General features: G+C 35.4%; 37 protein-coding genes and 6 pseudogenes. 22 read left to right on the plus strand and 21 right to left on the minus strand.

Going from position 1 to position 49,061, the window contains the following annotated elements; all coding sequences use genetic code 11:
* Positions 1-357: 357 nt before the first annotated feature.
* The 7 genes and pseudogenes from DMC01_RS04980 to petA all read right to left on the minus strand — a co-directional run bounded on the left by DMC01_RS04980 (position 358) and on the right by petA (position 6,840).
* A pseudogene (locus DMC01_RS04980) lies at positions 358-1,131 on the minus strand (IS1595 family transposase).
* A 117-nt stretch (positions 1,132-1,248) separates the two neighbouring features.
* The gene (locus DMC01_RS04985; RefSeq protein ID WP_142693184.1) at positions 1,249-1,890 is read right to left on the minus strand and encodes an ABC transporter ATP-binding protein; all 642 of its coding nucleotides are present in this window, start codon (positions 1,888-1,890) and stop codon (positions 1,249-1,251) included.
* Positions 1,887-2,963, minus strand: coding sequence for a translation elongation factor Ts (gene tsf, locus DMC01_RS04990; protein ID WP_142693185.1), 1,077 nt, complete (start codon positions 2,961-2,963; stop codon positions 1,887-1,889). The genes DMC01_RS04985 and tsf overlap by 4 nt, the downstream gene beginning before the upstream one ends.
* Positions 2,956-3,765 carry a 30S ribosomal protein S2 gene (gene rpsB / locus DMC01_RS04995; protein ID WP_142693186.1) on the minus strand — a complete coding sequence of 270 codons (810 nt, stop codon included), beginning with the start codon at positions 3,763-3,765 and terminating at the stop codon, positions 2,956-2,958. Before rpsB ends, tsf begins: the two co-directional genes overlap by 8 nt.
* Positions 3,766-3,912: 147 nt before the next feature.
* Positions 3,913-5,088 (minus strand): c-type cytochrome, encoded by a 1,176-nt coding sequence (locus DMC01_RS05000; protein ID WP_142693187.1) that lies wholly within the window; start codon positions 5,086-5,088, stop codon positions 3,913-3,915.
* Complete coding sequence (locus tag DMC01_RS05005; protein WP_142693188.1) at positions 5,085-6,335, minus strand: cytochrome b; 1,251 nt, start codon at positions 6,333-6,335, stop codon at positions 5,085-5,087. The genes DMC01_RS05000 and DMC01_RS05005 overlap by 4 nt, the downstream gene beginning before the upstream one ends.
* Before the next feature lies 1 nt (position 6,336).
* On the minus strand, positions 6,337-6,840 hold the full coding sequence (gene petA / locus DMC01_RS05010) for a ubiquinol-cytochrome c reductase iron-sulfur subunit (RefSeq protein WP_142693189.1): 504 nt from the start codon (positions 6,838-6,840) through the stop codon (positions 6,337-6,339).
* A gap of 553 nt (positions 6,841-7,393) precedes the next feature.
* Here petA and DMC01_RS05015 point away from each other — a divergent pair.
* The gene (locus DMC01_RS05015; protein ID WP_142693190.1) at positions 7,394-7,726 is read left to right on the plus strand and encodes a hypothetical protein; all 333 of its coding nucleotides are present in this window, start codon (positions 7,394-7,396) and stop codon (positions 7,724-7,726) included.
* Positions 7,727-7,821: 95 nt separating this feature from the next.
* Positions 7,822-7,947, plus strand: coding sequence for a hypothetical protein (locus DMC01_RS15845; RefSeq protein WP_282432254.1), 126 nt, complete (start codon positions 7,822-7,824; stop codon positions 7,945-7,947).
* 215 nt (positions 7,948-8,162) lie between these two features.
* Here DMC01_RS15845 and rnhA read toward each other — a convergent pair whose 3' ends face one another.
* The 3 genes from rnhA to DMC01_RS05030 form a co-directional block, all read right to left on the minus strand.
* Positions 8,163-8,597 carry a ribonuclease HI gene (gene rnhA / locus DMC01_RS05020; protein ID WP_142693191.1) on the minus strand — a complete coding sequence of 145 codons (435 nt, stop codon included), beginning with the start codon at positions 8,595-8,597 and terminating at the stop codon, positions 8,163-8,165.
* A gap of 8 nt (positions 8,598-8,605) precedes the next feature.
* Positions 8,606-9,580 (minus strand): tetratricopeptide repeat protein, encoded by a 975-nt coding sequence (locus DMC01_RS05025; protein ID WP_142693192.1) that lies wholly within the window; start codon positions 9,578-9,580, stop codon positions 8,606-8,608.
* A 136-nt stretch (positions 9,581-9,716) separates the two neighbouring features.
* A complete protein-coding gene (locus DMC01_RS05030; RefSeq protein WP_142693193.1) occupies positions 9,717-14,804 on the minus strand; it encodes a S6 family peptidase in 5,088 nt (1,695 codons plus the stop codon).
* 141 nt (positions 14,805-14,945) lie between these two features.
* Between DMC01_RS05030 and DMC01_RS05035 the strand changes: the two genes are divergently transcribed.
* From DMC01_RS05035 to DMC01_RS05060, 6 genes are all read left to right on the plus strand, one after another.
* On the plus strand, positions 14,946-16,031 hold the full coding sequence (locus DMC01_RS05035) for an NAD(P)-dependent alcohol dehydrogenase (RefSeq protein WP_142693194.1): 1,086 nt from the start codon (positions 14,946-14,948) through the stop codon (positions 16,029-16,031).
* 421 nt (positions 16,032-16,452) lie between these two features.
* A complete protein-coding gene (locus DMC01_RS05040) occupies positions 16,453-17,301 on the plus strand; it encodes a hypothetical protein (protein WP_142693195.1) in 849 nt (282 codons plus the stop codon).
* Entirely contained in the window at positions 17,294-17,593 is a 300-nt protein-coding gene (locus DMC01_RS05045; protein WP_142693196.1) for a hypothetical protein, read from the plus strand. Before DMC01_RS05040 ends, DMC01_RS05045 begins: the two co-directional genes overlap by 8 nt.
* A 343-nt stretch (positions 17,594-17,936) precedes the next feature.
* Positions 17,937-18,743, plus strand: coding sequence for a hypothetical protein (locus DMC01_RS05050; protein ID WP_142693197.1), 807 nt, complete (start codon positions 17,937-17,939; stop codon positions 18,741-18,743).
* A gap of 8 nt (positions 18,744-18,751) precedes the next feature.
* A complete protein-coding gene (locus DMC01_RS05055) occupies positions 18,752-21,727 on the plus strand; it encodes a hypothetical protein (RefSeq protein WP_142693198.1) in 2,976 nt (991 codons plus the stop codon).
* Positions 21,728-21,744: 17 nt separating this feature from the next.
* Entirely contained in the window at positions 21,745-22,998 is a 1,254-nt protein-coding gene (locus DMC01_RS05060) for a hypothetical protein (protein ID WP_142693199.1), read from the plus strand.
* 576 nt (positions 22,999-23,574) lie between these two features.
* Here the strand turns inward: DMC01_RS05060 and DMC01_RS13280 are convergent.
* The 3 genes from DMC01_RS13280 to DMC01_RS05070 form a co-directional block, all read right to left on the minus strand.
* Positions 23,575-23,712, minus strand: a complete 138-nt coding sequence (locus DMC01_RS13280) for a hypothetical protein (RefSeq protein WP_185908718.1) — start codon at positions 23,710-23,712, stop codon at positions 23,575-23,577.
* A gap of 95 nt (positions 23,713-23,807) precedes the next feature.
* Entirely contained in the window at positions 23,808-24,023 is a 216-nt protein-coding gene (locus tag DMC01_RS05065; protein WP_142693200.1) for a hypothetical protein, read from the minus strand.
* The gene (locus tag DMC01_RS05070; protein ID WP_142693201.1) at positions 23,987-24,181 is read right to left on the minus strand and encodes a hypothetical protein; all 195 of its coding nucleotides are present in this window, start codon (positions 24,179-24,181) and stop codon (positions 23,987-23,989) included. Before DMC01_RS05070 ends, DMC01_RS05065 begins: the two co-directional genes overlap by 37 nt.
* Positions 24,182-24,770: 589 nt before the next feature.
* On the opposite strand from DMC01_RS05070, the gene DMC01_RS14905 reads away from it, so the two are divergent.
* The 9 genes and pseudogenes from DMC01_RS14905 to DMC01_RS05110 all read left to right on the plus strand — a co-directional run bounded on the left by DMC01_RS14905 (position 24,771) and on the right by DMC01_RS05110 (position 34,150).
* Positions 24,771-25,910 carry a hypothetical protein gene (locus tag DMC01_RS14905; RefSeq protein WP_246059025.1) on the plus strand — a complete coding sequence of 380 codons (1,140 nt, stop codon included), beginning with the start codon at positions 24,771-24,773 and terminating at the stop codon, positions 25,908-25,910.
* Positions 25,900-27,240 carry a DNA cytosine methyltransferase gene (locus tag DMC01_RS05085; RefSeq protein ID WP_142693202.1) on the plus strand — a complete coding sequence of 447 codons (1,341 nt, stop codon included), beginning with the start codon at positions 25,900-25,902 and terminating at the stop codon, positions 27,238-27,240. The genes DMC01_RS14905 and DMC01_RS05085 overlap by 11 nt, the downstream gene beginning before the upstream one ends.
* A gap of 213 nt (positions 27,241-27,453) precedes the next feature.
* Positions 27,454-29,106 (plus strand): annotated as a pseudogene (locus tag DMC01_RS05090) (menaquinone biosynthesis decarboxylase); the annotation flags it as partial.
* A 255-nt stretch (positions 29,107-29,361) separates the two neighbouring features.
* Positions 29,362-29,517: pseudogene (locus DMC01_RS16485) on the plus strand (hypothetical protein); the annotation flags it as partial.
* A 165-nt stretch (positions 29,518-29,682) separates the two neighbouring features.
* Positions 29,683-30,281: pseudogene (locus DMC01_RS16490) on the plus strand (transposase); the annotation flags it as partial.
* A 515-nt stretch (positions 30,282-30,796) separates the two neighbouring features.
* Positions 30,797-31,195, plus strand: coding sequence for a flagellar protein FlaG (locus DMC01_RS05095; RefSeq protein ID WP_142693204.1), 399 nt, complete (start codon positions 30,797-30,799; stop codon positions 31,193-31,195).
* Positions 31,196-33,514: a flagellar filament capping protein FliD gene (fliD, locus tag DMC01_RS05100; protein ID WP_142693205.1), complete on the plus strand. Its 2,319-nt coding sequence runs from the start codon at positions 31,196-31,198 to the stop codon at positions 33,512-33,514.
* Between the two features lie 8 nt (positions 33,515-33,522).
* Complete coding sequence (gene fliS / locus DMC01_RS05105) at positions 33,523-33,942, plus strand: flagellar export chaperone FliS (RefSeq protein WP_142693206.1); 420 nt, start codon at positions 33,523-33,525, stop codon at positions 33,940-33,942.
* Entirely contained in the window at positions 33,926-34,150 is a 225-nt protein-coding gene (locus tag DMC01_RS05110; RefSeq protein ID WP_142693207.1) for a hypothetical protein, read from the plus strand. Before fliS ends, DMC01_RS05110 begins: the two co-directional genes overlap by 17 nt.
* A 729-nt stretch (positions 34,151-34,879) precedes the next feature.
* Here the strand turns inward: DMC01_RS05110 and DMC01_RS16495 are convergent.
* Positions 34,880-35,586 (minus strand): annotated as a pseudogene (locus tag DMC01_RS16495) (IS1595 family transposase).
* A gap of 501 nt (positions 35,587-36,087) precedes the next feature.
* Between DMC01_RS16495 and DMC01_RS15855 the strand changes: the two are divergent.
* From DMC01_RS15855 to DMC01_RS05120, 3 genes are all read left to right on the plus strand, one after another.
* Entirely contained in the window at positions 36,088-36,210 is a 123-nt protein-coding gene (locus DMC01_RS15855; RefSeq protein ID WP_282432256.1) for a hypothetical protein, read from the plus strand.
* A 2,250-nt stretch (positions 36,211-38,460) separates the two neighbouring features.
* Positions 38,461-38,628 (plus strand): hypothetical protein, encoded by a 168-nt coding sequence (locus tag DMC01_RS13290; RefSeq protein ID WP_185908722.1) that lies wholly within the window; start codon positions 38,461-38,463, stop codon positions 38,626-38,628.
* On the plus strand, positions 38,589-38,774 hold the full coding sequence (locus DMC01_RS05120) for a hypothetical protein (RefSeq protein WP_142693208.1): 186 nt from the start codon (positions 38,589-38,591) through the stop codon (positions 38,772-38,774). The genes DMC01_RS13290 and DMC01_RS05120 overlap by 40 nt, the downstream gene beginning before the upstream one ends.
* 50 nt (positions 38,775-38,824) lie before the next feature.
* Here DMC01_RS05120 and hemC read toward each other — a convergent pair whose 3' ends face one another.
* From hemC to DMC01_RS05155, 7 genes are all read right to left on the minus strand, one after another.
* Positions 38,825-39,754 carry a hydroxymethylbilane synthase gene (hemC, locus tag DMC01_RS05125; protein WP_142693209.1) on the minus strand — a complete coding sequence of 310 codons (930 nt, stop codon included), beginning with the start codon at positions 39,752-39,754 and terminating at the stop codon, positions 38,825-38,827.
* A 1-nt stretch (position 39,755) separates the two neighbouring features.
* Complete coding sequence (locus tag DMC01_RS05130) at positions 39,756-40,205, minus strand: FxsA family protein (protein WP_142693210.1); 450 nt, start codon at positions 40,203-40,205, stop codon at positions 39,756-39,758.
* A gap of 284 nt (positions 40,206-40,489) precedes the next feature.
* Complete coding sequence (locus tag DMC01_RS05135) at positions 40,490-42,196, minus strand: proline--tRNA ligase (protein WP_142693211.1); 1,707 nt, start codon at positions 42,194-42,196, stop codon at positions 40,490-40,492.
* Positions 42,186-43,457 carry a glutamyl-tRNA reductase gene (gene hemA, locus DMC01_RS05140; protein ID WP_142693212.1) on the minus strand — a complete coding sequence of 424 codons (1,272 nt, stop codon included), beginning with the start codon at positions 43,455-43,457 and terminating at the stop codon, positions 42,186-42,188. The genes DMC01_RS05135 and hemA overlap by 11 nt, the downstream gene beginning before the upstream one ends.
* The gene (locus DMC01_RS05145; protein WP_427846096.1) at positions 43,457-44,389 is read right to left on the minus strand and encodes a polyprenyl synthetase family protein; all 933 of its coding nucleotides are present in this window, start codon (positions 44,387-44,389) and stop codon (positions 43,457-43,459) included. Before DMC01_RS05145 ends, hemA begins: the two co-directional genes overlap by 1 nt.
* Positions 44,390-44,534: 145 nt before the next feature.
* Entirely contained in the window at positions 44,535-45,083 is a 549-nt protein-coding gene (locus tag DMC01_RS05150) for an exporting protein (RefSeq protein WP_246059028.1), read from the minus strand.
* A complete protein-coding gene (locus DMC01_RS05155; RefSeq protein WP_142693213.1) occupies positions 45,084-45,347 on the minus strand; it encodes a DUF2018 family protein in 264 nt (87 codons plus the stop codon).
* Between the two features lie 210 nt (positions 45,348-45,557).
* On the opposite strand from DMC01_RS05155, the gene DMC01_RS05160 reads away from it, so the two are divergent.
* Together DMC01_RS05160 and DMC01_RS16500 are read left to right on the plus strand one after the other, a co-directional pair.
* A complete protein-coding gene (locus tag DMC01_RS05160) occupies positions 45,558-48,350 on the plus strand; it encodes a DNA translocase FtsK (RefSeq protein ID WP_427846095.1) in 2,793 nt (930 codons plus the stop codon).
* A gap of 286 nt (positions 48,351-48,636) precedes the next feature.
* Positions 48,637-48,870 (plus strand): annotated as a pseudogene (locus DMC01_RS16500) (IS1595 family transposase); the annotation flags it as partial.
* Between the last annotated feature and the right edge of the window lie 191 nt (positions 48,871-49,061).

A 49,061-nucleotide genomic window follows, 5' to 3' on the forward strand; every position in this document is an offset into this window, starting at 1 on the left:
ACAAATATTTTAAAATTTCCCTTACATTTAGCTAAATTCGGAAACGGATTTTTTGTTTTTCATAGGCGTCAACTTAAAAATCCTTTGGTTTAAGTTTAATTTAACCCAAAAATTCAAAGCTTTAAATTTTCAAGCAAGTTAAATAAGCACATTAAAGCCTCTGTTCTAAGTTTCTAAAAGTCTAAGTATATAAAATTTAAGGAAATTATAAAAATTCAAGCATTCCCACTAGACAAATCAAAAAGTCCAAGTTGAAGACTAAGTAATTTAAATTCAATAAACAAAGAAATTCAAGCTAACTCAAACATTGCAAAAGCCTCAATCTGAGCTTGAAATTTTGGCGATTGATACTTTTAGCTAAAATGAGCTAGGATTTTTCCTAAGCCATTTTAACAAAATTTTATACAAAGTTTCGTTTTTAACCTTGACATTAGATCTAAATTCAGTTTCCTTCAAATGAAGGTAGAAAAATTCCTTTGCCGTGAAACTGACCTAAACTAACCTTCGCAAAACCCAAGAAATTCACAATTTTGTTTATGTGGCTTCGTCCCTTTGCAAACTCGAATTTGGCGTGTTTGACCCTATAATGTGCATTTGCTCCTTCTACTACGCAGTTGCAAGACGAAACGAAGCAAAAAATCTATCAAAGCACCGTAGGATTTTAATCCATCGCTGTAAATTTCACTTTCTTTAAGCTCCGCAAAGTCCTTTATAATCGGCAGTAGCTCTTTGGCATAGCAAGTGTTTGAATATATAAACTCGTGCGATTGCGTTTTAGCATTACTTCTCGCAAAGGGACAAGAGGCTTAACGAAGTAAAAATATAGGTGTCTTTTTCTAGCCCCACGCCCACGCTTGCCACGCACCCTTTTTGCACCGAAATAACTTTCATCAATTTCAATCTCACCGCTCATTTTCTAAAGAAACTTCGTTTTGCTGATTTTTTCGCATTCTTTTGCGATTAAAAGCCTTATTTGTTGCACTATCCTATTCACGCAAGGGCGAAAAACCTTGCATAAATCAGCGATTTTGCTTACGCAAATGTCAGCACAAAAGCACTCTAAAATTGCTAAAATTTCCACTCAGAAATGTAGGGCAAAAATATATACTTGTTTAACATCGATTTTACCAAGCTTTCAGCCGTAATTATATCAGCTAAAAGTATCAATCGCCTAAAATTTTAATAAAAGCTTGTTATTTGCGTGATTTTATTTAAAATTCACATCCCAAAAGGCTAAATTTAAAGGCTTTAAACCTTGATTAAGCCATTTTTATCTATTTTATAAATTGTATCGCACATTGAAGCTAGGGTGTTGTCGTGGGTTACAAAGAGCAAGGCAGCAGAGTTTTCTTTGACATAGCTTTTAAGGATGTTGATGACATTTTTTGCATTATCAGAGTCTAAATTTCCTGTTGCCTCATCTGCAAAGATGATCTTTGGCTTCTTGCAAAGCACACGGGCTATGCTAACCCTTTGCTGCTGCCCTCCGCTTAATTTTCCAATCTTTGTACCCAAAAGTTCATAGATTCCAAGCCTTTCAAGCAAGGAATTATCAAGCTCAGCCTTGCTTAAAACAGTGGCTAGTTCGATATTTTCAAGTGCCGAAAAGCCTTTAAAAAGATAGTGCATTTGAAAGATAATGCCAAAGAAATACCTTCTTATGTGAAGTCTTTCGTTTTCGTTTAATTCATATAAATCATAATTTTGAAAAAAGATCTTACCAAATTTGGGTCTTAAAAGGCTTGATAAGATGTGCAAGAGTGTAGATTTACCGCAACCGCTACTGCCTTGGATGGCTATGCAGTCTTTTTCAAACAGCTCTAAATTTAAGTTTTGAAAAAGCACATAATCAAAGCTGTGGCTTAAATTCTGTGCTTTTAAAAGAGTCATTTCATTTGTGCAGCCACTTCTGCTGCAAAGTCCTCGCTCTTTTTTTCAAGTCCTTCTCCAACCTCAAAGCGAACAAATTCTATGATCTCAAAGCTAGCTCCAAATTCTTTTTGCTTTTCAGCAATGACTTGCTCGACAGTTTTTTTATCATCCATAACAAAAAACTGCCCTAAAAGAGTAAGCTTACTGTCAAGTTGTGAATTTTCAGCTATGAAGCTATTTAATTTGCCTACAATTATCTTATCCCAAATTTGCTCTGGCTTTTTTTGAGTCTTTAACTCAGCCTTTATCTCATCCTCTGCTTGTTTTAAAATGTCCTCTGTTAGTTCTTTGCGACTAGCAAATTTTGGAATTTTATGCTCTGGCTTGTTTGGATCTTTAAGCCTTCTTCTTTCTTCATTCTCCTTTTCAAGCTCAGCTACAAGGGCTTTGTATTCACTTTTTATAAACTCATCATCTAAATTCTTATAAGATAAATAGCTAGGCTTCATAGCAGCTATATGCATACAAACTTGCTTTAAAAAGGGCAGAATTTTTTGAGCTACTTGCTCGTTAGAAGCCGTAGCAGCTATGATTACACCAACTCTTCCATTTGTGTGTATGTAGCCATTTACCACTCCATTTAAGCCAGCTTTAAGAGTAACAAATCTTCTTACTACTAAATTCTCGCCTATGGTTGCAATTTGTGAATTTAAATACTCCTCAAAGCTTACTCCGTTGATTACGCTAGTTTTAAGCTCCTCTGTTGTTGTGAATTTCTTGCTTTGAATGTGAGCTGTGGTGTCTTTTGCTAGGGTAATAAACTGTTCGTTTTTGGCTACAAAGTCTGTTTCTGAATTTATCTCAGTCAGTGTGGCTAATTTATAATCCTCATCCACCTTAACGCTAACTAGCCCCTCAGCTGCAAGCCTATCTGCCTTTTTTGCAGCCTTTCCAAGCCCCTTTTCTCTTAGATGCTGCACAGCCTTTTGAAAATCTCCTTCGCATTCTATCAAAGCATTTTTGCAATCAAGCATACCAGCTCCTGTGCTTTCTCTAAGCTCCTTTACCATTTGTGCACTTATCTCAGCCATTGTCTTTTTCCTCTTTAAAGTATTCCTCGTTAAACTCCTCGCTTAAAGCCTCTTCTAAGAGCTCTTGCTTTTCCTCCTCGCTTGCTGGGGCTTCTTCGCTTGGTGCTAGGTCTGCATCTTGTTCTCTTAAATTCTTGCCCTCATTTATGGCATTTGCCATTTCTTGACAAAATAACTGCACAGAACGAATAGCATCATCATTGCCAGGAATTGGATAAGTAATGAGATCAGGATCGCAGTTTGTATCAAGGGGAGCAACGACAGGAATTTTCAAGCGATTTGCTTCTTGTACTGCTATTTTTTCTTTCACTGTGTCTATGACAAAAAGCAGATCTGGTTGGGTTTTAAGATAGCGAACCCCTCCTAGATAATCAAGCAGTTTTTCCTTTTTTCTAGTAAGCATCAAGGCTTCTTTTTTTGTTAAGAGATTAACAGAGCCATCCTCTTCCATCTTTTCTATGATTTCAAGCTTACGAATAGACTGTTTTATGGTGCCAAAATTTGTCATCATACCACCAAGCCAACGGTGATTAACATAGGGCATACCACATTTTTCAGCATATTCTTTTATGGCTAGGCTTGCTTGTTTTTTAGTACCTACAAAGAGTACTGTTTTGCCCTCTGCTGCTAAATCTCGGACTATATTATAAGTATAGCGGAAGTAGCGAAGTGTTTTTTGAAGGTCTATGACATAAATGCCCTTTCTTTCGCCAAAGATGAATTTTTTCATCTTGGGATTCCACCTTCTTGTTTGATGCCCAAAATGCACTCCGCATTCGAGCAAATCTCTCATTGTTACCATTTTTTCTCCTTATAGTTTAGCTTTTTCCTCCACGTCCCTTGTTTTACTAAGCTAAGAAGGATTGACGTGTGTGAATTTTAAAAAATGAATTATAGCAAAGTTAAGATTATTTTATTCTTAGATCTAAAAAGATCTAAGAATAAATTTTTAGTGAAGCTCAGACCAAACCTTTCTTTTCCACAAAATCGCAAAGACGCTTAAGATAACAAAGAAGATCATAATATAAACTCCAAGGCTTTGTCTTTCTTCTTTCTTGCTATCTCCAACTTGTTCCATATAAGCAATTACGCTTGTTTGAGCTTCTTGGGTTAAACCAACCCTTGGCATAGCGGTTCCTGGAAGCACTTTTTGAGTGTTGTTGATGAAGTTATTAAGGTATTCTGTGCTTCTTGATCGGATCATTATAGAAAGATCAGGTGGCACAGAGCCTAAATAGCCCTTAAGATCATTCATATCAGACAAAGCTTTAAAATCATCATATCTCATATTATGACAGCGACCACAAGCTTCTACGAAATTATGCTTATTTTTAGCAAAGACAAAATCCTTTTCTATGAATTTTTCCCTTTGAGCCTCGCTTAGATCTTCCATCTTGGCATATTTATCATTAAGCTCAGCTCTAATGCCCTCATCAACTCCCTTTTCATAGTCCTTTCCAACTTCTTTGAGATAGGCTATGACATCGGCTACATTTTGACTAACAACCTCTCTTTCCTCTCCGCTCATTTCTTCATTATAAGCTGTCATTATAAAGGCATCTCCAAATTTATGATCTACCTTTAAAGCCAAAGAAGGATACATAATCAAAGCCGCAAAGAACTTCTCATCATAAAGCAGACCAGAAGCACTGAGATCAGGCGGCATAACCCCATAAGCTGAGGAATCAGGAATGGCACTTTCAAGCCCTGCTATTTTAAGGCTATGACAAGCAGAACAGTTTGTTTGGAAAAACTCAGAGCCTCTATTGGCATCGCCCTTGGCTAGGTCTATATTATCCACCCTTTCCCAAAGCCATTCATTTGTGCCTAGGTATTTTTGAGCCTTTTCAAGTGCCTCAGATGCACCTTGTAGCTTAGCCTCTGCTGATTTTATGGCTTCTTCGTTATTTGATTTTTTAATCTTATCAAGTTCTATTTGAGCTTGATTAAGCTCATTTTGCCTTTGATCTACCAGACTTTTAGCAAAGCTTATATCCTCTTTTGCAAAGTCAAAATTTGCAGGTGCAACATGAGGGTGCATAACAGAATGTGCATAAGGCTCAACACCCCAATAAACAAGTGCTGTAAATATCAGCACCACAAAAAAGATCTTAAACTCTCTCATTTGCTCTCCTTTTTTCTTTCCATATTAGTAATTACAGGTAGTGCAACAAGCAAGAGCAATAAAAACACTATGGATGAATAAAAGCCCACCCAGGCATTAATGCCAGTTGGAGGCAACTTGCCATAAACTGTTAAAACTATAAGATCTACAAGTAGAATCCAAAACCACCAAAAAAAGAGCGGTCTATGATGTGCTGGCTTTACCACATCGCTTCTATCAAGCCAGGGAAGCAAGAAAAATATCACCTGAGCTATACCAAAGGCAGCTAAGCCTATATCAAATGCCTTAATGCTACCCACATCAAAGAAGAATCCACGCAAAACCTCATAACTCCACAAGAAATACCACTCAGGATAAATATGCGCCGGTGTTTTTAAGGCATCTGCTGGATCAAAATTAATAGGATCCATAGCAAAATTAAATTTAAAACACACTAAATAGAAAAAGAAGATCATAAAAAGACAGATATACATAAAGTCTTTTGCTAAAAACGCAGGCCAAAATGGAATAACCTTTGAGCCTTTTACATCTCCGCTTTTATACTTTTGTGCTTCTATCTCAAAGTCAAGCTCCTCTGCTATTTCGTTATTTACATGGGGGATGCGAAGTGCATAAAAGTGAAAAGCTATAATCATAATGATAACTATGGGAAGCAAACAAACATGAAGCATAAAAAAGCGAGTGAGCGTGGGATCGCTTACCGCATAATCACCCCTAATCCAAACCACCAAGGCCTCACCTATGAAAGGTATGCCTCCAAAAAGATTTGTAATAACCTGAGCAGCCCAGTAACTCATCTGTCCCCAAGGAAGCATATATCCACTAAATGCCTCTGCTGAAAAGACCACAAACAAAAGCATACCGCTAAGCCAGATCATCTCTCGCCCTCTTTTATAAGAGCCATAGTAAATGCCTGTTAGCATATGAATATATATGATTAAAAAGATAATAGAAGCAGCCACTCCGTGCAAATGCCTCCACAGCCACCCATACTCAACCTCTTGCATAATGGTTTTATTCACACTATCAAAGGCCAAGGCTGTATCTGGTTTATAATACATAACCAAAAGCAAACCTGTTACAAACAGTATGGTAAATAGAACTGTTAAAATAACGCCCATAGCCCAAAGAAAGTTAATTTGCTTTGGTATCCAATACTCAACCATAAGCACATTAATGAGCTTTTTTACGGCTAGTCTTTGATCTAGCCAATCAATAATCCCTGTTGCCTTTCTAACCTGTGCCATCTTATGCCTCCGCTATCATTTGTTGATACTCAGGTCCCTCCTCGCCAAGGACGAGTTTGTTTCCCTCTATCTTAAAAGGTGGTATTGCAAGCGGGGCTGGTGGAGGACCGAAGACATTCTTGCCATTCAGATCAAACTCCCCTCCATGACAGGCGCATTTAAAAAGCCCCTCGCTTGCTATATAAGAAGGTATACAGCCTAAATGTGTGCAAAGTCCTATCATCACAGCATATGAGGCATTTTCTATAAGCACCTCTCTTTTTGGATCCTTAGCCATAGCCTCGCTCTTTTTTAGTATGAAGATGGGCTTTTTACGCCATTCTATGGTCCTAAGCTCTCCTTCTTGCATACTAGATAAATCCACTGTGGTAAAGCCTGCTGCTCTAACACTAGGAAGAGGATCCCAGGTCTTTTTCATAGCAAGTAGAGAAAATGCCCCACCCACAGCAGCCACAGTCCCAAACGCAAAGCCTATAAAGCTTCGTCTGCCCTCGTTTGTAGCCATTGTTTTCCTTTCAAAAAGTTTTTATAAAATTATAGTGTAACAAAAATTAAATAAATTTTTTCTTTATTTATAAAAAATTATTTCAACAAAACCTCATTTTCGATAAAATGTTTAAATTTAGAAAAAATTCTTCCTCATTTTAAGATAAAAACTATCTTTGATTAGATCTTCTTGTGGCTTTATTTTTGTAAAAATAAGCCTTAATTGTTGCAAAATTCCTTAAATTCACAGTTTAAATTCAAGGCTTTAAGCATACTTGTAAATAAATTCTAACTGTAAATAAACAGTATAAAAGTCTTAAGATTTTATTGCAAAATACTGTTTAAAGAGTGTAAATTTAAATCTAAAATCTCATATTTTGGAAGTTTAAAAAAGCTTTAAAATAAGTTGAAAGCGTATTTAAGGTAAAGTGCTTTTAAGATAAGACTCAATTAAACTTAAACCAAAGGGCTTTTAAATTAACTCCTATAAAAAACAAAGCTTCGTTTCCGAATTTCGCCAAATGTAAGGGAAATTTTAAAGTTTTTTTACCTCGCCTCTCATGCCTCTTGCTTTGCAAGAAATCCTTGATTTAGAGGCTAAAAACGCTGGGCTTTGTCAAATTCGTCATCAAAGTTTGTGTAAAATCTTCAAAGAAATTTGCATTTTAACCCTTGAAGAATGTGAAAAGTTTTCTAAAATGAGTGGTGAAATCGAAGAGGGTGAAAGTTATTTTAAAACAAAAGGAGTGTGTGGAAAAGGGGGCGTAGTGCTAACAATAAAACATCTGTGTTTTTATTTCGTTAAGCCTCTTGTAGTTCTGGGAGAAGGAATGCTAAACGCTAGGTTGGCGTTTATACACAGGTCATCGAATACTGCTTTGCCAAAGAGCTATTACAGATTATAAAGGACTTTGCAAAGCTTAACGAATGTGAAATTTAAAAGAAAACTTCAAAGCCTACGGCACCTTGATGGATTTTTTACTTCGCTTTGCTCGTCCCTTTGCAAGAAGGAGCGAATACACATTATAGAGTAAAACATTCTAAAAACGAGTTTGCAAAGGTACGAAGCCACATAAACGAAATTGTGAATTTTTTTGCTTCGTGCTATGCACTCGCAACTGCGTAGTAGAAGTTTGCGAAATTTAAACTTCCTAAATTTAAAGGCTAAAAGAGAAAATTTTGTCCTTCATTTAAAAAAACTTAATTAAGACGAAAATTTTAGAACAAAATTCCCATCAAAATTTATTAAAATTGATAATAAAAAATTCTGTTAAGTTTAATTGATTCTTAAAACAAAGCGTCTTTAAAATGCTTTTAAAATAAGCAAATTGTAAATATCTTTTAAGTTCTAGTAGAGTTTTTAAGCTCCAAGGCAGCCTTTTTTGCTAAGTGATCGCATCTTTCGTTAAATTCATGTCCTTTGTGGGCTTTGATCCAAAAGGCTGTGATCTTATGGGGCTTTGCTACAAGCACATATTCTCTCCACAAGGATACATTTTTTCTGCCCTTAAAATCCTTTTTTATCCAGTTTTCAAGCCACTCATTTATGCTTTGGACCATTAAATTTGAATCTGTGTAAAGTGCGACCTCGCAAGGTTCTTTCAAGGCTTTTAGTGCCTCTATGATGGCTTTTAGCTCCATTTGATTGTTGGTGGTATTTGCCCAAGCACCGCTTCCTATTTTTTCGTGTTCTTTGTAGCGAAGTATGAAGGCCCAGCCTCCAAAGCCAGGATTATCAAGGCAAGCACCGTCTGTATAAATTTCAATCTTTTTCATATAAGTTCCTAATCAAGTATCTGAATTTCATATGAGATCTTAGAGCTTCCAAACTCATAACAAAGAGGACAGTGGTAAAAAAACATAGGCATTTGCACCTTGCAGTTGCTACAAGAATAAGAAAATTCAAGCCCCACTCTAAGATCACTCTCATTTAAAATGTCAAGCATTTTTAGTTTCTTGTTTTTAAAATTATAATTTTCCCTCTTAGAAACAAGCTTCATAGCACAAAAAAGCTCAAAATACTCCTCATCATCCAAAAAAATAAGTTCTTTGTTCTTATAAAGCAGATCTATAATTTGACTAAATTCACAGTGCAAAAAGATTTTTTCATTCTCAAACAAAAATCTCTTTGCAAGGCTATTTTTAGCACTTATTTGAGCTTCTTTGAAAAGCTTGGTTTTTTCATCTAAGCTTAAATTTGAATTTTTATATCCCAAAAGCCTAATAAATTCTTTTTCAAAGCCCACCTCAACACCAAGTTCAAAAAGACAGTCTAAAACCTCAAGCACACCGTCATAGTCTTTAAGCCTTAAATATACTATTTTAAGCAGCTTCAAAGCCTTTTCATTGCGGGGTCTAATTTTTAGGCTATTTAAAAGCACCTCCTTGCTTTTTGCCAAAAAGCCAGCCTTAAAATAAAGCTGGGCTAAATCATAAAAAATTAATTCGTGCTCGTTTTTATCCTTGCTCTTTTCAAGGGCTATTAGACAAATTTGTATAGCCCTTTCAAATTCACCACCTTTTGTAAAAACACTAACTAAAAAATGCAAATTTGAAAGGCTGAGAGCACTTTGGCGGAGTAGTTCTTTGTGCTCATTTGAGATCTCAAATTTTTGCACAAAACTTTGTATGTTTTTATCTTGTTTATTGATAGAAAACATTTTCCACACATAATGCCCTAAAGCCACCATAAAAACAAGGCTAACAAGTATGACAATGGAAAAAATAGGATCCCTATACTCAACGAAAAAAAAGTCCATATTCTCACTTTGTAAAAGATCTTGCTATTATAGCTGAATTTTTTAGGCACTAAGGGCATTTTAAAGAGGCTTTAAAAGCATCTTTTAATAAATATTAAAATTTTTTGAAAAAACCTTGCTATTCTTTACTTAAAAACTAGTATTTATACCCAAGATACAAATTCGCCCTTACCCCCTTATAAGAACTAGGCTTTAAAAAGCCGCTTAGATCTGCTTTGAAAAAGAGCTTTTTGCTAAGATTATGCATAGCATTTATGTGCATTTGATAGCTAAAACCTCGCTCTTGTATCTTGTAGGCTATAAAATTATTTGCCCCCTTTAAGCTTAATTTCACCTCATCCTCGCTATGATAAAGATCATTTACAGCCAAAAAAGAAGTAGAATAATACCCCTCTTCTAGCTCAAAGCTAAGATCTGCTCCAAGCCCAAGATCGAAGCTTAGATCCTTATAAGCCTTTTGTATATAGCTTGTTGAATTTATGGCATCTTGGGCATTGTAATTTACATTTACAAGCGCTATGCCCTTTAAATTCTCAGACAAAATGCCTAGCTCAAATTTATACAAGCTTTTTAAAAACGAGCCGTATCCCTTAGCCTTAAACTGTGCCTCTTCTATTTGCTTTTTATCATTAAAGATAGAAAAGCCAAGCTCATTTTGAAGCTCACTATCTTCAAAAAAGGCATTAGAATACGCACTAAGATTATAAATTTTAGGATTTTGCTGAAGATTTTTTGTGCCTCTTAACTCACTTGTTCCCATTGAAATTCCAAGCAAAAAATTATCAAAGATCCTCTTATCATAGCCTAGGCTTAAATTTTTAACATTTAAATTCCCATCCTTTGTGGTAAATAAACCAGCCCCAACGCTACTGTATACCCTATTTGCTTGTTCTATCTTATCAAAGATAGCCACAGTTGAGATTATATCGCTTCTTTGCAAGGGATTTTTAAGGTTTTCATTTAGCACATATCTTGCAGGGCTAAGACGAAGCTCTTGCATCCTAGAACTTAATTCTTGTCTTTGAAGAAGGGGTGCCATATTTAGCATTGTTTGGCTGCTTGTTGCTAGATCCTTAAAATTATTATCTAGCCTTTTAAGATCTTCTTGTAATGAAACATAAGAGCTAGTGATAAGTGCTGTGTTTATGCTAGTAGCAAAGGGATTGTTTGCAAAAAAGATCTCAAGCAAGGCCTTATAAGCAGGATCTATGTGGCTACTTAACTGGGTTACAGATCTAGGATTTTGACGCAAAAACTCGACAAAAAAGGCATTCTCATTCAGTCTTCCTCTTATAAAAAACTCATTTTCTTCTAAATTTTTGCCATTAAAATCTTTGAAATTTATACTAAGATCGCTATATTTTAGATTTTGGGCTGTAAAAACTGTGTAGTATTGATTAAAAATTAGCTTATCTTTTGAAAGCTTATCAGAAAAGCTAAGATCAAGCCTTGTGCCACTTGATAATTCTAAATCCTTGCTAAATTCAAGGCTTAGTAGATCCTTTTTTTGATCTTCTTGTGAATTTGTCCCTAAATTCTGCCCTATGTTTTTAAGCTCTAAATTCTCGCTTATTATGAAATTACTTTGTGGGGCTTGTGCTATGTTTTGTGCCCTTAAAAGATCATAACTTAGTTTTTTAATAACTGTGTGCGAATTTGTGTCGCTTGTGATCTTTATAAGGCTTTCGTTTAAATTCAGCTCGTTTAAATATAACTGTGAATTAGCCTTTAAATCAATGCTTTTTAAGCCCTTATCATTTAAAGATCCTAAATTCACAGCACTTTGATTTAAATTTAGCCTTTCAAATAAGACTGTATCTAGTTTTGAAAATATGCTTTGTGTGAGATTAACTGTGTTGATCTTGGCTTTGATATTTTCTATGCTTGCTACTGAGTTCTTTAAATTCAAGCTTTCTAAATTAAGGATTGAGCCTTCATCCCCTCTTATGTTTAAGTCCCCCTCAACGCTAACAGTTTGTGCCTTAAAGGAGCTTTGATTTAAAAGATTTAGATTTAAATTCTTGCTTGTCAATGCCTTTGTGAGCGTTAGAGTGGCTTTATTATTTAAATTTATTGTGCCTTCTTCACTGTAAATGGAGTTTGCGTTTAAGCTGCTTGAATTTAAAAGGCTTAGCTCTAAGCTTGAAGCCTTTAAGCTTTCTTTGAGATTAAGCGAAGCACTGTTGGCTAGGCTAAGATCTGCTTTTTTTGCAAAGCTTAAATTATTAGCATCAAGGCTTGAATGATTTAGCATAACCTTGGCATCTTGCTTTGAGTTGATAAAATCTTTTGCTTTAATCTTTGAGCCATTAAGAGCATATAAATCATAATTTTGAGGCAGTTTGAAGGCTGAATTGTAAAAACTGTCCAAATCAAAGCTTGATTTATCAAAGCTTAGACTTTTTTCTATGCTAAAATTTGAGCTACTATCAACTGTGAATTTTCCTCCTAAATTGCTATTTACAAAGCCTTGAAGGATTAAATTATCAACCCTTGCACTAGAACCGCTTTTAAAATTCAATGTATTTGCCGAATTTATACTAAGATTTTTAGCCACCAAGCTAGCCTTATTTGAAAGCTCTAAATTTGGAGCAAAATTTGCAAAATTTGAAGTGATGCTAGCCCCATTTGCCTTGATAGTGCCTATATAAAGGCTATCCTCGTAGTTTTCATTTTCTAAGTTGCCACTTTCAACGACTTGATTATAATAAAACCCACTTCCTCCCACATTATAACCATCCTTGCTGTCTATAAAATGTACTCCTCCAAAACTAATCTTTGAGTTTTGATCTGCTGTAATGTTGGCATTTAAGATAGCCTGCTTACCAACGGTTAAATTTGCATTATTTAAATGTATCCCACCAGCGATGCCAAAATAGCGCTTGTCCCAGTCAGATTGATCTAAGCTAGATGGGCGACTTAAATCCATATAGCTTGACATAGCCTTCACCGTGCCACCTTCTGCATTTTTTATCTTATCAACAATGTTAGTATCATTTATGATGGCGTGAGTAGTGGGGTGTCCTTGCAAGACTATGTTTGAATTTGAAGCACTCAAAATTCCCTTTATATCTATGTGTCCATCAAAAATAAGGCTTGCATTGTGGGCTTTGCTGTCTTTGTAAACAAGATTTAAATTTGATGAATTTGTGCTTGAATTTGCGTTAAAATTCGTCCCATTTGCAAGACTTGCGTGGATTATGGTATTTGTTTTTGTATTTGTTTTGTTATTATTTTTATCATAGCCAAAGCCCTCAATTTCCAAACTTGCAAGTGAGCCTAAATTTGTGATAAAGGCCTTGCTATCATTTGCAGCAACTGTGTTTAATCTTAGGCTATTTCCTCCTAGATTAAGCTTGCCCCCGCCTGTGCCAAAATAAAAGCCCATTGAGTTTGCTGAATTTTGAGCGAGGGTGTAGGAATTTGAATTTAAAGAAGTTGCTGATTTTAAATTCAAAGAGTTTGTTGAAGTTGTGCTTAAATTCATAGCCTTTAAATTTATAGCCTCTGAGCTTGAATTTGCAGTGCTTAGACTTGATCTTATTAAGCTTGTTTTATTTAAGCTTTTTATGGCATTTGAATTTATAGTATTTGAAACTAAGCTAGTAGAATCTATCAAGGGGCTATTTTTAAAAGCTCTTGTTGGCAATGCTGAATTTCTCACAGCCCCTATAGCCTCAGCCTTACCCTCTTTTAACTCAATCTCACCTCGCCCACTTGTGATATAAATCCCCTCATAAGCCTTTTTATCTGTGTCAAATTCTACCTTGCCCTCGCCCACCTTAAGATAGCCCAAATTTTCATTTGCGTTTGGAGTGTAGCTCGTCTTTATTATGAGTGTGCCTTTGCCAATCTTATGCAAGCTGTCGTTTTTTTCATTTCTTAAATGCCATTCAAGCTTGACATTTTCTTCTAGATCAAGCCCTGAGCCTTTGAAAATATGCGTTTGTCCTGCTTGATTTGTGAATTTATACATTGTTGGATTATTAGCACTGTTATTTGCCCTAAATACAAGACCTCCAGCATAGCCCTTGCTAGTATTTAAATAGATATTTGCTCCTACTTCTACATCGCCTCCACCGCTAAAAACTAGATCCTTGCTTTTTTCTAGGGTGTAAGTTGTTTGATTATCCTTTGATTTTAAAGAATTATTAGCCAGGGTATTTGTGCCTTGTTTAAGCTCAATTTTTTGCTCAAATTTACTCTTATACTCATCAAGTTCTTTTTTTGAAACAAAAGACACCTTCCCCTCATCCAAGCCAAGCTGCACGAAGGTTTGAGAGCTTACCCCAAGCAAAAGCCATTTTGAGTTTTTGCTATCATAGGCATAGATCCCACTTCCGCTATCTCCTTGAGTTATGATGTTTCTAAAATTCGCATTAGGCTTGTAATTAAAAGAAATGCCTCTCGTGCAATCTTCATAGCAATTTACCCCATCACCATAATTTATAGCCTCAGTTTCAAGTATGCCAAAGCCCCCACCTCGCATTTGTCCGTTATCCTTTGCGTAAATTCTACCCTGAGGCCTACTTGTGCCAAAAAAGCTAAGATCCCCTGATCCTGCTTGATACAAATAAATATTTCCATCCCTATCTTTAAGGCCTTGTAGGGACGTTTTAAAATTTGTTAAATTTTCACTTTCTTTGTCTTTACTTTCCTTTGTGGTGTTTTCAAGATCTAAAAGATCCACGCTACCTTCGATGATATACTTATCAAAACGCATAAACTTTGTATCAAAGCCATAGGGGCTTGAAATGCTTTGTATGTCCACAGTTATTTTGTTATCATAAATTAGCTCTTCTTTGGCTATCTCATAGCTACTTAGTCCAAATTTTCTCAAAGCAGCTATGCTCTCAGGACTAGTTACATGATTTGCACTTACTACAAAGCCCCTTCCTACTGAACTTAGCGAGCCGTAATTACTTGAAGTAGCGAAATTTGGCACGGTTGGGATCTTTAAAGCTAAACCGTTTTTTCCTGTGAGTGTTATACTGTTTAAATTTGACTTTGTGCTTGAATTTGAATTCACAGTTGAGTTTATATTTAAGTTAGTATTTAAAGCAATCTTTGAATTTATTTCATTTAGGCTTGAATTTTCTCCGTTAAAAGCACCCCTTCCTTGCCCAAAGTCCAAGTAGTCTCTATAATAAAACTTGCTTAGATCAATGCTTTGAGCCTCTAAGCTTAAAACAAAAGCAAAAAATATCAAACTCTTTTTAATCACTTTTCATCCCTCATATGCCCTAATTTTAGCACAGTTAAGCATAAAATTTGTATTTTTTGCAAATTTTTTAAATTAGCCCTTGACAAACAGTAGGTGTAATGCCTTATAATGTATTTACATTATTTATCAAAAGGAGCAACAATGCAAACTTACATAAACGAGGCAACAAGTGGCAAGAGGATAAGTGCTAAAGGCTACGCAGTGGCAAACAAAAACGCCAAATTCAAGCCCTTTTCATTCACAAGACACCCACTAGGAGAAAAAGACATTCTCATTGAAATGCTATTTGCTGGAATTTGCCACAGCGACATACACCAGGCAAAAAGCGAGTGGGCGGATGGGATTTATCCTATGGTGCCCGGACACGAAATAGCAGGACGCGTCATCGCCGTAGGCAAAAATGTAAAAAAATTCAAGGTAGGAGATTACGCAGGGGTGGGGTGTATGGTAAATTCCTGCGGGGCGTGCGAGGCTTGTAAGCAAAGCAAGGAGCAGTTTTGCTCAAAGGTCGTTTTCACCTACAACTGCATTGATGGCTTTCATAATGAAGAGCCTACTTATGGGGGTTACAGCGACAATCTAGTCGTAAGCGAGGACTTTGCTATAACAGTGCCTAAAAACGCTCCGCTTGATAAGGTAGCACCGTTACTTTGTGCTGGCATCACCACCTACTCACCGCTTAAATTCAGCAAGGTAAAATCAGGCTCAAGAGTGGGCGTGGCTGGCTTTGGCGGACTTGGAGTAATGGCTGTGAAATACGCACTGAAAATGGGTGCTGAGCTAAGTGTCTTTGCTCGCAACAAAAAGAAAGAACAAGACGCTTTAAGGCTCGGCGTAAAGGCACTTTACACCACTGACAAGCTAATCGAAGTAAAAGAACGCTTTGATCTAATCATCTCCACAATACCCACAGCCTACGAGCCGATGGACTATGTGCGGCTGCTTGACTTTGGCGGCGAGCTTTGCATAGTTGGGCTTCCGCCAACAAGCGTAATGCCAAGTCTTAGCCTAAGCTCGCTTGTATTTTCAGCACACCGCAAGGTATATGGCTCCATCATAGGTGGCATCAAAGAGACTCAAGAAATGCTTGATTTTAGCCTTAAACACGGCATTTACCCTGAAACTGAAATCATAACAGCCGCTCAAATCGATGAAGCCTATGAGAATTTAACAAGTGGGAGAGCAAAATTTCGCTATGTAATAGATACTAAAAAATCGGTGTTTTAGGCCTTAACGGCTTTTGGTGGTGAATTTTAATGCAAATTTTAGGCTAACTTCACAAGGCAAACTTTTTGCGAGAAATCGATTTTATAGGGCTTGATAATTTACATTTGTCTAGCAAAGGCTTAAAGAAAAGGAGGGTTGTTTTTTCATTTAAAGAAAATTAAATTTTGATATAATAGCCACATTTTAGGGCAAAATTTTATTGAAATTTATTAAGATTGATAAGCCAAAATCCTATTAAAGTATATTAAGACCAAAAAATAATATAAGCCTTCAAGCACTAAGACTATATTAGCCTAACAATTTTCACAAACAAACAAGTATAAGGATTATAAAAGGATTATAAAAGGATTATAAAAGGATTATAAAAGGATTATAAAAGGATTATAAAAGGATTATAAAAGGATTATAAAAGGATTATAAAATGACTAAAAAAATTCACAAAGCCTCCTTTGATCCTATGCTGTTTAATGGTTTGGGAAGTAAACGAGAAAGGAGCTTTAATCATGGCTTTTATGGGTTTATAATTTTATTTGGATATATATTTGGTATGATTGGCGGTTCATCTATTATTTATGGAACCGTTACGAAAAAGTATTATGAAGATTGGTTTTTAAATTATTATATTGCCGTCATATGTATAGTTTTTGTATATGTTATTGTATGGTTTTATCTTCATATTTTATTGTTTAAACATACTAAATTCAACAAAGATCTAAACAAAACTAAGCCTCTTTTAATTTGCGAGTATAAAGGAAGCCTTAAAAATTATTGTGTATGGATCTTGGGCTTTATTTTTATGTTGATTTTTTATCTTCTTTTTTTTGTTTTATCTATTGTTTCTCCACCTTTGCTTTGTCTAATTTTATTACATTTTTACAACAAACCCTTTTTGCTTAAACGCATTTTATTGTTTGAAGAATATCTTATTTTGGAGTATAGAATTTTTGGCAATATTAAGTTAAATAGAAATAACCTAGCATTGATAAGGCTTAATAGACTTGTTAGCAAATCCATTATGGACTATGGTGCTAATATTGCCCTTGCAAGAGTTATGATCATTAAAAATGCTAAAAACTCTTATTTGACTTATTATCCTTGTGCAATATTTAGCATTTATGGGATGACTAATATTAATATATTATGGCAAGACTTAGATGCTAAAATGGGATATAGCACAGAGGCTATAGCAAATGAAAATTTTGTTTATGCTGGAAAAAAAATAAATTTTAAAATTTTTACAATTTATTTAAAGGATAATTTTAATGTCTAAGATTTACGGCATAGAAAGATCTTACACTCCTAATGATAGGCTTAGCGTAAATGAAGAAAACAAAGAATTCTTTGAGTGTATAAGTGAGTATGAGTTAAAAAGAATTCAAAAAGAACAGGATAAAGATTCTTTAAAGGCTTATTTGTTTAATACCTTAGTATTAATGGATTCTACATTAAGTAGCATTATAACAAGCATAGAAAAGGCTACACCTTCTTATATTAAAATCATATTTACCACAAAAGATGCCGTAAAGGGTTCTGCTTTAAATACATCCAATTCGGTGTTTTAGGCCTTAACGGCTTTTGGTGACAAATTTTAATGCAAAATTTAGGCTAAATTCACAAGGCAAACTTTTTGCGAGAAATCGATTTTGTGGGGCTTGATAGTTTGCATTTTCTAACAAAGGCTTAAAGAAAAGGAAGGTTGTTTTTTCATTTAAAAAAATTAAATTTTGATATAATAGCCACATTTTAAGGCAAAATTTTATTGAAATTTATATAAGATTGATAAGCCAAAATTCTATTAAAGTGTATTAAGCCCAAAAAATAATATAAGCTTTCAAGCACTAAGACTATATTAGCCTAACAATTTTTAAAAACAAACAAGCATAAGGATTATAAAAGGATTATAAAATGACTAAGAAAATTCACAAAGCCTCCTTTGATCCTATGCTTTTTAACGGTTTGGGAAGTAAAAGGGAAAGGAGGTGGAATAATGCATTGTATTCCATCATATCTATTGAGGGCATATTATCTGTGCCAATTGGTCTTTTTATATTTAATGGTGTTATTAATAAATTATACTATGATGATTGGTTTCTTGTTGCTTATATGGCATTTATGTTAAATTTTCTTGTCTTTTTTATACTGTGGTGTTATGTTCATATTGTCATTTTCAAACATACATATACAAATAAACACATAAATAAAAGCGATCCTCTTTTAATTTGCGAGTATAAAGGAAGCCTTAAAAATTATTGTGTATGGGTATTGGGATTTTTATATCTTTGTATTATATATTCTTTTATCATCCTTTTGTCCATATTTGCACAGCCACTCATTGCTGTTGTGCTAATGCATATTTTTATTAGTAAGCCCTTTTTACTTAAACGCATTTTATTGTTTGAAGAATATCTTATTTTGGAGTATAGAATTTTTGGCAATATTAAGCTCAATAGAGATAACTTGGCATTGATGCCTATACCAAGACCATCAACAAATTTAGCCTTTGTGCGACCGCAACTTTTTGATCAAGACAAATTTCCACATATAATCGCTAATTTTTGCACTAGATTTAATCCTTTTGGTATGAATAATATTTCCACATTAATAAAAGAATTGGATTCTAAAATGGGATATAGTGCTTATGAAATGACTAAAAATAAGATAACTGTTGGTTTTGAGATAAAAAATTTAAATTGCTTAAAAATTTATTTGTAGGAGCACCAATGAACATTTACGGCATAGAAATATCTTACACTCCTAATGATATACTTAATGTAAATAAAGAAAACAAAGAATTCTTTGACTGTATAAGTGAGTATGAGTTAAAAAGAATTCAAAGAAAACAGGATAAAGATTCTTTAAAGGCTTATTTGTTTAATACCTTAGCATTAATGGATTCTACATTAAGTAGCATCATAACAAGCATAGAAAAGGCCACACCTTCTTATATTAAAATCATATTTACCACAAAAGATGCCATAAAGGGCTCTGCTTTAAATATGTCTAATGAAGATTTAAGCATAACGGAAATAATTATCTTAGGTGGCATTACTATTGGCATAGGTGTAGCTTCTGCTGTTATCATTCCAACACTTATTGCCGATGCTATGCTAGGTTTTATAGCCAGCATTATCATTTCTTACATAACAACATTCTTTCTTAGCGAAGCTTATCTATTTTTACGAAGTAAAAGTATAGAGCTTTGGCAAGATGCTAAAAATTTAGCTAAGGCTGCTATGCAAAACATTATGTCTCTTATACAAAGCGATACAAGGAGTTTAGAGGAAAGAAAAGAAGCACTTACAGAAAAAACGGCTAACGCAATTTTAAGCTCTACGAATAAAGCTTTAATGACACAAAAAGAATATGAAGAGCATATGATTTTTTTATGTAAACATTGTTATGATCTTAACACCACCTCCCACTCAAACCCTCACCCAAAAAGCAACAAAACAAGAAATTTCCAGCTTCTCATAAAAGATTATGCTAGCTTAAAGCCTTTAAAAAACAAGCACATAGAGCTTATAAATATAGATTCTAAAAAAAGTTTAAAAAGGCTTACAAACAATAAAGGAGAGGCTTTGTTTGTGATAAATGAAGATGAGAGAGGGGATTTTTTTAATGTCCGCTTAATAGATGATAAAGAGTATGAGCAAGAGCCTTTTTATCTAGCAAAGGAAAACTTAAAAAATTCACAGCAAAGGCAAGTTTATCTAGCAAAAGAAGCTTTAATAAATTCACAAAACAAGCAAGCTTATCTAGCAAAAGAAGCTTTAATAAATTCACAGCAAAATCAAGCTACTCAAAAGATACTTAGTCCTAATAATTATGCAAATCACCAAGCCATAATTTATTTTAAAAAAAAGGATACCAAAGTTAAAGATGACATAAATCTTGTAGAAGAGCTTAGCTTTTTAGAGTATGTAGAATGGGAGCTAGATCCTAAAACAAAAGAAATTAAAAAGGCAAAAGAGAAAATAAAAATACATTATATCTTAGATCCTAGTTTGCAAGAAACGCGAGATGTTTTTAATGCAACAAAGAATTCTTTTAATGCAAGCCAAGATTTTGCAAATATCACAAAGACTTCTTTTAATGCAAAACAAGATGATTCTCACACAACACAGGATGTTTTTAATGCCACACAAACTTATTCTAAGACCACACAAACTTCTTTTTATGTGGCAAAGAATTTTTCTCATACAAAACAAGATCTTACTCACAAAACACAAAATTCTTTTAATACAAGCCAAGCACCCTCTTACCCCTTTGCCCCAGGAACTTATATAGAATTAAGAGCAAGATTAAGGGAGGATATGAGGGCTACAAGGGCTTTGAACTGGGCTTATCTAAGCCTTAAAGACGAAAATGAGCTTTATCTTTTTAAGGATAAAAAACTAGCTAAATATGATTTAAGCCCTCTTTTTGATCTAAGTGGGTATTTTAATGAACATCAAATATATGATAAAATAGGCTTTCATCTGCCCTTACTAAACTGTGCCTATGTTATCATCTTTGCTAGCACGGCTGATATTGATATATATAAAAACACGCATTTAATAATCAACACAAAATTTAAAATAGGAGAAATTTCAAAGGGTAGCATCATAGAGGCTAAGAGAAAAGAGGATCAAAACTACAAGGCTTTTAAATTCAGCCTAGCCAAGATAGAAGCACAAAAAAGCAATGATGGGCTTTTAGCTAGTGCCACAAAGGAAGCCTTGCCTTATTTCAACAAGCTTGATTTAATATGTAATTTAGAAGAGGCTGTGAATTTTTTAAGATCAAATAAAGATAAATTCAGCGAGTTTTATCAAAAACATCAAGCAAGATATGAAAATGAAAATTCAAGCTTTGATCCTTTGTTTGATTATCTTAGAGCCTATCCAAGCCTAGCAGGAAAGCTTGCTTTTCTTTATAAGGGCTTTGATCTTGCAAATGAGGACTTTGTGGGGAGTGTGATGAGAAGTTGCTATGTATTATTTAACTGTCAAGATGAGTATAAAGCAAATAGAAAGGACTTTGTAGAAAAAATTGTGAAAATATATACAAGCACAAGATTAAATAGCTCCTTCATTGACAAGCTTTACAGAGTCAATGAAAATACAAGAACCTATAAGCAAGAATTTGAAGCTGTCTTTTTGCATAATGATAAAAACATAGACAAGTTTAGCTTAATTGAAGATTTTATCAATGAGATAGCAAAGGCATTAAAAATCAAACCAAGCCTTATACCACAGCTTACTTATGAGCTATCTTATGGAAATTCAGGAACTTATGATAGAAACACAAATACAATAAGTCTTTCCTTACCAAGATCAGGGCTTAAAGATGATTTTATAGCCCTTATGGATACTCTTATACACGAGTTTAGACATTTTTATATGCACTATGTTTTTGCATACGACTTAGAACATAGCTTGACACAAAGCAAGATAGCACAGTTTATACATCATAGTTTATATATATCTTGGGGATATAAAACACTCTTTGATGCTTATGATAAAAACTGTGCTAGCTTTGATGCAGAAATTAAGCAATGCGTTAAAAATTCAAAGTATTCCGAAGTTCGCATTCGTATTATAGATTCAAAAGGAGCACAAATAAGAATGAAACCCTCCCCCCTCTACTACATACAGCCAAGTGAAAGAGACTGCCGTGTAGTAGCTGGAGCTTTTAGAAAAGAAGCAAATTTATAAGCTTAAAAGGAGCAAAAATGAAGCTTACACCAGCACCAGATCTTAAAGCACACAATCAGTTTTTAAACAATAGAAAAGAACAAGAGCTTTATTTAGGGATTAATACAAATATAAACTGTCTTGACAATTGGTGTTCTTATACCTTTGTCTTAGAACGAGGCACTAAGATCAAACATTTTAGAGGCTTAGATGCTAGCTTTGTAATAGAGCATAAAATAGGCTTATATTTAGGCAAGATTATTTTTAAAAAAAACAAAGACAGCAATCTTATCCCACATTATATACCCTCCAACATACAAAATTTAAAAGAAGAGCTTACAAGGATAAATCCTCTGTGGCTTGATGAGCTAAATAAAGATTATAAGCTTGATGATGCACTCTTTGATAGTGGCAATTTTGGAGAAAATTATAAATTCAAAAGTAACAAACTCAAACTACTTTGTAAAAATAGCAAGCAAAACATCACCCTAAACAAGGAGCAAATTCTAAGCTATTTCACAGAACTTCACAAACTTAATACTAGCCTCATTAAAGATTACATAGATAGTATCAACAAAGAAGAAGGTATCAAAGCCTATATGCCAACTCAAAATACCTACAAAAGCTTACTGAATTTAGGCATCTTGCAAGAGGATATGTTTGAGTGGGGATTTGATGGAACCTTGCTTCCTAAATATTATGCAAGGCTTGTGGCGATTGATTATATGAAAACACAAAAGCAAGCCCTTTTGATTCCTTATTTTAACGAGCTTTTTTATGCGTATTTGGTATGGAGTTTAAAAGAATTTACCATACTTTACCATAATGGCTATATAGCTGAAAAGAAAAATATGCTTTTTAATCTTTGTGCTTATATAGATGATAGAAGGCTTATAAATAAGCACGATGAGCCTATGAAAGATCTAATTGCAAGCTATTTCTATGAAAATTACAAAGATCTTCTAACACCAGAGCTACAACAGGAGCTTTTATTTAGTAAAAATATGTATATTTCTCTTATCGATGAAATTGGTTCTTTTGCGCTAGCTCCTTCATATTATATACCAATAGATGAGACAAGCAACAAAAAAGATCAAGCCTCTTTTAAAACCCCAAATTTAGACTTCTTTGGAGATGAGCACATTAAGCCCTCCCCATTAGGAAATTATTATTTTGAGCTTAAAGATAATCAAGATAGCTTTGTAGAATATTATAAAAAAAGCTATCCAAAAAAGCCTCCTAAACATTGGAGTAAAGAAATGATGGCTAGGCTTGAGCTAGAATTAGAGTAAGGCTTAAAAAGCTTAAAGGATGAAGTTCTAAAGGTTTAAAAAAGAATAAATAATCTTTATGCTGTGTCATTTAAATTTATTTCAAGCCTTCAAGCTCATAAGTTTTTAAACTTAGAAAGTAAAATATGTATAACTGTTTATAAGTCTTTAAGTGTCTCAAAGCCAAGCTTCTTAAAAGATTTAGGCTTTAAAAACCTAACATTAAGCTTTTAGTTAAATTTAAAAGCCCACAAAAGAAATATTGTAAAAAATTTTAAAGAAAGACTATACAAGGCAAAAAACCTAAAAACAAGAAAAACAAAGTTATTTTAGTGAAGAGTTTGCAGTTGATGAGAGTTATTTTTACAACTCTAGGCTCGTAACTGTAAGCAAAAGGGGCTAAAAAATAAAGAGGAAACACTAATATCCTAAAACTCTTGCTACTATAAAAGGTGAATGTCAAAGAAGCAGTAGTAATTTATGTGATGTTCTATTTAAGGCTTCTTGTTGTGCGTAGAATCGCCTTAAAGTCCCCTTATCTTGCGTGGTAGAGTTAGCAGATAAGGCCCCTTGCAAGGTGAAGTTTGGCAAAATCTCCTATCTTGCAGAGGGGGTCTTTGCTTCGGCCACCCAATCCGCTGGGTTGGTCGTCATTGTAAGCCGGTGAAACCGGCTTAACAATCTAAAATTCACACAGTAAAAGCAAAATTCAAAGTAAAACTCTGAATTTGTCATATTGAGGCTTTGAAAAAGCCTAAATATCTTACAATCACAAAAATAGATTTTTCGCTTAAGGGCTTAAAATGACAAATAACCCTCATTGCGAGATTTTATGAAGTAAAATCGTGGCAATCCATAAATTTACGCTTTGAAAAAGCGTAAAAACTACATTGCGGAGAGGGTTTTGCTCCGGCTATCGCTTCGTAATTCGCTGGGTTGGTCGTCATTGTAAGCCGGTGAAACCGGCGTGGCGGCTGGGACGAAGCGATTTTTGCGTAGCAAAAATGTATTAGCAGACGCGTAGCACGAAGTAAAATCCAAAACACACCCTGCGTGTTGTCATTCTGAGCCTAGCGTAGCGAGTGCGAAGAATCCACGAAAAAAAATTCACGCATTTTCCACAAGTGGCGTGAATTTTTTGGCAAAACTTCGTCATTGCGAGCAGTTTTTGTAAAAAACTGCGTTGCAATCTATAAAAATTCACGGAATTTGCCTACACTTTGTCATTCTGAGCCTTTTGAAAAAGGCGAAGAATTCACAAAAAAGTGCGAATTTTGGGGCAAAGTGTCATTGCGAGATTTTACGAGCGAAGTGAGTAAATGTGTTAGCAGACGCGTAGCACGAAGTAAAATCCAAAACACACTCTGCGTGTTGTCATTCTGAGCCTTTTGAAAAAAGCGAAGAATTCACATTTTAAATCAAAGATGACTTTAAGACCGTGGATATTTCGCTACGCTCAATATGACAAAATTTAGGCTTTGCCTAAATTTTCGCCTTAATTTTAACATTTGCTGTGAATTTTTGCGTTAAAAAGCCTGAATTTTCGCCTTTGTTTTGGCGTTTCTAAAAAATTCACAGCTCAGTTTTTTTAAACTATGGATTGCCACGACTTGACAACCGTCAAGTCTCGCAATGACGAGTTATGGTATGAATTTTGTAATAACTTCTTAAAAAATTCACAGCTCAGTGAATTTTTAATGAAATTTTCCAAAAATTCACGCCCTTTTAGTAAAATTAAAACAAAAATTTGCAAAAAAGTTATAAAAAGCCAAAATGTTTAAAAAGGACAAACTATGGATTTTTCAAAAGAAGCAGATTTTCAAGCTTATATAGCAAAGGATAGGGATTTGCAAAAGGACATTTACAAACTTTTAGAGCTTGATTTTGAAAGAACTAAATTTGAAAAGGAAGTTGAGTTTATCAACGGCATTTACTGCGATTTTTCGCTTTTTGAAAGTGGTAAAATTCGTGCCATTGTCGAGTGCAAGGGAGCTAAAATCAATGTAACCGACTATGTGCGTGGCATAGGGCAGATCTTTCAATATGAGTATTTTGCTGAAAACAGCCTTTCAAACCGCTCTTATGAGTTTTGCGAGTTAAAGGACTTTTCAAGCGTTTATATCTTTCCTGATGCCGTCATTAAAAACAACGCCTTTAATGTAGGACTTTTCAAATACCCACAAAGCAAGAAAATTTTAGAGGTAAATTCAAGCTCTTTGGCTGTGAGATTGATTGACGAAAATGAGCTAAAAAAGCTAAGTGCAAATATGAATGAAAATAGAATTATGATTTCTCAATATTACATACACGACACGCGCATTTTTGAGTTTTATTTTTTATTAAGGGTTTTGGTGATTTACAAGCTAAAACGCATAAAAATTCACAGACAAGAATTAGAAAAAGAGTTGATACATAGATTAACAATGCTAAATAACAAGCTAGAAATGCCAAATATCAACGGTTTAAGAAATATGTTTATCACCCTTAATCAACTTGGCTTAATAGTAAATAATATCCCCACAGAAAGAGGCTTTATCTTGGCAAATTTGGATTATTCTGATTTTGCCTTGCAGTTTTTTGAATACTTGCGTCCATATTTTGAAGTTTTGCTTGGTATTTTAGAGAAAAATAGCGACTTAGAACAGAGCAAAATTTTTGATCTAATTAGCCAAAAATATGGCGGAAAAGAAGTTATATGGCTTGCTGAATTTCAAAAAAAAGATAGGGGCAAAAACACTAGATACATTTCAAGCTATTTAAACATTTTAAGGGACGGTTACGGCGTTTTAGACTTTGCACCACGCTCAAGCAATAGAAAAATCCTTTTTAATCCTCTACAAACAAACGAAAGAGCCTTTAAAGAACATATAGAAAAATTCTCAAAATATAATGACTATAAAGAAATTTTTGAAAGGATTTTGCGTGAAATTTAAACTAGCTGAATTTTTTGTCGGAGCTGGGGGCAGTCATTTGGGCTTTATGCAAGAGGGCTTTAAAACCCTTTATGTGAATGATTTTGATGAAAACGCTCTAAAAACCCTTGAATTTAACAATAAAAAGCATTTAAGGGGAACGGTTATAGATAACACGGACATAACCAAAATCAACCCCAAAGAGTTAAAAAACAAGCTAAAAAGCGAAGTGGATCTGGTGTTTGGGGGCATAGTTTGCAAGGGCTTTTCTTTGGCTGGGGAGAGAAGTCCAGCGGACGCGAGAAATCAATTTTACCGCTATTATTTAGACATTATCAAAGAGTTAAAGCCTAAAATTAGCATTATAGAAAATGTCAAGGGTATGCTAGGAGCAAAGATCTTATCGCCAAAGGCACCAAGTGAAATTTGGGACGAAGTAAGCACATTATGGAAAGAAATCGAGCTTTTTAGAGGTGAGAGATCAGCCCTACGAAAAAAGGCACAAATCACTCAAGAAATTTTAGACAAGGCACAAAATTTAAAGGCTCAAAAGGCAAAAATCCTAAACAAAATCAAGCCTTATCAAATTAACGTGATTGATGATATAGTGAAAATTTATGAAAAAATGGGCTATAAGGTTGATTTTAAGGTGCTAAATGCTGCTTGGTATGGGGCTAGCACAAAGAGAGAAAGGCTTATCATAGTTGCTACTAGGGGAGATTTAGCTGGGGAATTTAACTTTCCCTTGCCTGAATTTTTAGATGAGAGCATAGGCACGAGGCTTGATTTTGACAAGAAAGAACTAGCTAGGATAAACTTTAAAAAGCCTATAAATTTAAGGCAAGCCTTGGCTAAAATCAATTACTCAAACAAGGCAGATGAGGATAATAAAAAAATGCAGCACAATGAAAAAACCATAGAAAGATTTAAGCTAATTAAGCTAGGTTGCAATATCTCAGATAGCATAGATGAACTTCCCGAGCACCTAAAAATCACCAAATTTTACTCAAGAGGTGGTAATATGAGGCTTCATTTTGATACACTTGCACCCACTTTGGTGCCAGGACACAGTGCCTTTCCACTGCACCCAAAAGAACACAGAAGTATTACCATAAGAGAAGCAGCCACCATCACAGGCTTTCCGCTTGATTATAAATTTTTTGGCTCACATACAAAAAGATGCGAACAGGTAGGAAACTCCGTCCCACCCCCACTTGCAAGGGCTATAGCTAGGGCAGCAAGAGAGTTTTTAGAACTTAACGCGGCACTTAATGAAAAAACTAGCAAGAATGCTAGAAAAGGCACTGATGAGAATTTGAAAGAAAATTCACAAAAAAGCGTGAATTTTTAGGTATTTCTTGTTTAAAAAGCGTTTTTAAAAATGGCAAATTCCACAGCTTTTTGAGTGTGGATTGCCACGCGGTTTTTTTCAAAACCGCTCGCAATGACGGATTTTGCGTGAATTTTTGTGTAAATTTACTAAAAAATTTACACCAAAATTCACAAAAATCCGTGAATTTTGCAGTGAAATTCACACCCAAAAAATGTAAAAAAGGCAAAAACAATGCAAAGATTTATAAATTTACTAGAAAAAAACAAGCTATTAAAAGTCATCGAAAGTCCTGTGGATACGGAGCTTGAAATGGCTCACATTGCTTATATAGAGGCAAAAAAGGGCGAAAATAGCAAGGCTTTGCTTTTCACAAAGCCCACTCACAAGGGACAAGACTTTGAATTTTCCGTGCTTATGAATACCTTTTGTAATGAAAAAGCCTTGAATTTAGCATTTACAAGAGCTTATAACGAAGTAGCAGATGAAATTGCAAGCCTTTTAAAGTTGCATATTCCCAAAACTTTGGGTGCGAAAATCGATTTTTTTAAGAAAATTTTAAGCCTTAAAAATGTCCCGCCCAAACGCCTAAAAACAAGGGGCGAGTTTGAATTCAGTGAGCTAAAAAGCCTAAACGAGCTACCCATACTTAAAACTTGGGAAAAGGACGCTGAAAAATTCATCACTATGGGGCAAATTTACACGCAAAGCGTGGATAAAAGGCAAAACAACCTAGGAATGTATCGTTTGCAAGTAAGCGGAGACCGTGAGCTTTTAATGCACTGGCAGATTCACAAGGACGGGGCGAATTTTTTTAACGAGTATAAAAAAGCTGGACTTAAACAAATGCCTGTGAGCGTGGCGATAGGCGGCGACCCGCTTTATATCTGGTGTGCGCAAGCTCCGCTACCAAAGGGGATTTTTGAGCTTTTGCTTTACGGCTTTATCAAAAAAAGCCCCGCAAGGCTCGCACAATGCGAAAATGGGCTTTTCGTGCCATTTGACGCAGACATTGTCATAGAGGGCTTTGTGAGCCTTGATGAATGCAAGATTGAGGGTCCATTTGGGGATCACACGGGCTTTTACACGCCTGCTGAGCCCTTTCCTGTGATGAGGGTAAGTCGAATTTGTGCGAAAAAAAATGCCATTTATCAAGCCACTGTCGTTGGAAAGCCCCCACTTGAAGACAGAGTTATGGCACTTGGCACGGAAAGGGTGTTTTTGCCACTTTTTCAAACCACAACCCCCGATGTCATCGACTACAAAATGCCTGAAAATGGCGTCTTTCACAATCTCATTTTATCCAAAATTCACGCGACATATCCAGCCCACGCTACGCAGATAATGCACGCCTTTTGGGGCGTGGGGCAGATGAGCTTTGTAAAACACGCCATTTTTGTGGGACAAAATGCTCCAAGGCTTGATGATTACGAAGCTCTAATACCTTACATTTTAAATCGCTTTGATGCTAGCAAACTTTATCTAAGCGAGGGCATTTGCGACCAGCTAGATCACGCTTCACCAAATGCTTGCTTTGGGGGCAAGGCTGCCTTGGACGCTAGTAGCGAGGATGAATGTGGAGAAAAGCTTGAAATTTTAAGCGATGAGAGGCTTTTTGAGCTTTTTAGCAGTGAAATCAAGCTACTTACTTTAAAGCAATTTTACACAAAGACAAATTCTCCCATAGTTTGCATTCTGCTTGATAAAAAAGAGCCTGTGAAAAAGAGCTTTGAAAGGCTTTTAAAATTTGCTAGGCATTTTAAAATCTTAATCTTTTTAGACAAAGAAAACCGTCTTGAAAACCCATATATGCTTGTTTGGCGTGTGGTAAATAACATTGACGCGAAAAGGGATATATTTTTTGGGAAGGATTTTGTGGGTTTTGAGAGAGAATTTGGGAAAAATTTGGCTTTAAATTCAAGCGTGGGGGCGAATTTGGGCGAAAATTCAGCCCTTTTTGATGAGGGCGTGAATTTTTCAAGCAACAACAATGAAAAGTTAAGCAAGGATTATGAGGAAAATTTCAATGCTTTAAGTAAAAAAAGCTTAAAATCTAGCGAAAATTCAACAAATTCAGCTTTAAAAACTGCTAGCTTGGATGATGAAAATTCAAGGTTTGCTTGTGCGAATTTTGCTTTCAATTGCATAGGCATTGATGCTAGTGCAAAGGGTGAATTGGAGGGCTATGAGAGGGGGTGGCCCTTGCAGGTTGATTGCACAAAAAGGATCATTGAAAGACTTATTGAAAAGGGCTTGATAGAGGATGATAAAGAACTTTTTAATAAATTTGAGATCTAGTTTGCATAGACTCAATTAAACTTAAACCAAAGGGTTTTTAAGCTAAGTCCCATGAAAAACAAAGGTCAGTTCCCAAATTTCACAGATATAATTTAAGAAATTACGAAGTATTTTTTTTATGTCGTTACACTCGCAACTTTGCAAGAAGCCTTGATTTAGAGGCGAAAAAACGCTCTACTTTGCAGAATAACTCGTGCTTGTGTGAATAGAATTTTGCGTGAAATTCGCATTTTAATAGCAAAAGAGTGTGAAAAAATTAGCAAGATGAGTGGTGAAATTGAAGTATGGTGAGAGTTATTTCGGTGGTGGTCGTGGTAAGCGTGGGTGTGAAGCTGGCAATAAAACGCCTGTGCTTTTACTTTGTGCTATGCACTCGTCCATTTGCGAGAAAGAATGCTAAAACGAAATCGCACGAGTTTATACACAGGCAGTAAAACATTGCTCTGTCAAAGAATTGCAGTCCATAATAAAAGAATTTTCAGAGCTTAAAGAAAGTGAAATTTACAGCGATAAACTAAAATCCTACGGTGCCTTGGTTAATTTTTTACAACGCTATGCCCCTTCCTTTGCAAGAAGGAGCAAAGGCACATTATAGGGTAAAGCGCGCCAAATTCGAGTTTGCAAAGAAACACAAGCACATAAACGAAATTGTGAATTTTTTGCTTCGTTAAGCCTCTTGCAACTGCAAACAGAATATGCTTTGCAAAATTTAGACTTGCTAAATTTAAGGGCTAAAAAGAAAATTTGTACTTCACTTAAAAGAACAAAATTAAGACGAAAAATTTGAGACAAAATTCTCATCAAATTTTATTAAAGTTGATAAGGGAAAATCCTATTAGAGTATCTTGAGCTAATAAATTTAAAACTTTTTGAAAAATTCAGCATCTTTTTGATGAAAGATCTAAATTTTCTTCTTTTTTGAATTTTTAGAACAGTTTTTGCTTATTGTGTCTAACAAACTTAAAGGGCTTGATTTTAAATCACAAGTTTTAAGTTTTTAGATCTTTGAAAATGAGTAAGCTTTAAAGAATAAAAAGCTTGATGTTTAAGGCTTGTAAAATTAGCTTGAATTTAAAAAATGCTATCTTAAAAGCAAGGAAGTTTTATTTGAGTTTTACTTTAAGTAAGTTAAATTTGCTAAAATTTCAAATACAAGCTTGAATTTAAAGCCTTAAATTTACAAGAATTTGCAAAAATGTGTCAAAAGCCTTAAAAAGTTTTAAAAATTCATAAAAGGCTCTTCAGTTTTTAATTTTTAAGTCGATATTAAGGTTAAGATTTGATAAATACACTCTGGGGGGGGGAATTTATTATGATAGAAACTAGTCAAATCAGCTCATCAAAGATGACAAATGAGCTTAAAACCACAAGTTCTAGCTCGATCTCGCTTACAAATAGCGAACTTTCTAGGCTTTCAAGCGCACCTGAAAATAGCCAGGCTACTACAAGCATCACAAGAGATGAGCTAAGAAGGACGACAGCGGATTTAAATTTGCAAATGGAGGTTTTAAATACAAATGTTCGTTTTTCATTCAGCGAGGAGCTTGAAGCCTTGATAGTTCAAGTAACTGAAAGAGACACAGGAAAGGTGATTCGCCAAATTCCTAGCGAGGAGGCGATGAAGATTGCAAGTTATTTCAAAAATGCCATAGGCTTGTTATTTGATAAGGAGGGATAAATGGCAGAGGTAGGAGCATTAGCTAGCTTAGGACTTGGTTCGAATGGGGTATTGACAAATGATCTCTTAGAAAAGCTTAAAACAGCAGAAGAAAATGCTAGAATTAAGCCTTATGATACTAAGATTCAAAAAAACACAGACATTCAAAAGGCTTTAACAGAGCTTACAACCAAGCTTAATACCTACAAGAGTGCTGTTTCTTCACTAGGCGAGGCAACAGCCTTTCAAAAAAGAACAGTAACTCCAAGCGTTACAGGAGATAGTGCAGCAGCTACTTTGACAGCAAATAACGGTGTGGCTGTGCAAAATTTAGCTGTAAGGGTTGATCAGATAGCTCAAAAGGATGTATTTCAAAGCAAGGGCATCACAAAGGATACAGACCGCATACTCACAACAGGACAAAATCCAGCCAGCTTTACTCTAATGCAAAACAACAAAGAATACACCATAAGAGTAGATGCTAATACCACCTATGCCGATCTTGCAGATAGGATCAACTCAGCTACAAGCGGAGCAGTGGTAGCAAAGATAGTATCCACAGGAGAACCAGCCACTCCTTACAGACTAACCCTTTCAAGCAAGGATACAGGTGCTGATAATGCCATAGGCTTTTTTGCCGGGGTAAAAAATCAAGATGGCTTTTTTGAGGAAAATAATGACGCAAAAAGCATATTTGAAAACAACCTAGGATGGAGGCTTAAAACAGATAATATAAATGAAAGCGATCTAAGCAAGGGCTTTAATTTTAGTGCAGGCATTAAGACAAGTGATGTAACCGATCTAAATAGCACTCTTGGATCTGATCTTAAATTCACACTCTTTGCTGGGAGTGAAAAATTTGAAATTACAGCAAATTTAACTGACACTTACCAAAATCTCATAGATAGAGTTAGTCAACAAACAAATAACAAGATAAGACTGAATGCAGGAGGGGATGCAAACAAGATCTTTAACTTCGTTGCAGGGGCTAATTCTACAAGTTCTACAAAGATAACTATCTTTGATGGGATAAAAGATGCTAACACAAACACCTACTCAAGCGATCAAGCCACAACAAATTTTTTGCAATCTACCCTAAAAATGACCTTGTCAAAAAACTATACCCTTGATGATGCAAATGGAGACTTTCATCTTAAAAAGGCTCAAAATGCTGAATTTACCTTAGACGGGGTAAAAATGTATAGATCAACTAATAGCATAACAGACATAAATGTAGGTATGACCTTGAATTTATTAAAACCTGGCGAGCTAAATTTCGACATAAAACAAGATGTTAGCGGACTTGCCGATGCTATGCAAGAACTTGTTGATAAGTATAATGAGCTAGCAAACTATCTCACAGAGGTAACAGCCTTTAATCCCACCACCAACACCTCAGGTGCTCTAAGTGCTGTAAGTGAGGTAACAAATTTAAGATCAACCCTTGTCTCAAAGCTCTTTGCAAGCAGATCAGTAGATGGCTACGAGGTGGATGAAAATGGAAACAAAAAGCCCTCAAAGGTCTTTTTATCCTTGACAGATTACGGTCTAAGTATAAGTAAAGAAGGACTTTTAAGCCTTAAAAAGGACGATTTTAACAAGAAATTAAATGAGGACATAGAAGTAGCTGAGAGGCTTTTTGCAGGAACAAGTGGCTTTGAGGAGCTTAATGTAACAAGCAGAGCAGTTACTCTTAGTAATACAGACTTTCCAAATGACGAGCTTGACTTTGCTAATCAGAATTTTAAGATTATCTTTAATGACACAAGCTATGATCTTACTAAGACAGTTGATGGGCAAAATTTTGTATTGCGTGGAAGCACCCCAGAAGAAAGGGCTCAAAACTTACTTGATCATATTAATAGCTTTAGTATATCTGAGCTAAGAGTTACTATGAGAGAGCTAAACATCACAGAAAACGGACAGCAAGTAAAGGGCTTTACCTTTAATTTCAAAAGCGACAATGGCTCTGATTTTGAAATCACAGGGGAAAAAACCTTTTTGGATAAGCTTGGACTAACAGCTGAAAAAAAGCTCATACAAGTTAAAACAGGAACTGGTGTTTTAGCTGATCTAAATGCTACCATAAACACCTACACAAAGGTAAGCCTTACTAATAATGATCTAGAAAAGGGTTCTTTAATGCTTTATTATGATAGCCTAAGCAATGAAACAAAAAAGCTAAATGAATCCAAAACAGCAGATCAAAAAAAGCTTGATGATCAGTATAGTGCTATGTTTAGAAAGTGGGCTCAGTATGAAACAATCATATCAAGGCTAAGACAACAACAACAGCAATTAACCCAAACAATCAACGCTTCACAGCAAAACAATAACTAAGGATAAAAATGCAAGATACCCAGGTTTATAATGCCTACTCAGAAAATCAAATAGTAGGCATACAAAGCCCTCAAAGACTAGTAGAAATGCTTTATGAGGGGCTTTTGCGTTTTTGCGGACGCATAAAAATTTGTATAAGAAAAAATGACATAGAACAAAGATTATATTACACAAAGAGGGCAACTGATATATTTATAGAGCTTATTAACAGCCTTGATTATGACAAGGGTGGGGATGTGGCTCATTATCTTAGCGGACTTTATTTACAAGAAATAAAATTACTTTCTCAAGCAAATCTTAAAAATGATGAGCTAAAAATAGACGAGGTGATAAATGTAGTTCGCTGTTTGCTTGAAGCTTGGCGAGAAATTCATCCTGATCTAAATGAAAAAGCCAACAGTATGGATAAAAATGAAAATTTGGGTTAAAAAGATAAAAATAGCCCTTGCTGAGGAGGACGAAGCAGACATAATAAGGCTTTTTGAAGAAGCGCCCTTTAAAAATGCCTCATATGAGGAGTTGCAACAAGCCTCATCTTTAATCGGCGAAGCCTTGAATTTAATGGAAAAAAAGAAAGAGGATTTAGCACATAATATAAACAAGCTAAAAAAGGCAAGGGAGTTTTTACAAGCATAAGAGCTTTGCTTTAAGAGCCTTAAATTTCTTATTTCTAACTTAGTTTTAAGCACTGTTACAAATCTTAAAGCATAAATAATTTCTGTATCAAATTTGCTTAAAATGTTTTAAATTTAAATTCAAACCAAGCTCTAATAAAAAAGTTTTAAGCTCTGATTTTAGGGATGAAAATAAGTGTATGATGAATTTATAAATGCCTGAGAATAGAGTTATATAAATTTTTGAAGTATTTTTTGCTTCCTGCTACAAGCTCTCGATTGGGTGAGAAGTATTATTAAAACTCTCGGAGAGCATTTATACGCAAATTTTAAAGAATTGCTCTGCTAAAGAGCTATTGCCTATTATAAGGGATTTTGCAGATCTAGAAAATGCCGTAATTTACGCCATTAACTAAAAAGCCTACGGTGTCTTGGTTGATTTTTTGCTTCGTTTCGTCTTGCAACTGCGTAGTAGAAGGAGCAAAGGCACATTATAGAGTAAAGCATAGCAAAAACGAGTTTGCAAAAAGATGAAACCACATAAATAGCATAGAGAATTTTTTGCTTCTCGTTCTTGTAACTGTAAGCATAAGTGGCTTTGCAAAGGTTATATTAGGTGGTTTTACGGCAAAGGAATTGTGCTTTTTACGCACTTAAACGAAACTAAATTAAGAAAAAAAAATTGAGGACAAAGTATTTATCAAAATTTACCAAAAGTGATAAAATAAAATTTGGCGATTGATACTTTTAGCTAAAATGACCTAGGATTTTTCCTAAGCCATTTTAACAAAATTTTATACAAATTTTCGTTTTTAACTTTGACATTAGAACGAAATTCACTCTCTTTCAAATGCGTGAAAAATTCTCTTTTAATGCCGTGAAACCCCCTAATCTAGCCTTTGTAAGGTCCTCAGAAATTCTCTATGCCGTTTATGTGATTTCGTCCGTTTGCAAACTCGTTTTTAGAGTGCTTTACCCTATAATGTGCCTTTGCTCCTTCTTGCAAAGTTGCAAGACAAAACGAAGCAAAAAATCCACCAAGGCACCGTAGGATTTTAGTCCATCGCTGTAAATTTCACTTTCTTCAAGCTCTGAAAAGTCCTAGGCAGCAACTCTTTCGCAGAGCAGTGTTTGACGACCTGCGTATAAACGCAACCATTTCGCTTTAACATACCGAACACAGGTGTTTTGCGACCAGCTCCACGTCCACGCTTTGTACGCACTCTTTTTGCACCGAAATAACTCTCACCCTCTTCAATTTCACCGCTAATTTTCTAAAGAAACTTCGTTTTGCTGATTTTTTCGCACTCTTTAAGGGTTAAAAGCTTGCTGCACAATTGCATTAACACAAGGGCGAGAAACCTTACACAAAACAGCGATTTTGCTTACGCAAATGTCAGCACAAAAACACTCCAAAATTTGCCGAAATTTACGCTCAAAAATGTAGGGCAAAAATATATACTAACATCGATTTTTCCAAGCTTTGGGCTGTAATTATATCAGCTAAAAGTATCAATCGCCTAAAATTTTGTTAAGTTTAATTAAAGCTAATTTTTAGCATTGTATATATACTTTGTGTTTTCGCTTATGTGATTTAGTTTGAGATTAAGAATAAGATATGAATAGCATTTCCACAGTTTTATAGAGCACAAAATATTTTTCTTTTAATCTAAAAATTAATAAATTATAAACAAATAATATGCAACTTGTAAGATAACCAATTAACCTCAAGGCTATATTGATCATACTTGGTAAATACTAAAAACCCTTAAAGAACCGTTGTAAATTATCCTTCGGCTAGTTTTCATAATCTTTCAAGTTATAAAAAAGTATACATTTGTGTTTGTTGTATGCATATCGTGTGCTTCCTACACAAATTTCAAACCTTTTGCCATAGCTATCCATAGTAAAGACAAAATAATGATCGCAGCACAAAGCTCAAGCGAAGCGGAATGAAAAATGCTTGGAAATTGTGAATTTTCCGCACATTTTTCTATAAATTTTAACCGCAGCGTCCATATCCCATCCAAACCCATAAAAGCACCAAGAAAGATAAACCGTTGCCAAAGATTTTTTATCTAACCCGCATAAGCCTTGTATAAAAGCTCGTAAATTTTAAGCCTTTCGTTCATTTTATCAATCATAGCTTAGCTTAAATCTTTTCTTTATACGAGCTTAGCGACTCACAAGAAACGTAATAATCACAGTTCAAGTAGGTAGTTTTGTAAAAATACCTACGCTTACCCACTATAAAGCTCTGCCTCTCATATCAAGTCCTATCGCCACTTTGCTTTTTAACATCCTCGCTGACATGGGCTTCACTCAAAGTCTCATCGCCCACTTACTTTTCTTCTTAGCGGCTCTTTGCATCTAAGTAGATGCTTTTCTTTTTAACACTTAGATAAACTGCATAAACACAAAGCGGATAAGATGGTATTATGATAAACACAAAGAATAAGTGCCAATTCAGTCAGTAAAACATAACAAACTTTTTGCTACTACTACAATTATAGGTGTAATAACCCACCACAAACCAAGTGCTAAAATCAAAGACAAAAAATACTAACTATAATATACTTTGCCTTTATCATATACCATTTCACTGCCATTGCTTGCGAATTTTGCTATTCTATGAGCTTATTTATAGCCTCAACGATTTTTTCGTCATTTTTAGACTGTTTGCCTAAAAGTGAGCCTAAAAAACCCATAGCAAGTTTAAGCAAAACCATTGTGCTTTATAATCTCGCCCCAAGGCATAACCCTTGTTATCTTTTCGTGCTTTCCACATAAGCCCCATGCACTAACACAGCTTTGTCCCAACCGTAAGATACCCAAAAGAGCTTATCATTAAAAAATACAGTTTGTTCTTGCTTGTCGCATTCAAATAGATAAAATGGTTTTATTTTCTATACTTTGTTTGAAATTTAGGACTTGTCATTTGTTAGAATTTGTCATTTTCCCTACTTTGTATTGAATGTTTAAAAATTTGGAAAGTATTTTGAGTGGAAATTTGAAAAAAATTTATAAAAGTTGTGAATTTTGTAAATTCTTTGGCAAAAATAGCCATTGTTTTGAATTTTTTAGAAAAAATTGCCGTCATTGCTAGAAGTAGCTTAAGGCTTCGTGGCAATTTATAGAAATAAAAATTTATAAAAATTGTGAATTTTTGAGTGAATTTTATAAATTTTCACCTTGCAGACAAAGAAAAACAAATAAAAAAGGTTGAAAAATTTAAGAAATTTAAAAGAATTTAAAAGAGTGAAAAACTCTATATCTAACGCTAAAAAGCGGACTAATAAACTGAGTACAAAGCCACAAATTGTGAGTTTTGCAAGGAACAAACAAGAGAGGTTTTCGCTACCTTGCTTTGTGTTGATTTGTAAGCCTTTTGAATTTATGCTGTCTTGCTTTGAAAAGTATTGCATTTTCATTCTTTTCATATGAAATGATTTACTTTTAAAGGATGTGTTGGAGCATTTATTTTGTAAACTTTTATTGCTTATTTTTATAAAAGCGTGAATTTTTTGGAAGCTTTGCTGAATTTTTGCTATATACAATACCCACTAAACCCAATGAATTGCAAAACAAATTAAAATAAAATCCCTACGCAAGATAAGAGCTTTTTCACGCTTTTTCAAAGCGTGAATTTATGGATTGCCACGATTTTACTTCGCTAGTCTCGCAATGAGGGTTATTTGTCATTTTGAGCCCTTAAGCGAAAAATCTCTTTTTATGATTTTGAGATATTTCGGCTTTTTCAAAGCCTCAATATGACAAATTTAAAGTTTTGCTTTGAATTTTAGTTTTTGCTGTGTGAATTTTAGATTGCCACGCCGGTTTCACCGGCTCACAATAACGACCCACCCACCCAGCGAATTACGAGGCGATAGCCGGAGCAAAACCACCGACGCAATGGAGTTTTTACATTTTTTCAAAGCGTAAATTTATGGATTGCCACGATTTTACTCCGCTAGTCTAGCAATGAGGGTTATTTGTCATTTTTGCATTTTTGTAAAATCTCACAATGACACTTCACCCTAAAATTCACGCCACTTGTATAAAATACATAATTTTTTTGTAAATTCTTCACACTCGCTACTCTCGGCTCAAAATGACAAATTTTGCCAAAAATTCACAGCAAATGTTAAAATTGAGGCAATAATTTAGGTGAAAGCTTGAATTTTCAGTTACATTAGATCAAAGATGCAATATATGCAAAAAACTGAATACAAATAACAAATTATGGACTTTTTGGCAAAGTAAATTCACATAAAATTAAAAATCCGTACTTTGTATTCAGTGTTTTGTAAGCTGAACTGATAAGTTAGCCTTGTGAATTTTATGGATCGCCACGACTTCGCAAAGCGAAATCTCGCAATGACGACCCACCCCACCCAACGGGTTGCAAGGCGTAGCCGAAACAAAAACCCCCTCCGCAAGAGAGGGGGCTTTACCTGCGGTTGTGGATTGCCACGAAGTCGTGCCGAGTTGGTGCAATGACGAGCTACCGCAAAATTCACAAAATAGAGATGTTTTTGCTTCGGCTTGTGCCTCGCAACCCACTAGATAGGCTGTGGCTCAGAATGATAATTTACCTACCCCCAAATCCCCTCCGCAAGGGAGGGGGCTTTCATTACGCACTTTAATGCGTTGTGGCTACACCATAATTTTACTACGCAAACTCTCGCAATGACGGCTACACCATACTCTCAGCCCTTTTTAAAAGCTCTTTTGCACCCCTTTTTATAAACTCATTTGCCAAATTTTTTCCTGCATTTTCGCACGAATTTAAAGGCAGGGTTTGAGTTTCTTGTAAAAGCTCACTCCCATCAGACAAACCCAAAATCGCACGGATTTTAATGCTATCCCCAACAATCTCGGCATTTATGCCTATGGGAACCTGACAGCCGCCCTCTAATTCTTTGATAAAATCCCTTTCAATCTTACTCATAATCCTTGAATTTTCATCATCTAAACAAGCTAAGAGCTTTAAAATCTCCGCATTTTCAACGCTTTCAATGCCTAAAATGCCTTGCGAAGCAGCAGGTATCATCTCATCAAGGCTGAATTTTTGCAAAAAATTCACAGCCTTGTCGAGTTTTAGCCTTTTTAGCCCTGCATAAGCTAAAACGATGGCATCAAATTCGCCCTTTTTGAGCTTTTCAAGTCGGGAATTTATGTTTCCACGAAGTGAGATAATGTTTAAATCAGGCCTCTTCCTTAAAAGTTGCATCTTGCGGCGAAGACTTGTGGTGCCTACCTTTGCACCTCTTGGCAAGGAGCTTAAATCCTTGAATTTCTCGCTTAAAAGCGAGTCGTTTGGCTCCTCTCGCTTGCAAACAGCTGCTAAAACAAGTCCCTTTGGGAAAAAGCTTGGCAGATCCTTTAAGCTATGCACTGCTAAATGAGCATCCCCTCTTAGCATAGCACTTTCTAGTTCTTTTGTGAAAAGCCCCTTGCCTCCGATTTTAGCAAGGGGTGTGTCTAGGATCTTATCTCCCCTTGTTGAAAAGCCTTGCAAAATAAGCTCTAAATTTGCATGGTTTTTAAGCAACAAGGCCTTTACAAACTCGCTTTGCCAAAGGGCAAGGGCTGATTTTCTAGTGGCTATTACAAGCTTTTGCATCTTAGTCCCTTTTTGTCTCTATGATCTCAACATCTATGATTTCACTGTCTAAATTTGAGTTTTTTTGCGAGTTAAAGCCTTGATAGCTTGAGCCTTCTTTGTAGGAGTTTTGAGTGAAATTTGAGCTTTCATTGAAATTTTTTGAGCTTTTTTGGCCAAAAATAAGTCCAAAAAGAAGTATAAAGAGTGCAAAAATAGAGCTTAAAACGCCAGGAATTACCAGCAAAAAGCCAGCTATGACAAGGGCGAAATTTTTAAGCATTTCAAGTGGGGATGAGAGCCTAAATTCAAGCATATTCTTCCAAAAGATCCCAAGCAAAATGGCTCCTAAAAGCATACTTAAAAGCAAGAATATTATAAAATTGCCAAAGCCAAAAAAAAGCACAAAGCCCAGGCTAAAAAGTATTTCAATCAGCAAATAAGGAAACAAAGATAATTTATAATAACTCATAAAAACGCCTTTTTAATATCTTTAAACGAAAATTTGTATCTTTTCAAGCCAAAATTCACAAGCACTCACACCAACGCCTTTTTTATCTTTACTCTTTTTTAAAACAAGTATTGATTTTGTCATTCTAAGCCTTGTGGTAGCAGAAGAAGCCATCAATTCAAGGTATTTTGCCATAAAATTCGTGGATTCTTTGCTCCGCTTGGAATGACAAATATGGCATTTTATCTAAAAAAATACTTTTTGAAAAAGAGCCTTTATCTTTTTAAATAAAAATTCACAAGCACTCACAAAAGCACCCTTTTTAGCTCACTCAAAGCCTCATCCTTTTTAAGCACCCTTTTTTCAAGGCTTTTTCGCTCCACTAATTCCACCTCGCCTCTTTCTAGCCCCTTGCCTATGATTAAGGCATAAGAAAAGCCCATAAGCTCGAAGTCGTTGATTTTCACCCCAAATCTTTCATTTCTATCATCAAGTAAAACCTCTAAATTCAAGGCTTTTAAGTCCTCATAAAGCTTATTTGCAAACTCACAAGCTTCCTTTTCTTTGGTGTTTGAAATGATTAGATCAAGCACAAATGGTGAGAGTGCCTTGCTCCACACTATGCCTCTTTCATCAAAGCTAGATTCCACAGCCACTGCGACAAGTCTGCTTACTCCTATGCCATAACTTCCCATATAAAAATGCCTAGCCTTGCCGTACTCGTCTAAAAAGGTGGCATTTAAGGGCTTTGAGTATTTTTGCCCAAGCTTAAAAATATGCCCTACCTCTATGCCCTTGCTAAATTTCAAGGACCCGCCACAACAAGCACAAAGATCATTTTCTTGAACGCTAACTAAGTCCTTGTAGCGATCCTCGTTTAAATTCACAACGCTAACCCCTATGAAATGATAATCTTGCTCGTTTGCTCCCAAGAGCATATTACTCTCATCTTTTAGCTCTTTATCTACGAAAAAATCAACATTGTTAAGCCCTATAAAGCCTATAAAACCAGCCTTTAAGCCTACCTTTTCTAAGTCATTTGCACTTGCTTCGACTAATTCCAAAGCCTTGCAAGCATTGAGTGCCTTTGTGATTTGAAGCTCATCACAGCCTCGAACAAAGAAGATCACAATTTTTTCACCATCCTCATAGATAGCCTTTTTCACAACCGCTTTTATCGTGTAGAATTCATCGACTTTGAAAAATTCAGCCAAATCTTTAATGGTCTTTATGTTTGGGGTGTGAAATTTGCTTTGCATATTTGCCTCAGGGCGCTCACTTGTGCTGATGCGTTTAGCCCTTCTTGCTACCTCGACATTTGCAGCGTAATCGCACTTATTGCAAATTACTATATCATCTTCTCCGTTTTTAGCCAAAACCACAAATTCCTTGCTCCCACTGCCACCAATTGCCCCACTATCAGCCTCAACAGCCCTGAAATTCAGTCCCAAGCGAGTAAAAATTTCACTGTAAGTCTTAAACATAAGCTGAAATTCACGCTCTAAATCCTCCTCATCGGCGTGAAAGCTGTATCCATCTTTCATTACAAATTCACGGCATCTTAAAAGCCCAAAACGAGGACGCGCCTCGTCTCTAAATTTAAGCCCTATTTGATACAAATGCAAGGGCAGTTGCTTGTAGCTTGTGATCTTACCTTGCACCGCATCTAGCATAGCCTCTTCGTGAGTTGCACCTAGGACAAATTCATTTTCCTTTCTATCCTTAAAGCGAAGTAATTCCTTACCATAAGCACTGTATCTTCCACTTTGTTGCCACAAACTAGCAGGGGTTATGAAGCTTAGACTTGTTTGCATAGCACCTGCTTTGTCCATTTCTTCTTTTATGATCTTGTAAATTTTATTAAAAACAGTTTTTCCAAGTGGCAAGAAATTATAAAGCCCACTTCCGCACTGCTGGATAAATCCTGCACGAAGCAAGAGTATGTGACTTGGCAAAACTGCATCCTTTGGGGCTTCTTTAAGGCTTGGGGCGTAGAGTTTGCTAAATTTCATTTGTATCCTTTATATTAAAATTATCCTCTTCTAAATTAAAGACATAACGCATACTGTTTATGATATTTTCGCTTTGATCGTTTTGCACCTGTCTTAAATTCACAGTTGGAGCGTGTAAAAAGGCTTTAAAGACCTGATGGATTAGCTTTTTTGCCTCTTCCTTGTCGCTATGCTTTAAATAGCCCTTTTTCAATGCCTTTTCAAGCTCAATTTCAGCACAGTCTCTTGCTTGCAAACGAAGTGCTTTGATGATGGGGCTTAGGGCCAGATCGTTTAGGTATCTAAAAAACTCGCTAGTCATAGCAGAGATTATGGAGTATGCCCTTTGTGCTTGATGTTCTCTTAGGGCTAGGTTTTTACGCACCACCTCTTCTAAATCATCCACAGTAAAGACCCTCACAAGCTCACTTTCTCTTAGATCAAGATCCCTTGGCACGGCTATGTCAAAAAAATAACGCGTAAATTCGCGTCTTGCAAGCATTTCATCATTTATGATGGCTTCTTTTGAATTTGTGGCTGAGAAGAAAAGCTCATAATTATTTATATAATGACTAAGCTTAGAAAACTCAGCACAGCTTACATCCTGTCCTAGCTCCTCGCAAAGTTCTTTTGCCCTTTCTATGCTGCGGTTTATGATGATTATCCTAGCCTTGTTTGCAAGTAAATGCTTACAAGCAAGCTCACTCATCTCCCCAGCACCTATAACTACAACCTCTTTTCCCTCTAAATTCACAAGTTCTTTTGCCTTAGAAACTGCTACTGAGGCTACTGAGATGGGGTTTTTAGAGATTTGAGTTTCGTTTCTAATGCGAGCTGCGCATTTAAAGGCAAAATTTACAGCCCTTTGCAAATTTATACCGCAAAGACCGTGTTTTAGGGAAAAATTTAGAGCATTTTTAAGCTGTCCTGCTATTTGGGTTTCGCCTATTACTAGGCTATCAAGTGAGCTAGCTACTGAAAAAAGATGATGAATTACGCCACTATCCTCAAAGACATCTGCTTGTTGAAGCAAGATCTCTTTATCAACCTCGCAAAGCACGGCTAGGCAAGATACTGTGTATTCGCAAATGTCCTCTAAACTTTCCACAAAGGCAAAGATCTCAACCCTATTACAAGTGCTAATCATCAAGCTTTCCTCCACGAAAGAGTTGGCATTTATAAGCCTTAAAAGCTCTTTTTGCCTACTCTCATCAAGGCTAAGCCTCTCACGTAGGGCTATACCTGTGTTTTTGTGGGTAAAGCTAAGACAAAAATAATGCATCAAAAATTCCTATCTATCATCTTTTGCACTATGTCAATGAGGGCTTGATTTTGCACACTTTCAAGGGCTTTAATGGCCTTTAAGCCGTAATTTTTCGCCACATTTAGCGTTTTTTCTAGGATCTTATGCTCTTTAAATTTATCATCAAGCCATTTTTGCTCATTTTCATTTAATTCTTTTTTAAACAAGCCTTGCAAGATCTGCTTGTCATTATAGTTTAACTCTTTAAACAAGGCTATATAACAAACCGTGCTTTTGCCCTCTTTAAAGTCATTGAGGGCGGGTTTGCCAAGGGTTTTTTCATCGCTTTTAATGTCTAAAATGTCATCGATGATTTGAAAGGCAAGCCCTAGATTCTTGCCATATTTAGCAAATTTTTGTGTATCAAGCCCTGCTAAATGTGCCGCACAGCTAGCACTTGCTTCAATGAGTGCTGCTGTTTTAAGCTCTATCATCGTTAAGTATGCCTTTTCATCGGCATTAAAGCTCTTTGAAAGCTCTATGTCCATTAATTCGCCCTTTGCTAGGCTACTTACCGCCTTTGAAAGTGTTGAGGCGATGAAGCTATCAAATTTGCTAAGCTCATAAAAGGCGTAAGAATAGAGTATGTCTCCAAGCATAAGGGCGTTTTTTGCTCCAAATTCAGAATTTATGGACCTTGCCCCTCGTCTTAACTGTGCCTCATCGATAATATCATCGTGCAATAAACTTGCAAGATGTATAAGCTCAACTATGGCACAAAGTGTGTAAATTTGTGAATTTTTTAAGCTATGAGGGCTTTTTTGTGAATTTTTTTTAAGAGATTTTGAGTTTTTTTCTTCTTTTGTTGTGTTTTTTAATAAGCTTGAATTTTCTAAGCTTTCAAAGCCTTCTTTGTGCCTTGAATTTTCATTTAAATTTGATGATGATTTAGCTGGATTTTCTTCTAAAATATGATGAGTGATGGCTAAGATTAGCTTTGATCTTAATCTTTTGCCCTGTTTAATTTGCTTAAACATAAGCTCAATAGGCTTGTAATCAAGCTCTTTTATAAAGCCTTCAATGATTAAATCAATCTCTTGCACCGCTTTTCCTTCTTTATTGATTATTTTGTGGCAAAGGCTGATTTGCTAATGGTTTAGAGCCCAAAGAGGCATTTTTTTCTGTGCTAAAATCAATGCCTGGGACGATTTTGTTTTCTTGAGGGGCAAAGGCAGGTTGTAGGGGATTTTTCTTTGGATCCAAAAACTCAACAAGCAATCTTGAATCCTTATCCTCTATGTAGATCTTAAATTTAGCCTCCCCTCTGTCAAAATCGCTAAATTCAAGTATTAGCCTTGCTCTATCTATGTGGGGATTTTTGTAATCAGGTATTAGGGTTTGGGTGTACCAGTTTAGATTTCTTCTCATTGAAAGGACAAACTGTCTTGGGTATTTACGAAATTTGGTATGAACTACTATCTTGTTTGTATCAAAAAGAGTCCAATAAAAGTCGAAATTTTGTGTCTGATTTTCAAAGCCAAGCTCTTTAATCTCAACACTGGCTCTTTGATCCTTTTGAAGCGTAAACTCATATACATACTCAAAGCTTGGCTGGGCTGCTTTAAGCACAGATGCTAGGATAAAAAAAGCAAGATAAGGCTTCATTTATTCTCCGTGTCCTAAAATTTTGGCTGTCAGTTCTATGAAATAATCATTCATTCTTTCCTCAAGCAAATAATCCTTTTCCATCTTATAAAGCTCGATCTCCTCCTCATCAACCCCCTTGCTTTCAAGCAGTTCATTTAAGGCTATGTGTTCTTTTATGAAATTTTCCATTACCCTTTCAACAGCGCCTGAATTTGCGTGTTTAAGCATTTGTAAAAACTTCTCTTTGGGGCTGTGATTTAGCATTTCATCTAGTAGATCCATAAAATATCCTTTGAAAGAATTTAAGCCTAAATTATAGGATTTATTATATTAAAACTTTATTAAAACTTGTTTTTAGTGGCTTATTTGTTTTATTTGGCTATAATGGCTCAAAATTACTAACAAGGATAGGCGATCAAAAAGGAAGTTATTTTTGTAGTTTCTACTTTTTTTATCTTTTATTTATGTTTTGTATCATTTATGCCGGCTGCTTTGGGATTTCTTGGCTTTATGGGTGATTTAAACCGCTTTTTATTTGGTTCTTTTGGACTTTTTTATCCCTTTGTGCTTTTGTTTTTGAATTTTATCTTTTATAAAAGAGGCTATGATTTTGATAGAGTAAAAAGAAGTGAGATCATAGGACTTAGCATAGCCTTTGTGTGTGCTGCCTTGCTCTTTGCCATACTTGGAGAGGAGGCTGGCTATATACCTGAGGTTTTGTATGCCATCTTTGGCTTTGTCTTTGGTAGGCTTTTAACAGGCTTTTTAAGCTTGTTTCTTCTTTTATTTTCCATAGCCCTTATCTTTCCTCGTTTTGTTGAGCTTGTCTTTGGTATAAGGATAAATTATGAGATCTTTGTTTCAATAGAGGATAAAATAAAGCAGTTTTTGTATGGCTTTTTTGGTGGCAAGGAGGAGTTTAAATTCAACGAAGCCAAAGAAGAGCCAATCAATACTAAGAGCGAGGAAAAGGCATCAATTTTTCAAGAAAATCCCTTAAATTTAACAAGCGCCAACAAGCAAGAATACAAGAATCCTTTGAATTTAACAAATGCTGCCAAGCAAGAATACAAGAATCCTTTGAATTTAACAAATACTGTCAAGCAAGAAGATAAAGAGCCTTTAAATTCGCAAAGTAAAGAAGATTTAAATTTATCAAGCAATAAAGAGCTAGAAATTCAAAACCTAAAAGAGCTTTCAAAGCCCAAACAAAGCCCAGATCAAATAGCAGCAAGGCTTGCAGCTGAGTTTGATCAAAATCAAGAAGAAGCTCTTTTAGAAGAAAAAGATACCCAAAAAGAGCAAGCTGAGACAAAAAAAGAAGAGCTTGATAATTCTGAGCTTTTAATAAAAGATTATAGAGACAAAAAGCTTGAAACCTTCATCACAAAGGCTAGTGCTGAATTTGATGAGTATTTTGATAAATTCAACAACAATGCCCCCAAAGAAGCCTTTGTGCCTGAGATCTTTTTAAGACCAAAAAGAGCAGAGGAGCTAGAAATACAAAGAGAGTTAAATTTCGACCAACCAAGCTATCAAAGGAAAAACATAGACATAGCCAAGGAGGAAAGGAGTAATTTAGAAGAAGAAACTCCAATTAAAGAGGAGGAAAAATTCACCTTCGAGGTAAGAGAGCTTAACGAAGATCAAGGCGAGGCTTTAAAAAAAGAAGTTAAAAAAGAGGCTGAATTACCAAGGGCTGAATTCTCAAAAAAAGAAGAGCTTAGTATTGAAGAAGAAAACACAGAGGAAATCATCAAGGAAAATTCAAGCTTGCAAGAAGAAAAACCCATAAGGGTTGCTATGCCTAAGTTCTTAGAAGAAAATGCAAATTTATTAAATAGCCTAGAAAGAGGCAATTTAGAGCCTCCAAAGGATTTTAAGCTTCCTCCGCTTGATTTTTTGGTTCGTCCAAGCGGAACAAGTGCTGAGGTTAATGAGCAAGAAATTGACAAGAAAATCTATGATCTACTTGAAAAGCTTCGCCGCTTTAAAATAGGAGGTGATGTCATCAGCACCTACACAGGTCCTGTGGTAACGACATTTGAGTTTCGCCCTAGTGCTGATGTCAAGGTTAGCCGCATTTTAAGCTTACAAGATGATTTAGCTATGGCACTTCGAGCTACTTCCATACGCATACAAGCACCCATTCCTGGCAAGGATGTAGTGGGCATTGAGGTGCCAAACGAGCAAATTCAAACGATTTATCTGAGGGAAATCCTTGAAAGTGAGGTATTTAAGGGTGCTAAAAGCCCACTCACCATAGCTTTGGGAAAGGACATTGTGGGAAATGCCTTTGTAACTGACTTAAAAAAGCTTCCTCATCTTTTAATCGCTGGCACCACAGGCTCTGGAAAAAGCGTTGGCATAAACGCAATGCTTTTAAGCCTACTTTACCGCAATAGCCCAAAAAATTTGCGTTTGATGATGATAGATCCAAAGATGCTTGAATTTAGCATTTACAATGACATTCCACACCTTTTAACGCCCGTCATCACGGATCCAAAGAAAGCCATCATCGCACTTTCTAATATGGTAGCTGAGATGGAAAGGCGCTATAAATTAATGGCTGAGGCTAGAACTAAAAATATAGAAAATTACAACGAAAAATGCGCTGAACTTGAAGCTGAGCCTCTGCCTTTCATAGTCGTCATCATCGATGAGTTAGCAGACTTAATGATGACAGCTGGCAAGGATGTGGAGTTTTACATAGGGCGGCTCGCCCAAATGGCAAGGGCTAGTGGGATTCATCTAATCGTAGCCACGCAAAGACCGAGTGTAGATGTGGTTACTGGGCTTATAAAGGCGAATTTACCAAGCCGCTTGGCTTACAAGGTGGGACAGAGGATTGATAGCAAGGTGATCTTAGATACGCAAGGAGCTGAAAGCTTGTTAGGAAGGGGAGATAGTCTTTTCACACCACCTGGAACTAGTAATATAGTGCGTTTGCACGCACCCTTTGCAAGTGAGATGGAGATTGAAAAAATAGTTGAGTTTTTAAAAGCCCAGCAAGTCGTAGAATATGATGAGAATTTCTTAAAAGATGGTTCTAGCAATGGAAACATGGCTAGTAGTAGCGGCGAGAATTTAGGAGAAGATGGGCTTGATGAGCTTATAGAACAAGCAAAGGCTGTGATCTTAGAGGATAAAAAAACAAGCATTTCATATCTGCAACGTCGCCTTAAAATAGGCTATAATAGAGCAGCAAATATCATTGAGCAGCTCGCACAAATGGGCGTTTTAAGTGAGCCTGACGCGAAGGGGCAAAGAGAGATCTTGATGTAAGGACTTTTTGAGTGTGAATTTTGTGCCATTTTTGTTAAAATTCAAAGCTTTCGTGGCTTTTGCAAATTCATTAAAAAATTCAAGCTAAATTCACGGTTTTACATTTAAAAACAAGAATAAAATTAAGGCTCAAGATATTTTAATTTGATACAAGATTATTTTAAAGTATAAAGAGTTAAATGAAAAACAAATATATGATACATTCCCCAATTGTCTCAACAGAAATTTAAGGAATTACGAAGTATTTTTTTTACTTCGTTTCGTCTTGCAACTTTGCGGAACAAAAGCTCATTATATGGTAAAGCACGTCAAATTCGAGTTTGCAAAGGGACACAACCACATAAACAAAATTGTGAATTTCTGGGGCTTTGCAAAGTTGACACTTGCCAAATTTAAAGGCTAAAAAAGAAAATTTTATCCTTCACTTAAAAGAAACTAAATTAAGATGAGAAATTTATGACAAAATTCTCATCAAAATTTATTAAAATTGATAAGAGAAAATCCTGTTAAGATTAATTGAGCCATTGGCATTTGATGCGTTTAGACTAAGTTTTTGACTTAAAATGCTTTAATAAGGTTTTTTCTTATAAACTTTGATACCTTACTTTTTTGAAAAAAGCTTTTATTCATTTTAAGCAAGCCAAGCAAGGCTTTTTGAATTTTAAATCCTTGTTTTGCTTTTTTGTGCTTAAATTTTTAGTATTGCTGTGA

Source organism: Campylobacter troglodytis (assembly GCF_006864425.1).
GTDB lineage: Bacteria > Campylobacterota > Campylobacteria > Campylobacterales > Campylobacteraceae > Campylobacter_D > Campylobacter_D troglodytis.

Excerpts from the sequence above, each read along its gene's own strand:
- DMC01_RS04985 (WP_142693184.1), bottom strand. The coding sequence starts at position 1,890 with ATGACTCTTTTAAAAGCACAGAATTTAAGCCACAGCTTTGATTATGTG.
- tsf (WP_142693185.1), bottom strand. The coding sequence starts at position 2,963 with ATGGCTGAGATAAGTGCACAAATGGTAAAGGAGCTTAGAGAAAGCACA.
- rpsB (WP_142693186.1), bottom strand. The coding sequence starts at position 3,765 with ATGGTAACAATGAGAGATTTGCTCGAATGCGGAGTGCATTTTGGGCAT.
- DMC01_RS05000 (WP_142693187.1), bottom strand. The coding sequence starts at position 5,088 with ATGAGAGAGTTTAAGATCTTTTTTGTGGTGCTGATATTTACAGCACTT.
- DMC01_RS05005 (WP_142693188.1), bottom strand. The coding sequence starts at position 6,335 with ATGGCACAGGTTAGAAAGGCAACAGGGATTATTGATTGGCTAGATCAA.
- petA (WP_142693189.1), bottom strand. The coding sequence starts at position 6,840 with ATGGCTACAAACGAGGGCAGACGAAGCTTTATAGGCTTTGCGTTTGGG.
- rnhA (WP_142693191.1), bottom strand. The coding sequence starts at position 8,597 with ATGAAAAAGATTGAAATTTATACAGACGGTGCTTGCCTTGATAATCCT.
- DMC01_RS05025 (WP_142693192.1), bottom strand. The coding sequence starts at position 9,580 with ATGGACTTTTTTTTCGTTGAGTATAGGGATCCTATTTTTTCCATTGTC.
- DMC01_RS05035 (WP_142693194.1), top strand. The coding sequence starts at position 14,946 with ATGCAAACTTACATAAACGAGGCAACAAGTGGCAAGAGGATAAGTGCT.
- DMC01_RS05040 (WP_142693195.1), top strand. The coding sequence starts at position 16,453 with ATGACTAAAAAAATTCACAAAGCCTCCTTTGATCCTATGCTGTTTAAT.
- DMC01_RS05045 (WP_142693196.1), top strand. The coding sequence starts at position 17,294 with ATGTCTAAGATTTACGGCATAGAAAGATCTTACACTCCTAATGATAGG.
- DMC01_RS05050 (WP_142693197.1), top strand. The coding sequence starts at position 17,937 with ATGACTAAGAAAATTCACAAAGCCTCCTTTGATCCTATGCTTTTTAAC.
- DMC01_RS05055 (WP_142693198.1), top strand. The coding sequence starts at position 18,752 with ATGAACATTTACGGCATAGAAATATCTTACACTCCTAATGATATACTT.
- DMC01_RS05060 (WP_142693199.1), top strand. The coding sequence starts at position 21,745 with ATGAAGCTTACACCAGCACCAGATCTTAAAGCACACAATCAGTTTTTA.
- DMC01_RS13280 (WP_185908718.1), bottom strand. The coding sequence starts at position 23,712 with ATGACAAATTCAGAGTTTTACTTTGAATTTTGCTTTTACTGTGTGAAT.
- DMC01_RS14905 (WP_246059025.1), top strand. The coding sequence starts at position 24,771 with ATGGATTTTTCAAAAGAAGCAGATTTTCAAGCTTATATAGCAAAGGAT.
- fliD (WP_142693205.1), top strand. The coding sequence starts at position 31,196 with ATGGCAGAGGTAGGAGCATTAGCTAGCTTAGGACTTGGTTCGAATGGG.
- fliS (WP_142693206.1), top strand. The coding sequence starts at position 33,523 with ATGCAAGATACCCAGGTTTATAATGCCTACTCAGAAAATCAAATAGTA.
- DMC01_RS05110 (WP_142693207.1), top strand. The coding sequence starts at position 33,926 with ATGAAAATTTGGGTTAAAAAGATAAAAATAGCCCTTGCTGAGGAGGAC.
- DMC01_RS15855 (WP_282432256.1), top strand. The coding sequence starts at position 36,088 with ATGCTTGGAAATTGTGAATTTTCCGCACATTTTTCTATAAATTTTAAC.
- hemC (WP_142693209.1), bottom strand. The coding sequence starts at position 39,754 with ATGCAAAAGCTTGTAATAGCCACTAGAAAATCAGCCCTTGCCCTTTGG.
- DMC01_RS05130 (WP_142693210.1), bottom strand. The coding sequence starts at position 40,205 with ATGAGTTATTATAAATTATCTTTGTTTCCTTATTTGCTGATTGAAATA.
- DMC01_RS05135 (WP_142693211.1), bottom strand. The coding sequence starts at position 42,196 with ATGAAATTTAGCAAACTCTACGCCCCAAGCCTTAAAGAAGCCCCAAAG.
- hemA (WP_142693212.1), bottom strand. The coding sequence starts at position 43,457 with ATGCATTATTTTTGTCTTAGCTTTACCCACAAAAACACAGGTATAGCC.
- DMC01_RS05150 (WP_246059028.1), bottom strand. The coding sequence starts at position 45,083 with ATGAAGCCTTATCTTGCTTTTTTTATCCTAGCATCTGTGCTTAAAGCA.
- DMC01_RS05155 (WP_142693213.1), bottom strand. The coding sequence starts at position 45,347 with ATGGATCTACTAGATGAAATGCTAAATCACAGCCCCAAAGAGAAGTTT.